The 57671-nt window shown below is 50.8% G+C and carries 49 protein-coding genes, 1 tRNA gene and 1 other RNA gene (1 of these 51 only partly in view); 30 read left to right on the top strand and 21 right to left on the bottom strand.

Annotated features, from left to right (window positions below; genetic code table 11):
* Positions 1-19 precede the first annotated feature (19 nt).
* From AAGJ81_02885 to AAGJ81_02860, 6 genes are all read left to right on the top strand, one after another.
* A complete protein-coding gene (locus AAGJ81_02885; protein MEM0965085.1) occupies positions 20-1504 on the top strand; it encodes a hypothetical protein in 1485 nt (494 codons plus the stop codon).
* Position 1505: 1 nt separating this feature from the next.
* Positions 1506-2417, top strand: coding sequence for an NAD-dependent epimerase/dehydratase family protein (locus AAGJ81_02880; protein MEM0965084.1), 912 nt, complete (start codon positions 1506-1508; stop codon positions 2415-2417).
* A gap of 195 nt (positions 2418-2612) precedes the next feature.
* Positions 2613-3077 (top strand): EVE domain-containing protein, encoded by a 465-nt coding sequence (locus tag AAGJ81_02875; protein ID MEM0965083.1) that lies wholly within the window; start codon positions 2613-2615, stop codon positions 3075-3077.
* A gap of 395 nt (positions 3078-3472) precedes the next feature.
* Positions 3473-4822 carry a hypothetical protein gene (locus AAGJ81_02870; protein MEM0965082.1) on the top strand — a complete coding sequence of 450 codons (1350 nt, stop codon included), beginning with the start codon at positions 3473-3475 and terminating at the stop codon, positions 4820-4822.
* 20 nt (positions 4823-4842) lie between these two features.
* The gene (locus tag AAGJ81_02865) at positions 4843-5709 is read left to right on the top strand and encodes a type II secretion system protein (protein ID MEM0965081.1); all 867 of its coding nucleotides are present in this window, start codon (positions 4843-4845) and stop codon (positions 5707-5709) included.
* A gap of 229 nt (positions 5710-5938) precedes the next feature.
* Positions 5939-6736: a hypothetical protein gene (locus AAGJ81_02860; GenBank protein MEM0965080.1), complete on the top strand. Its 798-nt coding sequence runs from the start codon at positions 5939-5941 to the stop codon at positions 6734-6736.
* Positions 6737-6836: 100 nt separating this feature from the next.
* On the opposite strand, the gene AAGJ81_02855 is transcribed toward AAGJ81_02860, so the two are convergent.
* Positions 6837-8117 (bottom strand): YcjX family protein, encoded by a 1281-nt coding sequence (locus AAGJ81_02855; protein MEM0965079.1) that lies wholly within the window; start codon positions 8115-8117, stop codon positions 6837-6839.
* A gap of 159 nt (positions 8118-8276) precedes the next feature.
* On the opposite strand from AAGJ81_02855, the gene gdhA reads away from it, so the two are divergent.
* A complete protein-coding gene (gene gdhA, locus AAGJ81_02850; protein MEM0965078.1) occupies positions 8277-9614 on the top strand; it encodes an NADP-specific glutamate dehydrogenase in 1338 nt (445 codons plus the stop codon).
* A gap of 183 nt (positions 9615-9797) precedes the next feature.
* Positions 9798-11030: a cysteine desulfurase gene (locus AAGJ81_02845; GenBank protein MEM0965077.1), complete on the top strand. Its 1233-nt coding sequence runs from the start codon at positions 9798-9800 to the stop codon at positions 11028-11030.
* A gap of 46 nt (positions 11031-11076) precedes the next feature.
* Here the strand turns inward: AAGJ81_02845 and AAGJ81_02840 are convergent, their stop codons facing one another.
* The 3 genes from AAGJ81_02840 to AAGJ81_02830 all read right to left on the bottom strand — a co-directional run bounded on the left by AAGJ81_02840 (position 11077) and on the right by AAGJ81_02830 (position 12831).
* Positions 11077-11625 carry a hypothetical protein gene (locus AAGJ81_02840; protein ID MEM0965076.1) on the bottom strand — a complete coding sequence of 183 codons (549 nt, stop codon included), beginning with the start codon at positions 11623-11625 and terminating at the stop codon, positions 11077-11079.
* The gene (locus AAGJ81_02835) at positions 11597-11917 is read right to left on the bottom strand and encodes a hypothetical protein (protein MEM0965075.1); all 321 of its coding nucleotides are present in this window, start codon (positions 11915-11917) and stop codon (positions 11597-11599) included. Before AAGJ81_02835 ends, AAGJ81_02840 begins: the two co-directional genes overlap by 29 nt.
* A 65-nt stretch (positions 11918-11982) precedes the next feature.
* Positions 11983-12831, bottom strand: coding sequence for a cytochrome c oxidase assembly protein (locus AAGJ81_02830; protein ID MEM0965074.1), 849 nt, complete (start codon positions 12829-12831; stop codon positions 11983-11985).
* Between the two features lie 164 nt (positions 12832-12995).
* Between AAGJ81_02830 and AAGJ81_02825 the strand changes: the two genes are divergently transcribed.
* Both AAGJ81_02825 and AAGJ81_02820 read left to right on the top strand, forming a co-directional pair.
* Complete coding sequence (locus tag AAGJ81_02825; protein ID MEM0965073.1) at positions 12996-13763, top strand: N-acetylmuramoyl-L-alanine amidase; 768 nt, start codon at positions 12996-12998, stop codon at positions 13761-13763.
* A 42-nt stretch (positions 13764-13805) separates the two neighbouring features.
* Positions 13806-15239, top strand: coding sequence for a deoxyribodipyrimidine photo-lyase (locus AAGJ81_02820; protein ID MEM0965072.1), 1434 nt, complete (start codon positions 13806-13808; stop codon positions 15237-15239).
* Positions 15240-15321: 82 nt separating this feature from the next.
* Here the strand turns inward: AAGJ81_02820 and AAGJ81_02815 are convergent, their stop codons facing one another.
* Positions 15322-16476, bottom strand: a complete 1155-nt coding sequence (locus tag AAGJ81_02815; GenBank protein MEM0965071.1) for a hypothetical protein — start codon at positions 16474-16476, stop codon at positions 15322-15324.
* Positions 16477-16643: 167 nt separating this feature from the next.
* On the opposite strand from AAGJ81_02815, the gene AAGJ81_02810 reads away from it, so the two are divergent.
* The 5 genes from AAGJ81_02810 (at position 16644) to AAGJ81_02790 (ending at position 20405) form a co-directional block, all read left to right on the top strand.
* The gene (locus tag AAGJ81_02810) at positions 16644-17207 is read left to right on the top strand and encodes a type II secretion system protein (GenBank protein ID MEM0965070.1); all 564 of its coding nucleotides are present in this window, start codon (positions 16644-16646) and stop codon (positions 17205-17207) included.
* A 5-nt stretch (positions 17208-17212) separates the two neighbouring features.
* Positions 17213-17776 (top strand): prepilin-type N-terminal cleavage/methylation domain-containing protein, encoded by a 564-nt coding sequence (locus tag AAGJ81_02805; GenBank protein ID MEM0965069.1) that lies wholly within the window; start codon positions 17213-17215, stop codon positions 17774-17776.
* A gap of 49 nt (positions 17777-17825) precedes the next feature.
* Positions 17826-18335 (top strand): SET domain-containing protein-lysine N-methyltransferase, encoded by a 510-nt coding sequence (locus AAGJ81_02800; protein MEM0965068.1) that lies wholly within the window; start codon positions 17826-17828, stop codon positions 18333-18335.
* A gap of 145 nt (positions 18336-18480) precedes the next feature.
* Entirely contained in the window at positions 18481-19620 is a 1140-nt protein-coding gene (locus AAGJ81_02795; GenBank protein MEM0965067.1) for a glycosyltransferase, read from the top strand.
* A complete protein-coding gene (locus AAGJ81_02790) occupies positions 19617-20405 on the top strand; it encodes a hypothetical protein (protein MEM0965066.1) in 789 nt (262 codons plus the stop codon). The genes AAGJ81_02795 and AAGJ81_02790 overlap by 4 nt, the downstream gene beginning before the upstream one ends.
* 70 nt (positions 20406-20475) lie before the next feature.
* On the opposite strand, the gene AAGJ81_02785 is transcribed toward AAGJ81_02790, so the two are convergent.
* From AAGJ81_02785 to AAGJ81_02770, 4 genes are all read right to left on the bottom strand, one after another.
* On the bottom strand, positions 20476-21180 hold the full coding sequence (locus AAGJ81_02785; protein MEM0965065.1) for a glycosyltransferase family 2 protein: 705 nt from the start codon (positions 21178-21180) through the stop codon (positions 20476-20478).
* 389 nt (positions 21181-21569) lie between these two features.
* Complete coding sequence (locus tag AAGJ81_02780; protein MEM0965064.1) at positions 21570-22478, bottom strand: NAD(P)/FAD-dependent oxidoreductase; 909 nt, start codon at positions 22476-22478, stop codon at positions 21570-21572.
* Between the two features lie 64 nt (positions 22479-22542).
* Positions 22543-22713, bottom strand: coding sequence for a hypothetical protein (locus tag AAGJ81_02775; GenBank protein ID MEM0965063.1), 171 nt, complete (start codon positions 22711-22713; stop codon positions 22543-22545).
* 62 nt (positions 22714-22775) lie between these two features.
* A tRNA-Phe gene (locus AAGJ81_02770) sits at positions 22776-22851 on the bottom strand.
* Positions 22852-23010: 159 nt separating this feature from the next.
* Between AAGJ81_02770 and ssrS the strand changes: the two genes are divergently transcribed.
* Positions 23011-23182, top strand: a non-coding RNA gene (ssrS, locus tag AAGJ81_02765) — 6S RNA.
* 114 nt (positions 23183-23296) lie between these two features.
* Here ssrS and AAGJ81_02760 read toward each other — a convergent pair.
* The 3 genes from AAGJ81_02760 to AAGJ81_02750 are packed head-to-tail and all read right to left on the bottom strand — an operon-like array spanning position 23297 to position 27237.
* Positions 23297-25897: an alpha/beta fold hydrolase gene (locus tag AAGJ81_02760; GenBank protein MEM0965062.1), complete on the bottom strand. Its 2601-nt coding sequence runs from the start codon at positions 25895-25897 to the stop codon at positions 23297-23299.
* A 9-nt stretch (positions 25898-25906) separates the two neighbouring features.
* Positions 25907-26671, bottom strand: coding sequence for an NRDE family protein (locus AAGJ81_02755; GenBank protein MEM0965061.1), 765 nt, complete (start codon positions 26669-26671; stop codon positions 25907-25909).
* A gap of 20 nt (positions 26672-26691) precedes the next feature.
* The gene (locus AAGJ81_02750; protein MEM0965060.1) at positions 26692-27237 is read right to left on the bottom strand and encodes a DinB family protein; all 546 of its coding nucleotides are present in this window, start codon (positions 27235-27237) and stop codon (positions 26692-26694) included.
* Between the two features lie 299 nt (positions 27238-27536).
* Here AAGJ81_02750 and AAGJ81_02745 point away from each other — a divergent pair, with 299 nt between their 5' ends.
* From AAGJ81_02745 to AAGJ81_02730, 4 genes are all read left to right on the top strand, one after another.
* A complete protein-coding gene (locus tag AAGJ81_02745) occupies positions 27537-28508 on the top strand; it encodes a MoxR family ATPase (GenBank protein ID MEM0965059.1) in 972 nt (323 codons plus the stop codon).
* Between the two features lie 13 nt (positions 28509-28521).
* The gene (locus tag AAGJ81_02740; protein MEM0965058.1) at positions 28522-29667 is read left to right on the top strand and encodes a DUF58 domain-containing protein; all 1146 of its coding nucleotides are present in this window, start codon (positions 28522-28524) and stop codon (positions 29665-29667) included.
* Positions 29664-31859, top strand: coding sequence for a DUF3488 and transglutaminase-like domain-containing protein (locus tag AAGJ81_02735; GenBank protein MEM0965057.1), 2196 nt, complete (start codon positions 29664-29666; stop codon positions 31857-31859). The genes AAGJ81_02740 and AAGJ81_02735 overlap by 4 nt, the downstream gene beginning before the upstream one ends.
* Before the next feature lie 778 nt (positions 31860-32637).
* Positions 32638-33786 carry a hypothetical protein gene (locus tag AAGJ81_02730; protein ID MEM0965056.1) on the top strand — a complete coding sequence of 383 codons (1149 nt, stop codon included), beginning with the start codon at positions 32638-32640 and terminating at the stop codon, positions 33784-33786.
* A gap of 27 nt (positions 33787-33813) precedes the next feature.
* Here the strand turns inward: AAGJ81_02730 and crcB are convergent, their stop codons facing one another.
* The 3 genes from crcB to AAGJ81_02715 are packed head-to-tail and all read right to left on the bottom strand — an operon-like array spanning position 33814 to position 36145.
* The gene (gene crcB / locus AAGJ81_02725; GenBank protein ID MEM0965055.1) at positions 33814-34206 is read right to left on the bottom strand and encodes a fluoride efflux transporter CrcB; all 393 of its coding nucleotides are present in this window, start codon (positions 34204-34206) and stop codon (positions 33814-33816) included.
* A gap of 12 nt (positions 34207-34218) precedes the next feature.
* Positions 34219-35436: a hypothetical protein gene (locus AAGJ81_02720; GenBank protein MEM0965054.1), complete on the bottom strand. Its 1218-nt coding sequence runs from the start codon at positions 35434-35436 to the stop codon at positions 34219-34221.
* A gap of 37 nt (positions 35437-35473) precedes the next feature.
* Positions 35474-36145 carry an ATP-binding cassette domain-containing protein gene (locus AAGJ81_02715; GenBank protein MEM0965053.1) on the bottom strand — a complete coding sequence of 224 codons (672 nt, stop codon included), beginning with the start codon at positions 36143-36145 and terminating at the stop codon, positions 35474-35476.
* Between the two features lie 179 nt (positions 36146-36324).
* On the opposite strand from AAGJ81_02715, the gene AAGJ81_02710 reads away from it, so the two are divergent.
* A complete protein-coding gene (locus tag AAGJ81_02710; protein ID MEM0965052.1) occupies positions 36325-40038 on the top strand; it encodes an ATP-binding protein in 3714 nt (1237 codons plus the stop codon).
* Positions 40039-40082: 44 nt separating this feature from the next.
* Here AAGJ81_02710 and thrS read toward each other — a convergent pair whose 3' ends face one another.
* Positions 40083-41918 carry a threonine--tRNA ligase gene (gene thrS, locus AAGJ81_02705; protein ID MEM0965051.1) on the bottom strand — a complete coding sequence of 612 codons (1836 nt, stop codon included), beginning with the start codon at positions 41916-41918 and terminating at the stop codon, positions 40083-40085.
* A gap of 124 nt (positions 41919-42042) precedes the next feature.
* On the opposite strand from thrS, the gene AAGJ81_02700 reads away from it, so the two are divergent.
* Complete coding sequence (locus AAGJ81_02700; protein MEM0965050.1) at positions 42043-42831, top strand: dienelactone hydrolase family protein; 789 nt, start codon at positions 42043-42045, stop codon at positions 42829-42831.
* A gap of 202 nt (positions 42832-43033) precedes the next feature.
* Here the strand turns inward: AAGJ81_02700 and AAGJ81_02695 are convergent, their stop codons facing one another.
* Positions 43034-43891 (bottom strand): hypothetical protein, encoded by an 858-nt coding sequence (locus tag AAGJ81_02695; protein MEM0965049.1) that lies wholly within the window; start codon positions 43889-43891, stop codon positions 43034-43036.
* Between the two features lie 233 nt (positions 43892-44124).
* Here AAGJ81_02695 and AAGJ81_02690 point away from each other — a divergent pair, with 233 nt between their 5' ends.
* The 5 genes from AAGJ81_02690 to AAGJ81_02670 all read left to right on the top strand — a co-directional run bounded on the left by AAGJ81_02690 (position 44125) and on the right by AAGJ81_02670 (position 49907).
* The gene (locus AAGJ81_02690; protein MEM0965048.1) at positions 44125-47049 is read left to right on the top strand and encodes a tetratricopeptide repeat protein; all 2925 of its coding nucleotides are present in this window, start codon (positions 44125-44127) and stop codon (positions 47047-47049) included.
* Positions 47033-48163 carry a hypothetical protein gene (locus AAGJ81_02685; GenBank protein MEM0965047.1) on the top strand — a complete coding sequence of 377 codons (1131 nt, stop codon included), beginning with the start codon at positions 47033-47035 and terminating at the stop codon, positions 48161-48163. The genes AAGJ81_02690 and AAGJ81_02685 overlap by 17 nt, the downstream gene beginning before the upstream one ends.
* A 77-nt stretch (positions 48164-48240) precedes the next feature.
* Complete coding sequence (locus AAGJ81_02680) at positions 48241-49005, top strand: MotA/TolQ/ExbB proton channel family protein (protein ID MEM0965046.1); 765 nt, start codon at positions 48241-48243, stop codon at positions 49003-49005.
* A 59-nt stretch (positions 49006-49064) separates the two neighbouring features.
* Positions 49065-49469 carry a biopolymer transporter ExbD gene (locus AAGJ81_02675; protein MEM0965045.1) on the top strand — a complete coding sequence of 135 codons (405 nt, stop codon included), beginning with the start codon at positions 49065-49067 and terminating at the stop codon, positions 49467-49469.
* A gap of 3 nt (positions 49470-49472) precedes the next feature.
* Complete coding sequence (locus AAGJ81_02670; protein ID MEM0965044.1) at positions 49473-49907, top strand: biopolymer transporter ExbD; 435 nt, start codon at positions 49473-49475, stop codon at positions 49905-49907.
* A gap of 76 nt (positions 49908-49983) precedes the next feature.
* Here AAGJ81_02670 and AAGJ81_02665 read toward each other — a convergent pair whose 3' ends face one another.
* From AAGJ81_02665 to AAGJ81_02650, 4 genes are all read right to left on the bottom strand, one after another.
* A complete protein-coding gene (locus tag AAGJ81_02665) occupies positions 49984-51639 on the bottom strand; it encodes a putative manganese-dependent inorganic diphosphatase (protein MEM0965043.1) in 1656 nt (551 codons plus the stop codon).
* Between the two features lie 114 nt (positions 51640-51753).
* Entirely contained in the window at positions 51754-52452 is a 699-nt protein-coding gene (locus tag AAGJ81_02660) for a prepilin-type N-terminal cleavage/methylation domain-containing protein (protein ID MEM0965042.1), read from the bottom strand.
* 74 nt (positions 52453-52526) lie between these two features.
* Positions 52527-53159 (bottom strand): DUF4412 domain-containing protein, encoded by a 633-nt coding sequence (locus AAGJ81_02655; GenBank protein ID MEM0965041.1) that lies wholly within the window; start codon positions 53157-53159, stop codon positions 52527-52529.
* 69 nt (positions 53160-53228) lie between these two features.
* The gene (locus AAGJ81_02650) at positions 53229-54197 is read right to left on the bottom strand and encodes a CsgG/HfaB family protein (GenBank protein ID MEM0965040.1); all 969 of its coding nucleotides are present in this window, start codon (positions 54195-54197) and stop codon (positions 53229-53231) included.
* 250 nt (positions 54198-54447) lie between these two features.
* Here AAGJ81_02650 and AAGJ81_02645 point away from each other — a divergent pair, with 250 nt between their 5' ends.
* The 3 genes in view from AAGJ81_02645 to AAGJ81_02635 are tightly spaced (each overlapping or abutting the next) and all read left to right on the top strand, a layout consistent with a single transcriptional unit that may run on beyond the window.
* The gene (locus tag AAGJ81_02645) at positions 54448-55209 is read left to right on the top strand and encodes a hypothetical protein (protein MEM0965039.1); all 762 of its coding nucleotides are present in this window, start codon (positions 54448-54450) and stop codon (positions 55207-55209) included.
* Positions 55202-56206, top strand: coding sequence for an NAD-dependent epimerase/dehydratase family protein (locus AAGJ81_02640; protein ID MEM0965038.1), 1005 nt, complete (start codon positions 55202-55204; stop codon positions 56204-56206). The genes AAGJ81_02645 and AAGJ81_02640 overlap by 8 nt, the downstream gene beginning before the upstream one ends.
* Positions 56203-57671, top strand: partial view of a hypothetical protein gene (locus AAGJ81_02635; protein ID MEM0965037.1) — the 5' portion only. 613 nt of this gene lie beyond the right edge of the window; the window shows 1469 of its 2082 coding nt (coding positions 1-1469); it begins with the start codon at positions 56203-56205; the stop codon falls past the right edge of the window. The genes AAGJ81_02640 and AAGJ81_02635 overlap by 4 nt, the downstream gene beginning before the upstream one ends.

The raw sequence follows: 57671 nt of genomic DNA, 5'->3' as shown, positions 1-57671 counted from the left end.
GCTTTTCTCCACCGATCCTATGGTGTCTTTTGGTCTATTGGAGATCGCGGTAGTTGCGGTGTATTTTGCTGCGATCCTTTTTGGGGGTTGGTGGACCTCGCGGAAGCAGAAGGGGGTTGAGGATTTTTATGTAGGGGGTCGGAACATTCCGTGGCCGGCCGTTCTGCTTTCCATCACCGCAACCGAGATTAGCGCCCTTACGTTTTTGGGGGTGCCCGGCGCTGGGTTTGAGGGAGACTTGAGTTACTTGCAGTTTGGTGTCGGATCGCTTGCGGCCCGATTTGTAGTCGCATTTTTGTTCCTCGGAGCGTTCTACCGGCTTCAGTGTGTGTCGATCTACCAATTCCTCGGGAATCGATTCGGTCCGACGTCTCACAAGACAGGTGCCGTCTTTTTCCTGGTCACCCGGATCAACGCATCCGCGATCCGGCTTTCACTGGCGGCAGGTGGTTTAGCCCTTTTCTTTGGTGTCCCGGTTTGGGTATCCGTTCTCGTATTCACCACCGTCGCTTTGATCTACACAGCTTCCGGAGGGATTCGGGCCGTCGTCTGGACCGATTGCATCCAAGCCGTGGTTTTCATCGGTGGAGGGATTGCGGTTTTTACCTATTTCCTTGGTGAAATTGGTTGGACAGACTTCTGGCAGCAGGCTTCGGAGCAAGAGAAGCTCCGGATCTTTTACTGGACGCCTGCAGAAGGATCTTCCTGGTTCGGTGATTGGAACCTTTTTTATCTCGCCTGCCTGAATGGGTTGGTAATGACGACGGCGGCCCTTGGATGTGATCAGGATCTCACGCAACGAATGCTCACCTGCCGATCCGTGGGACGGGCTCGCTGGAGCGTGATATTGAGCGGGTTTCTAGGTATACCGGTGGCGGGTCTCTTTCTCCTTGTTGGAGTGGCACTCTATCTCTGGATGGGAAGGGAGGGGATTCTTATACCCGATGAGGTGGGCGCGAATAATGTCTTTGCTTGGTTTATAGCTGAAGTGGCTCCGTCCGGTCTAAGTGCCTTGCTCTTCGTTGGGATTCTGGCTACGGCGATGTCGAGTCTGGATTCGGCATTGAATGCACTCAGCTCTTCGGTGGCTTACGACATTTTGGGAGATCGTTTTCGGAGTTCTGTTTGGTTTTCGCGATTGGGAATAGTGGTTTTCGGAGTCGTTCTGGCTGGAGTTGCGATCCTCTTGGATGGCTATGAACAGAGCTTGGTTTTCCTTGGATTTAAGATCGCCGGCATTACTTATGGGTCTCTCCTGGGAATCTTTCTTCTGGGTTTGCTTGCTCGCTCCCCTAGAGGCTCTGACCGGGGAAATCTCCTTGCGATGGTCATTGGAGCGGCGCTTTCAGGCGGCCTTCTCCTTTCGACAGAGCAGGGCTGGATTGAATTGGGATGGACGTGGGTTCCTTTGATCAACACTGCGTTCACCTTTGCATTTGCGTTTTGCTGGAGAGGGCGTGTTGTCACGGGAAAAAGCGACGAACCAATCAACGAAAGAAGTTAGAATGGCTGTAGATCAAAAGGGTGGGGATGGAGTGATCCTTGGCTGTGGTTATGTTGGGTGTGCAGTTGCGAGGCAGTGGCTTACAGAGGGCCGGCGGGTATTCGGGGTTTCTCGAAACAAGGAGATCCTCGCATCGATCGAAAACCCTAACTTTGTTGGCGTGGTCGCGGAGGTAGATTCAGATTTGTGGCACACAAAGGTCCCCAGAGAGCCAGAGATCGCTCTGAATTGCGTGAGCTCGGCGGGCGGTGGAATCGAGGGCTATCGAAAGTCGTATATCGGTGGGAATGAGTCTTTGGCGAAGTGGGCGCGTTCTGCGCAACCGGGTCGCATCCTTTACACGAGCTCAACGACTGTCTATCCGTTTTCGGACGGGCGGGAGGTGCGGGAGGAAGACGCAGGGGGCGATCTGCCGGAATCAGGGCAAATCCTTCTCGACTCGGAGGAGGTGCTTCTCGGCGATTCAGCGCTTGCGGATCGCAGCGTGGTACTGCGTCTTGCCGGGATCTATGGACCTACACGCCATTACCTGTTGGATAGCTTACGGAGTGGTGCGACGGTTTTGCCGGGACGGGGTGACTACTACCTCAACCTGATCTATCTCGATGACATCGTTTCTGCGGTAGTGCGGTTTGCGAGTGACGAGGGAGTTTGTGGAAAGGCGTTCAACATATCCGACGGAAACCCATCAACCAAAGAAGAAGTGGCCTCATGGATCGCCGAGACCTTGGGACTGCCGCCGCCGGTTTTTGATCCGAACGCAGTAGGGGGTCGAAGAATGACGGTGAATCGGGCGGGGGGTCCACCAAACCGGCGCGTGCGGATTGACAAAGCACTTGCAGAGAGCTCTTGGAAGCCATCCTTTCCCGGCTTTCGCAAAGGGTATGAGGAGATTTTGAGGAGTGGAACGTAGGACGAAGGGTTGTCCGTAGGTAGTTGTTGGAGGGACGCCGGCCTCGGCGTCTTTCTTGCGCCCGGCCGGAGATGCGGACATCGGGGCCGATGTCCCTCCAGAAACCGTTTTGGGGACGAACTCAGTTTGGAGGTTACCCTTTCTCTTGAAGAGAGAAGGTTGCTCTGTCGTGCGGAGAGTGCTTTACCTCTTCCTATGAAGTATTGGTTGATGAAATCGGAGCCGGATGATTTTTCCATCGATGATTTGAAAAATGCGAAAGGAGGCGTCGAGCCGTGGGATGGCATTCGCAACTACCAAGCCCGCAATTTTATGCGGGATGAGATGGAGATCGGCGACCGGGTTCTTTATTACCACTCAAACTGTAAGGAACCAGGGGTGGTAGGGTTGGCCGAGATTGTATCTGGTCCCTACCCGGATCCAACCGCTTTTGATTCAAAGGCAAAATACTACGATCCTAAATCCGACCCGGAGAATCCCCGCTGGATTCTTGTGGACGTAAAGTTTGTCGAAAAATTCTCACGTATGGTCACCCTCGCCGAAATGCGTGAGACCAAGTCGCTCAAGGAAATGAGAATTCTTCAACGCGGAAATCGTCTCTCCATTACTCCTGTTCGGAAGAGTGAGTATGATTGGATCTTGAAGATGGCGTCTTCGTGATCATCCGGCGCATTTTCCAGAGGACTGGATTTCTCATGATGTTAGTTACAGAGGTTGGAGGAGCGTTGGACAGCAACCAGGCTTCAAAATCCTGTCTCTAGGTTAATCTGCTCAGAGCCCTTATTTCTTTTGCCTTCAGTCTAGCTAACGCCTATTGATTTCCAAGAATTCGACTAGGGGAATTCACTAGTTCTCTTGGGTGCCAAGGAAATGAATTGAGGAAATCGGCCGATTAGATGGGCAGCCTTAAAATTTCGGACAGTCTTTGTTGATATTGAGACTGATTCCCCTTTGTATTCCTGAATAGAGGAATTATGCATCGTCTGATGAGTCGCTGAAGCAGCGAAGAGCGGCTCAACATTTTGGAGCAGAGGGATTGGTTGAAAGGCAAAAGAATGGATTTAAGAAAGGCTAGTGTTAAGCTAGGGACTCTGTGGACTTTAACCACCGGGAGTCTGAGCGTGAATGGAATCATTGTTGAACCTGTGATCCCTGAGGGTGGTGTCAGTGAAAATGCGGCTTGGACTCGCTCATTTGTAGATCCATACACAGAATTTGAGATTCCAGAGGCGGGTGGCACTTCAGATGTTCCACCGTCCGATGAAGGGAATCCTGTTAATTTGTTTCCTGTCGAAGGCACTGTTCAATTAGACGCCCGGCTCTACCAAATCGGAGCTCCAGGGGCTATAATCACCTCGTCAGGAGGTATATATGATTTTAATTCACCACTGACGTTCCTAACCTATGGGGCTCCAGAATTCGACGTTTCCTCAGTTTTGTTTCAAACCTCATCTGTAGGAAGCGTGCCCGACATCGAGAGTGCTTCATTGCTCTATCGAGAAAGTGCAGATGGTCTACTTATTGAGGCACCAGCGCCCACCGGAACGGGTTTTTTGCAGTTGGGTGCTGGTCTCTTCGCCCAAACTTTTACCGCTTGGGAATGGGACCTTTCTGGCACTTCAATTTATGATTTTTTTGTTATTTTTGAGTCTGCTTCATCATCTCTCAGTCTTTGGGACCTGTCGTTGGACACGCTTGGGACTCCGACGAGCTACCTTGACGGTGTTCGTTTTGATATCACGGCGAATTCTGGATTTTCTGGCTTTTACCAAGTCCTCCACAACAAGGCGGGCGAAAGCGAACCCCGCATAGTATATCAAGTTGGAGATACTGTTGAGGTTACCGCTGTGGAAGGCTTCGAGTTTAAATTTGTGGGTTGGACGGGGGACCTGTCGGGAGACAACGAGTTCGAGACAGTTATTCTCGATGAGGATCCAACCGTTAGGGGCGTCTTTTCCCCTGAGACTTATTTTGCGTGGATGACAGACACCATTACGCCCGCGTTTATGATACCAAACCCGCCTTACAGCCAACGATCTCCTGCGAACGCCAACCCCGATGGAGATCCTTTCCCCAATATAATGGAGTATGCTTTCGGAGGGTTTCCAGAGGTGTATGACGCAGACAGGATCACTCCAAAATTAGTGGTTAATTCTGAAGGTGAGGTATTCTACGTTTTCCGGCGACAGATGGGAGCAACCGATCTCGTCTATCGAGTGCAGGTATCAACGGATTTGGTCACGTGGAACTACAACGGAGATGGGACTGGAATCGATTACACTGAGGAACAGCCAAACCCAGTGTTCAATGGAGACGGAACGGAAACGGTCACTGCCAAGATTCTCTCGCCGGATCCTGACACTGACTCCGTTTTTGTACGAATTGAGATCATTTGGACACAGTAATTTTTTGGAGGAAAAAACTGATGTTTTGCCGAAACAAAGAACACAGTGGCGAAGGATTTACTTTGATAGAGCTTTTGGTCGGAATTGCAATCATCGGCTTGCTAAGCGGAATCATTGCCGCAGGAGTAAGCTCAGCCAGAAGTAGCGCAGAGAAAGTTGAGGTTAAAGCCGGAGCTCGATCACTCATCCAAGCATATCTTCTGACGCCCCTTGAAAATAACGGCCAGTTTCTTCCGGGCTACGCGAACGTAGGCGAGATCCTTATCGTCCCTGGTGGACGCAGGCTTCATCCCGCAAGTGAAGAGGCGAAACGGTACCCATGGAGGCTTGCAGAATATATGGATGGAGGGGTGAGGGGCCTTTTTGTCTCTGATCACCTAAGGTTTTACGATGAATTTGCAAAGGAGAGCCCGTACGCTGTGAGTCTGAATCCGTCGTTTGGGATCAATTCTACTTTTGTCGGTGGGCACCAGGATGGTCGGCGCTCTGATCCAGGGTATTCACCTAGCGGGCGATTCGTAAGGGATCCAGCTCTTCCCCGCAACTTCTGGGTCCTGCGGCCGGAGGATGCACACAACCCGTCCAATCTGATCGTCTTTGCAGCATCTATCGGAGGATCTACCCCTTTTTTTGACGAACCAGTAGGATTTTTTAGAGTCACTCCCCCACAATCTCCTGGGACTGTTGCTTGGGGTTCATATGATCCTGAAATTCCAGCGAGTATGGGTCATTTATCTCTCGAGTTCGGCGGTGAAGCGGTAGTTTCTCATCTTGACGGAAGCACCGCGTTTCTAAGCGAGGAGGAAATCCGGGATATGAGGAGGTGGTCGAATCAGGCTTCTATCTACGATGATCCTAACTTTAGCAGCTGGAATCGAGACGATTAGCTCTCATAGGATAAACTCCCTAACTTGGCCAGAGATCAGGTGGAAAGGATCAGAATAGTGATTTTCAGACGTGGAGGATTGAATCCGACCAGCAGCAGTACCTTTCCTGTAAGGCGTTAAGAAAAAAGCTTGGAAAACCTCCTCATTAAGCTTGACGATCTCAACAGTTGGGATTGAGTCTCAAGAGCTTTAGACAGAATCAACATAAATATCGAAAAACAGAAGAGACATGAAAGTTCGTTTAAAGGATACCAACTGCATTTTGGTACTGGCTCTGATCCCGGTGGTCGCTAACGGATTTATTGACGTATCCTTGACAGGCGTCACTGATTACGACGAGTGGGACAACCTCACCATCAGCAATCCACAGATTGCCTCTGTTAACGCTGGTGCTGGTGACGGATTTGGATCATTTCCTGGAGACACGCCTTGGCCCGAAGCAATTGAGTCGGTCTTGACGTTTGGCACGGCAGAAAGTGACGACGATGACCCAACGGGTGATGCGGCCTTCGGGAAGATCTCTGGGAACGGTTACCCGGCTACGATTTCGATATACGGAGCACCTTTTAGTTTTATCGGTCCTCACATTCCAGCAACGCACAACGTTTTTGACACGAACTTAATTCCTGACATTGAAACGATCATTTTCCAAGTCCGGATCGGTCAAGGTAGCGATGGATGGATCGATGGCTTACCTATCTTGACTCTTAACGGCGGGGATGTTTTCGCAAACAACACGGACTACTTCTTTGAAAGAACCTTAGGTGTGGAGGACACAGGTTTCGGAGATTCGGAGATCAAAGAGTTTTCATTCATGTGGGATCTCGCCAGCTATACCGACCCTATCACAGAATATGATATTCAGTGGACAATGTCCGGAACCAGCACAACGATTTTGGCCCTTGAGTTGAACTCGGGTGATACTTTTTCTCCGACAGCCGTTCCAGAGCCTTCAGTCTTCTCCTTCTTCGCGGCAATCGGAGCGGGTGTTCTCGTTCTAACGCGTCGCCGGCGGGTCGCTTCCTAGGGGGTCTATTCACTTACCTAACTCGGAGCCCAGCCATCTAGGAGGCTGGGCTTTTTTTTGTTTTCGTCTTGGCGTTTTATCTGAGGCCTTGGGCGCTGGCCTAGGCCTCAATAATCGATCTAACCACCCGATCCAGATGGATGTGGGCCGGAGGGTAAAGGCCGTTTCGGGCAATTCTTGGGTCTAGGCGAGGGAAGCGGAAATCCTTGGGGTCCCACTGGTCCGGCCACCGTTCGGGAATTTTCGGAGGAGTGACAGAAACGGGTTTTCCTTCTCGGAAACCATTCAGTGATCCGTCTGCCGAAGGACTGTCTGTTGTCGAGCGGACCGCCGAGCAAGCCGTGTAAAGAACTTGGATTCCGTGAAATCCGGCCCCTCGAATGACTGGTTCGCCGAGTGCTCGCACTAGATCTTCGAGACGGGACCGGTCTTCTGGTCGGAACAGGTCGATTTTCGTGGCGACGAGTACGATACTGCTGAGCCTTCCCGGGAATTTGGAATCATCTACTGGAGTGAATGAGCGTCCGAGGAAGGAGGCTAGTCTTGCCCATATCGAATCAAGGCGAGCCAGAAGCTCGCCGAGAGAAGAGAGGAGCGCGTGTTGGTCTCTAAGAACGGAAGGTCCACCGGAGAGAATCCAGCCAACATCGATCGGGATGATTAGAGCGTCTGCATTCGCGATCAACTTCTCCAGGGGCCGAACGTAACATTCCTGATAGGCGTTGAATTTCGAAAGAAAATTCCTGTTTCTGTTCCCGTTTTTCAGTGGTGCAAAATCTTCGTTCTCACTGGTGGAAGATGTTTCAAAGACGCGGGAGCAGAGGCTGGCTGGCGTCGTGAGATATCGACCTCTTCGGGTAGCCTCCACCACGACTTTTGCGTAGATCTCGGCTAGGGATTCGGGACTCGCGTTCTCTGATTCAGCTTTTCTAAGTTGAGCCATCCCCTCGACCGAAGGTGGGTCAAGAGGGTCTGGGAAAAGATCGGTGACTCGATCACTCCAGGCTTGAAAATCTCCTTGGCCGAGAAAGTCGGCTAGATTCTCTCCAGGGAAGTCGATAAAATCCAAAACGAGATCACGCTTCCACGCCTTTCGGTTTTGAGCGGAGAAACGCAAAGCTGCTGGCTTCACGGTTACTTCCGGCCAAAGCGCCGCTTCAGAAGCTTCCTTTAAGATTCGGTCCAGTGGTAGCGCGGGGAAGTCGCCCGGATAAGGCACCACCTGGTGTCGAATCCACTCGTCAGTTGTCCGAAGGAACCTCGCCGGATCTTTCCTCAGGTGATCAAGAAGTGAAGCGAGAAGAACGGATTTCCCTGAATGCCTTGGGCCAACAGCGACGATCCTGCGGTATCGACTGACCTTTTTGAAGAACGGCGGCATGAGGTCGAGAGTTAGGGGCTGCTGCGAATGGTTGCGAGGGATTTCTATTTGCTGGTTCGCAAATGTCCTTGTTGAATGCCTGCGGACATCGAGGCCGATGTCCCTCCATTGGTGCTTTTGAGGCTCGCACCTTTTGTAACAAATCTCCATGCTTTTCCTATGAACGACTACCTCGAATCCGTTCTGGAGATTGTCCGTCAGCGCAATCACAATGAGCCGATCTTCATTCAGGCTGTTGAAGAAGTTCTCCCTTCTCTTGAGCCAGTGCTCACAGAGTTTCCGGAAATTGAAGAGCTCAATTTGCTGGAGCGCGTCTGCGAACCGGAAAGGCAGGCGGTCTTTCGGGTGGTGTGGGCTGAAGACAGCGGAAGGGTCAATGTAAACCGTGGGTTTCGGGTCGGATTCAACAGTGCGCTCGGTCCATACAAGGGAGGCCTGCGGTTTCATCCCACGGTTAACCTTGGGGTCATCAAGTTTCTTGGGTTTGAACAGATCTTTAAAAATAGTCTGACCGGACTCTCGCTTGGAGGAGGAAAGGGAGGATCTGACTTTGATCCACGAGGTCGGTCAGACCACGAGGTGATGCGCTTTTGCCAGGGTTTCATGACGGAGTTGCATCGGCACATTGGCCAGCAGACGGATGTTCCAGCAGGAGATATCGGTGTAGGCGGTCGTGAGATCGGGTATTTGTTTGGGCAATACAAGCGTTTGACGAACCGTTATGAATTGGGGGTAATCACCGGGAAAGACGCATCCTGGGGTGGCTCTCTGGTTCGGAAAGAGGCTACTGGCTACGGATGCGTTTATTTTGCGGAGTCGATGTTGGGAGAACGCGGTGAGGGTCTGGAAGGAAAAACCGCTGTAGTCTCCGGCTCGGGAAATGTTGCCATTTATACCATCCAGAAGTTGCAGCAGAAGGGCGCAAGGGTGATTTCCTGCTCAGACTCGGGCGGTTCTGTTTACGCGCCGGCCGGAATCGACGTGGACTGTCTGCGTAGTCTGAAGGAAATCGAAAGAGGTCGACTTTCGGAGTATCCAACGGGGCGGGACGGGGTAGAGTATCGTCCTGATGAAACGGTTTGGGATTTGGAATGTGACCTTGCTTTTCCCTGCGCTACGCAAAACGAAATCTCAGAGACAGACGCAGAGACCTTGCTTGGAAACGGTTGCCAACTGGTTTGCGAAGGAGCGAATATGCCGTGTGAACCGGGTGCCATTCACCGTTTTCTCGAAGAAGGAATTCTCTTTGGACCTGCGAAGGCAGCTAATGCGGGTGGAGTAGCTGTATCTGCTCTCGAGATGCAGCAGAACGCTTCGTTGGAGCAATGGAGCTTTGCGGAAGTCGATACTCGCCTTCAAGAGATTATGAAGGGAATCCATCAGCGGTGTTTGAACTTCGGAAGTCGTTATGCGGGACCGGAAAACTACCAAGCGGGAGCGAACATTGGAGGTTTCGTGCGCTTGGTGCAGGCAATGAGAGCTTTCGGCCTAAGTTAGGGCAGTTCGCAGAAGATCTTCAACGGGCAAACACGGTTCCTCTTACAATGGGTGAAGTGCCCTCGCCGGCGCGCAGGCAATTCTTGCGAAATTTAATTACTGACCATAAAAACCGCTTCTGAAAAATCTGGGCTCCCTTTTGCGTTTTAGGGTAGGGCCAGATAGGGTAACGAGGTGAATGGAATGACTATCGAAATGGATCTGGATGTGGATAAGATCAGGGCTGAGTTTCCGATCCTTGCGCGGGAAAAGTATGGAAAGGCTTTAGTGTATTTTGATAATGCAGCGTCCACCCAAAAACCTCAAAGGGTTATCGACTCACTCAGTCAATTCTATCGCGAGGGTTACTCCAACATCCATCGGGGACTCCACTTTTTGAGCGAGGAAGCGACTGCCGCTTACGAATCGGCAAGGGAAACTGTGGCTGGTTTTCTGGGTGCGGCTTCGGCTGGCGAAATCATTTTTACAAGAAATGCGACCGAATCGGTAAACCTTGTCGCATCGAGCTTTCTGCCTTCAGTTGCCAAGCCGGGTGGGACGATTGTCCTCACTGTTATGGAGCATCACGCGAACATTGTTCCTTGGCAGATCGCTGGGGAAAAGCTGGGGTTGTCGGTTAGGCCTGTTTTGATTTCCCCCGAGGGAGAGGTGGATCTTGAAGACTTTCGAAAGGCTCTCTCCGAGGAGGCAGTAATGGCGGGGTTTTGTCATGTTTCGAATTCCCTTGGGACTATAAATCCTGCGAAGGAGATGGTCGCTCTCGCGCATGAGGTTGAAGTTCCTGTGCTGGTGGATGGTGCACAGGCTGTGCCTCATCTAGCCGTTGATGTGACCGATCTTGATTGCGACTTCTATGTTCTCTCGGGACACAAAGTGTTCGGTCCAACAGGGATCGGTGTCCTCTACGGAAAGAAAGAATTGCTCGCGAAGATGGCTCCGTACCAAGGAGGAGGCGACATGATTGAGAGAGTGTCTTTTTCTGGAACGACTTTTGCCGAGCCGCCAGCTCGGTTTGAGGCAGGAACTCCGCATATCGCTGGTGCGATCGGACTGGCGGAGGCCATTCGGTTTATTGGGGATACCGGCTACGAGAGGATGGAGCGCCAGGAGGATACCCTCTTGAAAAAAGCGACTGCTGGCCTTGAGTCTCTAACGGGAGTGCGCCTCGTCGGTGAAGCGCCTAGAAAGGTAGGGGTTGCGTCTTTCGTTGTGGATGGAGTTCATCCTCATGACTTGGCAACGTTCCTTGACCGAGATGGGGTCGCGGTTCGCGCGGGACATCACTGCACCCAACCTTTGCTTGAGCATCTTGGTCTCACTGCGACGACCCGCGCCTCCTTCGCGTTCTATAACACGGAACAGGAAGTTGATACGTTTCTTACTAGTTTAGAAAGGTCGATCGCTGTTTTACGTTAGAGCCTCTGAAACGCTGATACCTCCTGAGTTCGGTATCAGGCCAAGCTCAAGGTGCTTTCAGGTGGAAATAACCGATCCCACACGGTATCGATCCGAAGAGAACCAGTAAAATCGCGAAGATCGAATAGGAACCTACCGGAGGATAGAAAAAAGACAACGCGGCACCGAAGGCCCAAAAAGCGGCTAAAAAACTTACTGCGATCGAATTGCGAATTCTTCCGAGGACAAAAGCTGCCGCCGCCGCGACAAGACAGATGACTCCGGGAACCAATACCGAAGGAACTTGTCGAACCACACTGAAAGCGATCGTCAACCAGATCAGGGCGGCAGGAATTAAAAACTGTTTTGACTTCCAGTAGGCATGAAAGCTCGATCCCGGGCCCGCAATGTAAAGAAGGCAAACCGCACCTCCAATTACCAAAGAGGGTAGCCAGATGAAGAGTGCGGAGTTGATAGCGAAACCGTAGTATAGGCGTAAGGCTTCCGAGATCGCACACTTTGCGGCAATGAGGCAGCCAAAGCAGGAGAGGAAAAGGAGCCCGCGGAGACTGGCATCGTCCAGAGGCTCAAGAGTAAGGGGATTTGGCCGGTTCATTTTCTTGATCAAATGCATCAGGGTGAAACCCAAACCAACAGGCCAGGGTGATCCGTAGGAGAAAAGGGTAGAGCAAGACTGGTAGTCCGAAAGACAAGACAACCCCAAGAATGGTCGCAGCGAAAACGGGCACCCAGTCCAGAGCAACAAGAAGGAGAATCGGGCACACTGCCAGTAAGACTACGAGTACATACCCAAACACCGTTGTCCATAGGGTCACGCCACTTTCTTCTTCGTAGCGCAAACCACAGTAGGGACACTCACTGCGAAGACGGAACCCCCATTTTTTCATCTTGTGGGTGTCGGAAGGATCGCCCCGAAAAAGGCCCGGACCACCACACCGAGGACACAACCCTCTTAGGCACCGATTGATGACGAGTCTTCGAGCGGGGTAGTTGAAGTCCTCGACGGAACCTTCGGAGTTTTCTCTTCGAAGATCTCGTCCGATTGTGTGGTTTTGGCCCATTGGTAAAAGCAGTAGCCAAAAATGGGTAAAACGAAAACCATTCCACCTACTTTCATAAGAAGCCCGCCGAGGACCTGATCATCGATAGGGCTAAGATCAATTATCCTTGGAGCCCATTCGTAGGTTGGGTAAAGCACGGTCCCTGACATCGTGAGAACTCCAAACACCGGAAGTTGCGTGATCATGAGGATAAAAAGCATGAGAAGCCTTGCGGGGTAACTAATCGGTGGAAGAATCTTGGAGGGAGTAAACAGGTTCCAAGCTACTCCTATCGATGGTATCCAGATAGTAAGGTGTTCAAGGATATGAACCGTCTTATTGGAAAGTGCTGCCTCATAGAGTGTGGGGACATGCCAGAGACTGAAGGATAGTGTAAAAACGGCTCCCGTCAGAACCGGATGAAGAAGCGAATGGAAAATCGAGACCAGCCTTGGGTGTTTGCTCAGAAATCGATCAACCTGTTGCGGCGGCAGGCCGATAACAAAGAGCACCGGCGTAACATACATAAGGAGCAGGTGCTGGATCATATGAGCGGAGAAGAGATAGTCCTCTCCCAATTGATCGAGTGGTGAGCCCACTGCCAGGTAGGTAATCGCAAGTCCCAGATAGAATGAAATAGACCGTCCCAAGGAATACGAATCCGACTCCGAGCGGAAAGGGCCGGTCCAGAGTGCATAAAGCCAGGCAGGCAATAAAAGGCCGATCAAAAGAAACGGTTCTGTGTGCCAATGAAGAACCATATACCGAGACCCTAGTCCCACTCGAAGAATTGGTAAAGGGACTTATCGTGCGAGTAGACGATTCAGGGGTTGAGAATCCATTGATCAATGAGGTTTGGGTCGAGGCCTCCTTTTACCAGTGAAAGTTTGGAACTGGGCCGAGACCTTTGCGATTGAGTTTAGACATGATTCTTGAGAAACGGCGGGTTTTGTGGTTGGGTCTGCGAGTGGACCGTCGACGTTTTTGCAGCTTGGTAAGTGCTGGTATCTCTACCGGCACCCTCGGTTTGTGGCCGCTCCGAGCGTACAGTGCGTCCGGCGGTACCTACACCGTTCGCAGTGGAGATACCCTTTCGGGGATCGCGGCAAAGTTCGGTACTTCAGTTGACGCGATTCGTTTTGAGAACGGAATCACCGGTGATTTGATTCGGGTCGGGCAGGTGCTTCAATTGCCTGGCGATAATGTGTTGTCCGAGGTGAAACGTGTTTCAGAGCCGAAGCGAGGTGGTCTTCGGACCTGGCGGTATATTGTGGTTCACCACGCAGGAGTGGGCACAGGTAACGCACAAATCTACGACAACTACCACCGAAGAAGAGGAATGCGTAATGGATTGGCTTACCATTTTGTCATTGGCAACGGCACCAAATCGGCGGACGGAGAAATCGAAATCGGACCTCGGTGGGACCGGCAACTTCATGGCGGTCATGTAAAGTCTTCCAAGGTGAACGAGCAAGGTGTGGGAGTCTGTCTTGTCGGCAACTTTCAGTCCAGCCGTCCGACTGCTCGGCAGATCGCTTCCCTCACCGCTTTGACGGGTTACCTGCGCGATCTCATCCCGAATCGGACGAAATTTGCAGTTCACCGGGAGATTGACGGGAAGCACCACACGGTTTGTCCCGGCCGGTATTTCCCGACCGCGAGAATGCATGGACTGTTTCCTGACGAGTGGTGATTTTGCCGGAGATTAGGTAGCGGGCGACCGCTCGTCGCTACTATGGAGTCTGAAAAGACGATTTTACTGTGGTTCCGAAAAGACCTTCGAATACAGGATAACTCTGCGTTCGCACAGGCGATCGAGATGGGTTATTCGATTGTTCCGGTTTTCATTCTCGATGAGGATGCGGAAGGACAGTGGAAGCCTGGAGGAGCTTCGAAGGTTTTTCTTCACGAAGCTATTGCTTCTCTGGAAAAGGATTTAGCTGCCCTCGGGTTAGCGCTGGTAGTTCGGAAAGGTTCCAGTGATAAAATTTTGGAGGAATTACTCAAAGAAACAGCGGCAGCTGGAGTGTTCTGGAACCGACGTTACGAGCCAAGAATCATCCGTCGAGACTCCGAGATTAAGAAGCGTCTCAAGGAGGCTGGGAAAGTGGTTGAGAGCTTTAACTCTTCGTTACTGTGGGAGCCGTGGGAGGTGGCTACCCAGCAAGGAAAACCGTTCCAGGTGTTCACTCCATTTTGGAAAAATGCGGGTTCACGGTCGATGCGTGAGCCGGTTCAGGTCGATCTGGAAAACCTGCTGATCCCGAAATCTTCCCCGCGGTCAGACTCCTTGGAGTCGATGGGACTTTTACCCGAGCTCGACTGGGGAGAAAAGCTGCTGGCTCGGTGGGAGGTGAGCGAAGAAGCGGCGCACAAGAAAGCTTCGGACTTCCTCTCAGGACCAGTGAGTGCGTATGATACTGATCGGGATTTTCCCGGTATCGACGGAACCTCTAGCCTCTCTGCGTATCTTCATTGGGGCCTGATAGGTCCTCGACAAGTATGGTCTTTAGCGGTCCGCAAGGAACAGGCTCACACCCAAGGAGGTAAAACCTTTTTGTCAGAGATTGGTTGGAGAGAATTTGCTTACCACGTTCTTTATCATTTCCCGCAAACACCAGAAAGGCCACTTCGCGATAAGTACGCGGAGTTTCCGTGGGAGGTTTCGGTAGATTCTCAAAAGAAATGGGAGAGTGGCGAAACTGGGTATCCGATTGTTGATGCTGGGATGAGGCAGCTTTACAGCGAGGGTTGGATGCATAACCGGGTAAGGATGATTGTTGCGTCATTCCTGGTGAAGCACTTGCTGCAGCCATGGAACGCGGGTGCAAAGTGGTTTTGGGATTGTCTTGTGGATGCCGACCTCGCGTCCAATACCCTTGGCTGGCAGTGGAGTGGAGGTTGTGGGGCCGATGCTGCGCCTTATTTTCGTGTCTTTAATCCGATGACACAGGGAAAAAAATTCGATCCAGAAGGACTTTACGTGAAAAAATATGTCCCGGAACTGAAGCACCTCTCAAAGTCATACATTCACGAGCCATGGGAAGCCCCAGACGATGAATTGGAGAAGGCGGGCGTTGAGTTGGGAGAGACATACCCATTCCCGATGATTGAGCATAAGGAAGGAAGAGAGCGCGCCCTGGCGGCTTTTGAATTGGTAAAGGGCTGAGGTCCCGATCGCCTCCGTTTTCTCAGTCTTCCACAGGGCCTTTTTGGTCCTCTTGCGGTAATGAATACTCCCGTAAGTAACGCTAGGGAGACGGGAAGGTGGGATCCAGAATGAGGTGATCTCCTGGCCTTACCGTAAATTTTCCCGTTTCGGCTGGTGTTTCGTCATTGAGGAAGAGCTCTGCCTGAAAAGAGTCCTCAATCTCGGCTGTCCATATCCATTCACCGATTCCGGTCATTTCTAGCCGAACGCCTTTTTCCGGGGAAAGAAGCGGGTGATCCCCTCTGAGGTAAACTCCGTTTTGGATACCGACGAAAGCTGAGACAACGATTGATGCCTTTTTACCGATCGATTCAGCCTCCCTTTTTTCGGAGGAAGAAACAGCAGCAGTAGCAGACTCGTCTTTATTCGGAGAAGTCTGCCCTTCACCGTTCTTTCCCGGTTGTTTTTGCGCCTTCGAATCCAGTTCCTTTGATTCTTCTACTTTAGAGGGTTGAGATGCAGCTGCTCCCTTTGCGGGAATGGGAGAAGGCTCTTCTTCACTGAGGGTCGGCACTCCGAAAAGCTGTGAACGGCGTAAGTCGTCCAGCTTAATCTCCAGGCGTTTTACTTCCACGGATATTTGTTCCAAGCCGGTCTGGACGAGCTCGCGCTTTGCTGCGTGTGCCGAGAAGGACTGCAATTGATCCGACAACTTCTCGACGATCTTGGGGTAGTCTCGCACTTGCTCGAATTGGGCAAGAATCTCTTCCTGTAGCCTTTTCTGTTCAGCAGCTGCCTTTTGCAGCAGTGTATTCGTTTCTTCTTTTACCCGATTCAGAAGTTCTTCCGCAAAACGCTCACGAAATTCGTGATCCAAAGAGTCTTTCAGCTTCTCACCAACAAGCTGAGGAAGCCTCTCGGAGACGAGTCTGAGAGGGTTTTCACTCATTTCCTTTTCTCGCAACTCGGTCAAAATCTCCTCTGATCTCGAAAGTGCGGCGCGTAAATTCACTGCCGCTTGAGAGGCACGATTCCGACTGACGTTAAGTAGGGAAAACTGGTCTAGTAAGAATGGGATCAGAGTAAGCACCCCACCGATAGCAAGGCACAGGACGACTAGAAGAACTGTGGAAACGGAAAAAGGTTCGGGTCCGAAGAAAACGAGGGAGGCACCGAGAGCAGCTAAAAGAATGTTTCCGAATACAAAGGGTGTCTTTGGGGTTTTTCGGTATCGAATACTAGTATCGCTTGTCACGTCCCTGTTTTGGGTAAATGAACGCCGGGAAGCAATGCCCCTGTTAGCGATTTTTTGATTTCAGACGTCCTTTTCATGCAAAAATCTCGAGTTGAATTGTAAACATCCGATGAATCTTGCGGGTAGAATTCGGTTGCGGCGCGGAATGAGATGAACAAGATTTAGGTATGAAAAGAAATGCTGGCTTCACATTGGTAGAGCTTCTGACAGTGATTGGAGTGATTGCGGTTTTATCAGCAATTTCCTTTGGAATCGCTGCTGGCGTTTATCAGAGGCAGGCGCGTACAAAGGCGGCCGCAGAGTTGTCTGCCCTGGCATCTTCTCTCGAGGCCTACCGCGCAGAACATGGATCTTATCCGATCGCGACAGGCGCCAGTTGGGAAGAAAATGCAGAAACACTGTATCAGGCACTCACGGGACAAACGGATCCGAACGGCGATTCTTTCCGTGATTCCAACGGTTCTGAAACCACGAAGAGAGCGTTGGTGGATGTCTCTAAGTTTGAACTCGAGAGTCCGGAGAACGGTAACACTTTTGCCTCTGACAACAAATTTTTGGACCCGTGGGGCAATCCATATGTCTATCAGTACAACAACGACTCCTCTTCTTGGAATCGGTTCGGCTTTGTCCTATTCTCGCGGGGACAAGATGGTGACCTGACCAATCCATCGAGCGGAATCGTCGATAAGGCAGCGAATGGAAACCCCGACAATATTTACCTCAACGAATGATAGCCATGACAAAGAAATTAAACAGAAAATCCAAAGGTTTTACCCTAATTGAACTTCTTACGGTGATTGCGATCATCGGTATTCTTGCCGGGATCATCATACCGGCCGTCGGTGCAGTAAGGGAAAACGCGAAGAAGACTAAGACCAAATCTATGTTCAGCCAGTGGGTGGCTGCGGTTGAATCCTTTCGTCAGGAGTATGGTTATTACCCCCGATTTGATTTTCCGCAGACCGAAACCGGCGATTTTTTCGCTGTTTTGACCGGAGACGAAGGAGATACCACGTTCAACAAAAAGAATATTCGGCTCTACTCGTTTGCAGAAGATTCGATTGCGACGGATTCGCCTTATGGCGTTGCGGATGGAACAATTGTTGATGCGTTTGGAAATCCCAACATCTACATGGCTGTAGATAGTAATCGGGACGGCAGGATCGATGGCTTGCAAGAGGGTAACCTCACTTCACAGACCCGGGGTCGTTTGCCAACTGGGGGTCTCAGAGCGTCAGTCGTGTTTTTTTCCGAGGAAGATGACGCCAATGGCTTTCCCGAAGTCGTTAGCTGGGAGTAATCTCTGTTTTCGAGTTGCCCGCGGTGAGCCAAATCATTTTTGGTTCTGAATGAGCAACAAGTCGCGTCCCTACGTGGTGCGCAAGTCTTCGATTCACAATCGAGGCTTGTACTCGCGCCGTTTGATCGACGAAGGCGAGTATGTAATCGAATATCGAGGTGAGAAAATCACCAAGGCGGAATCGGAAAAGCGTGCGATTTCCCAGGACGCAAAAGGCAAAAAAAATGGTTCGGGTCAGGTGTATATTTTTGAGTTAAATAAGAAATACGACCTCGATGGAAATAAGCCCGGAAACGTAGCCCGTTTTGCAAACCATAGCTGCGAACCTAATTGTGAAGCGGTCAACTACCGGGGAAGGATCTGGTTTGTGGCTCTTCGGGAGATTCTTCCGGGAGAGGAATTAACTTTCGACTACGGATATGCTTTGGAAAGCGCGCTGGACCATCCTTGTAAGTGCGGCACGAAAGACTGCGTCGGATTTATCGTCAATGAGGCAGACCGGTCCAAGCTGAAGAAGATGCTGCGAAAAAAAGAGAAGAAGAAGCGGCTGCTGAAATGATGGAATCAAAGATGCGGCCAGCGACGGGTATGAGGTGCGTGGTGCAGTGAGTCTATCAGAGGATCAAGAGACAGAGGCACGAGAGAATAGGGATTCCCCGCTCACCCGGGTGCCGGATCACTCTCTCCCGCCTCGAAGGGTGCTCGTGCTAACCTCGAGTACAGGCGGTGGTCACGACATGAGAGCCCGAGCGCTCAAGGCTTGGTCCGAAACGGATGAAGGTAGCCGTTTCGGCCTTAAGGTTGAGATTCATCAAGCATTAGAGGATACTCACGGGCTTTACGATTTTGGGGTAAAGTTGTACAATCGGATTCAGCAGTTTTGGCCAAAGCTACATCACGTTTACTTTAACTTTCTCGAGCACGCATCACTGCACGACTCTGGTGACAAGATTTGGGGAAGAGACCGCTTCACTGAAAGAGTGCGTAAAGTGGAGCCTGACATTATCGTTAGTACACACGCTCACCTGAATCATGGCTTCTTTGACTTGGCAAAATGGGCTTTGCCCGGTCGGACGTTGAAGTGTGTGACTTACTGCGGAGAACTGTCGGATGGATATGGATTTAGTCGCCATTGGGTAAACCCTAAAGCTGACCTATTTATAGGAGCTGTTGAAGAGGTTTGCAATGCGGCTTCGGTTCATGGATTGGGAGACGATCGCAATTGGGTCGGAGGTTTCCTTCTTGATCCAGCGTTCTACAAGAAGCCGTTTTCGGATGAGGAGAAGGCCCGATATCTCCGTGATGAGTTTGGTTTTGACGGGGACCGTTTCGTTCTCGTGCTCGGAACCGGAGCCAACGGGGCGAACAATCACATCAGAGCATTGAATTCTCTCTACGAAGCCAAAGTCTATCCGCAGGTAGTGGCACTTTGTGGACGGAAGACCGAAACTATTGCAGAGATTCGTCGTTGGCAGGAAAATCACCCCCTACTTCCGGTTCGACCCATTCCTTATTACGAAAAGATGAGTAGATTGCTCTCTGGCGCATCGGCGGTAGTTGCCCGTTCTGGAACGGGAACGACTAGTGAGGCAATTTTGACTCGTTGTCCTTTGATATTCAACGGAGTTGGAGGAGTCATGCCGCAGGAATGTATTACGGTAAAGTACTGTCGTAAGAATGGTATCGGATCACTCCTTCAGAGGACGCACCATTTACCTACGATCATCAAAGAATGGATTCAGGAGCCTGCTAAACGGGATGAAGTCGTTGGAGCAATGAACACGGTGCGACCTGAAAAACACCCGTTGGACATTCTGAGTAAACTGAGATCCCTGGCCCCGTGATTGCCGAATCCTCCGTTCCCGACCTTGAGGTTTGTGCGGGTCTTTTTTTTCGCGGGATCCTTCCGTCTTTCGAAGATTTCATCAAATTCGACCCGGAGGCTGCACGGATACTGGGATCAAGCAAAGGCTCCATTCAGTTTACTAACTCTGCTGGCGATTCTGCCTACTTGCATGTTGAAGACGGACAGGTCCGATGGGGTAGTTCTGCGAAAGACGAGCCTGTGATTCTGATCGGACTAGGGTCAGTTGAGAACACGGTGCGTTTCATCCGTGGAGGTTTTGCGCTTCCTATCGTGTATCGAGGTTGGTCCAGGCCGATATACCTTTTTCGACTATTACGTTTGTTTCTCCGTTTCCAGTCACTTCTTAAGCCGAAAGGAAAGTCGCTTGAGGACCCTGCCTTCCGCATTTTACACGTTCGCTTGGCGCTGGCGACAGCGCTGTTCTCAATCGCCGAGATAGGGCGCGGCGATTCATGGGCTAGAACAATTTTGGAGCAGTGTCCGAATGGAACGGTAAGTTTTCTCGTCGATGGAGAGGATCTTGCAGCAACCATTGAAAAGACAGGGGATGGACTTATTCCTCGAAGAGGGCTGGAGCGTGAAATTCGAGCCGATGCAGTTGTAAAGTTTTCTTCTGCAAAAGTAGCGATGGAAATTCTTACCCGGAAGACGGACGCCCATGCAGGGGTAGCTCTCGGGTCAGTTCAAGTCGAAGGATTGATTCCATTGGCTGATGGCATTGGCCATGTTCTAGACCGGGTTGGGAGGTATCTGCCGAGCTAATGGTTGACGCGGACCTGTGCTAGAGGGTGCGGTTGTTTCTGAGTATGGTCTTTGACTCTACTGAGGTGCCTCACTTTTGCACCCGCTGGATAAGCCCGTATTTAAATATAGAGATGACAGCACGCACACCGTCTTTCCACCCAATTTTCTTTCCCTCTTCATAGGTCCTCCCGTAATAAGAAATTCCAACTTCAAAAATCCGGACTCCCAAACGAGCGGTTTTGGCGACCAACTCAGGCTCTACACCAAATCTGTTTTCTTCGATTTGAATGCGTGCGAGCACTTCACGGCGAAATAGTTTGTAGCAGCACTCCATATCGGTGAGGTTAATGTTGGTCAGCATATTACACAACATCGTGAGAAACCGATTGGCAATCATGTGCCAGTAAAACACGACTCGGTGAGGCCCCGCACCTGTGAATCTAGAACCAAAGACTACATCGGCCTTTCCTTCTTCAATCGGCCCTATCAGTCTGGGCAGCTCTGACGGGTCATACTCCAAGTCTGCGTCCTGTATCGCAATAATATCACCTGTTGCCTGGCGGAATCCTGTTCGGAGGGCCGCACCCTTACCCTCGTTTTTCCCATGATATACTTTTTTGAAAACAGGTTCTGAAAAACCTGACTCGAGAATCTCTCGAGTTCCGTCTGTAGAGCAATCATCGACAAGTATGATCTCTTTTAGAGACAAACCATCCACGGCGCAGACTTGATAAACAATTTTTCCCAAAGTGTCTTTCTCGTTAAAGATGGGAATGACTACCGAGACGGTCATGGGCAACTGTCGGACTTCTTTCTGCTCCTGATGGGCACGATTCTACAAAGAGTGTCGATGTGAGAAATTTCCATCTTCGAAGTTCTTATCTCCAGTGATTCTCCCCGTTTCGACTCATTGATCTTCAAATTCCTGTTTTCAATGGGCTATCGAGCTTTTGAGCAATCATTTTGACTGGAAATTACCACTTTTCCGAAAGCAACAATTCGAGCGGTTCGCTTCGGCTGTCTCGGGTGGACTGAATGTTTTCAATCTCAAAGCCAGCATCTCCGAGGCCATCCGGCCATGGAAATAACTGGGTATAATTGAGTCAAGAGAGTGACCCTTGGCTTTGAATTCGTGCAACTAACCGATGATTTGAAAGGGGCTCAGAGATGAAGATCAAGTGGTCAACCCATAACCAATGATTTATGCGCGCTAACCCCAGCTAGATTTCCGTCAGCAATGGCGAAAGACAACTTATGGAAGGATCGGGTGATATCTCCTGCCGCATAAACGCCAGAGATAGAAGTTTCCTGGTTGTAGGGGTCCACCGAAATAAACGGACCAAACGGTCCCTCTTCAATATCGCATCCAAGTTGTTCGGCGAGATTGTTCGACAGTGTCGTATTGGTTAGGGTGAAAAGAGTGTCGGTCTGGACGCTGCTTCCATCGGTAAGTGAGACTGCCGTCAGATGGTCACCAGCGGTTTCCAGAGAAGCGACCTTGGTATCGTTTATAACAATCCCTTGGTCCAAAACTTGTTGCCGCTCGCTGCCATCTAACGGCAGTATCTCGTTGGTGAACAGATTAACTTTACTACTCCATTCTAATAGCATTGTGGCCTGTTCCAAGGAGGAGGGTTGAGTCGCCAAGACGCCAAGCCTTTGGTCTCTTGCCTCGTATCCGTTGCAGTAAGGGCAGTGAAAGACCTGTTTCCCCCACAACTCAGGCAAACCCGGCACATCGGGAAGTCGATCCACTATGCCGAAAGACAAAATAACTCTTTTCGTAAGAAACGCCTCTCCCGTTTCAGCAAGGAGCTCAAATCCGCTTCTCTTCTTGCAAGCTTGCTTTATTTCAAGACTAGCCAGTGACACCGAAGGGTAAGCCATCAGTTCATCACGGAATTGTTGTAAGATATTTTTGGGGAGTTGGCCATCAAAGCCAACAAGTCCATGAGCCCTCGTTACAAAACGATTTCTGGATTTTCCGGTATCCAGAACTAAAACACTGCGCCTGGAGCGCGCTACTTGCATTGCAGCTGAAAGGCCGGCAAAGCTACCACCAATAACAACTACGTCAAAAGGCTCGGACATCACGAATATAGATCGACCACACTAAAATAGGCATCTTTGAAGAGGCTCCCAGGTTCAGGCGATCTTAAATTTGTTGGGTAATACTTAAAGTCTCAAAAATTCTCTCAAGTGGTATAAAAGCACCGAAATCGGTCTTTGCAGTGATTTGCCAACCGCCGGATGTAACTGGATTGCGGAGCGTTGTTGCTGAGAGAACCTGCTGTGAATTGAGAATTTGTAAGCGTGCTTCATCCATCTTTAGGATCCTCCAGGGAACCAAGAGTTCATGTCGCTCAGACTTTGATGTAGACCCGAAAGTGGTGGCCAGAGGCAGAATCGAACTGCCGACACAAGGATTTTCAGTCCTCTGCTCTACCGACTGAGCTATCTGGCCATTCCTTTGAGGAAAGCGGTGAGGATTGTCCACCCGGAGTGGGGAGGTCAACCAAAACTGCGTTCAGGTCGTCGAATTTGAAATCCGAAGATGAAGGAGTTTCTGGTCTGAGGTCAGAACTTGCACTCCATGATTTTGCGTGTTTGCTTGGAGTCCAAGACATTCCTGGAGCGTTCGGCCTTAAAACCGTTTCTTTCCTTACTCTATCAAAAAGGGAGCTCGAACCCGAGAAGGTGCTGTCAAGCCGCCCATCGGAAGACAAAGCCTTCAAGGAGAGCACCCACCTGGTTTTCGAAGGAAAGAACATCCCATCGGCGCATCCGGGTCTGTCTTTTTTTCTGTAACACCAAATTTAGGGAGGTTGCCACCGTTTCGGATCAATGGATTGATCCGGCTTCCGGAGTATCCAACACTTTTCGCTGCTACAACATCGGGAAGAATCTCTTTATTTCTCAGGCGCGATTCCTAAAAGAGCTCGCCATAGGAGGCGAAGGGTTCTCGTGGAAGACCAACGCTCAGCTCCTGCCTTTTCGTTTAGATCTGCAACGTTAAATGCACGCTTCCATTGAGAGAAAATGACCCTGTAGGCATACCAGAGCGAGTGTGTCGGATCATAGATGTGAGTCGATTCTGAGGTCACGCCATTGAACTCAAGGACAACGATGTTCTCACCGCTTCGAAAATCATCTTCGTTTGGACATTTGACGTCCATTCGGCCAAAGCAAAGCCCACTTGTTCCTTCAAAAATCTTGTTTATGGCCTTCGTTAGCGAAGGCGTGAGTAGATCCTGTCCATCGAGAAAAAGACTTCCACGGCAATGGGAGCCCAAGGTAGCTAGTTCCACCGTCTCACCTTCTTCTGGGATGGTAATGAGTCGGTGTCTGTGTGCTTTTCGAAAGTACGGGTAGGATAGGACGGCTCGAGGGTCATCGAGAATCAACTCGTCCAAAGTCCGTCGTCCGTCTCCCAAGACTGAGGTATGAATTTTCCGGGTAATTGAGGTAACTCTACCTGTCTTCTCAGATTCAGCTTTTTCGAAAAAAACTCCAAACTCCAATCCGGGAATGAACTCCTGGGCTAGTGCCAGCTCTTCGTCTTGATTCACGACTGTCTCTAGTTCTTCTTCATTTGAGACGATTCGCACGCCGTCCCCTCGTTCGCCAAAGTCAGGTTTGAGGACAAGCGGAAACGGTGAAGAGAGTGTCTGTTGGAATGCTCGGATATCTTCCACCTTCTTTTCGACTTCCGAGTTCGTCGATAGGGCGAGTGTCTTCGCAACCTGACCAGCTCCCTTTCGTAGTTCACGGTCGATCACGGTTTTGGATTCAAAGGCGATACCTCCCGCTTCCATTGCCGGATTGGAGGCAGTAAAAAGAGAAGGGCGCCGGAAGCGAATCCCGAGCCAGATCACCCAAAGAACCACAGGAGGGTAAAAAATCCAACGCGGCCAGAATTCCCATCTGACCTTGCGTTTCCATCGTCCGTAAATGAGACGCCTCCCCCTGTGGGTAAACAGGGGAACTACATACCTGAGAAGGAAGGCGATAAAGAGAATTAGGCCGATTAACCCGGGGAGAGCCCATTCCTCGAAGTGGGAAAAAAACTGAAGGATAGGATTTCCGAGCAGGGTTGCCAGACCGACCAAAAGTGGGGTCCAGATTGCAGTTGCAATGAAGAAGTAAAAGAGGAACTTGGCGGTGTCGGCGTGAGCTGTTCCTGCTGCAAAGTAGATAGGCAGTCGGGTTCCGGGGATAAAGCGACTCGTGATGATTACTGTAGCTCCCCGCCTTTCGAACCAGGTCGTTGCGAACGCAAGCCTTTCTTCGGTCAAGAAGTAACGGAGAGGGGCGCGACGGACCGCCTTGGCTCCAAACCATCGACCCAAATAGAAGATAATGAGGTCGCCGACGAAGATACCTATGAAACAAGCAGAAACCGCAACCCAAAACGGAATCGTGCCGGCGGCAGCGAGGATTCCGGCGATGATACAGGTGAAGTCTTCAGTAACAAACGTTGCCAGGATAATGATGAGAGATAAGAAGAGGAGTCCTCCACGGGTAGTAGCGATCGCGGTTTGAGCGCTTCCGCTGTCTACTGCCTGTAATAGACGTTCTGGCGATGCTTCTCCGCGAACTTTGGCGATACCTGACTCTGACCGGCGAGCAAAATCCTCGATGTGATGAGCGACTTCTCCTGCCTTTTGGACAAGAACAATGTGTCCACCGGAAATGGTTTTGCTCTCACTGTGAGGAATAATGCGATGGTGCTCCTTGGCTGCGGCGAGAGGGACAAAGGCGTCGTTCTTTCCATGAAGGATGAGGGTGGGCACGTCGACTGCCTCCATTATTTCCCGGAGGGGACGTTGATCCGCGTCCGCGAAACTGCGGGCGTAGTCAGAATTGAGAATGGCGTTGTCGAGATATCCAAAGTGGGGTGTGAGCTCTTCGATTAGGACGAGAAGTGCGTACTGCAGCTTGTGAAGGGCGTGGTTGAGCGTGTAGTTCCCAAGGAGCTCAAGTTCCTGCACCCCAATCGACGAGAGGAGAACAAGACTTTGGACCGACTCTGGATATTGATCGATTAACTGAAGAGCCGGCCCACCACCGCGGCTATAGGCAACGACGTTTACGGAAGAGAGACCCAGGTGTTCAAGCAGTTGATGAAGGTAATCGGCGTCCGCGAGAAAAGAACCATCGGACACATCGACGGTAGAGTGCCCGTGCCCTGGGAGATCAGGTGCAATGATACGAAAGTCGTTGGGTAGTTCTTTCACCAGATTGTTGAAAACGGACGACCCGACTGGACTGCCATGAACCAAAAGAAGGGGGATTCCATCCGGAGGACCGTAGTCGAGATAGGTGATTCCCATTTCCTTCCCACTATCTTTTCCAAAACCTCTTGCGGTAAAGAGCTGCTGAGATTCTGCCGGCTCTACCTCTACGGGAGAAAGACTTCTCTTTAGGTGGGAAACAATAAGAAGGAAGGCGTAGGCGATGAGCAAAAGATAAAGCCACCGCCGGAAATTGGTTATCGATTTTCGATTCACTTCAGTCAGTTAGAGTATTTTGCGTCGCAAACGGACTTCTGATGGGGCCAAAAACTGGGTGGTGGTCGGATCGAAAAACTGGTGCCTCATCACAACCTCGGATGTTCCAACTTTGACCGTGCAGAGTGAACGGGTGGTGGCATCCTCGCGGACCATGGCAGGTCCGAATGCAGGATTCGAGTGGTCAAAGATGGAGTGGAAATCAAGAAGCTCATGGAGCTTAGGATCACCGACCGAGAGGTCTTGGTACAGCTTCCGGCGGTGCGCGATAACCGAGCCACTCTCGAAGGAGGAGGTTGTGAGAGGTTGTCGAAAATCGAATAATTTCTGGTAGGATAGTCTCTGTCCATCCCATGCCATACTTGTATCTTCCGCTGGGCGATCTCCGGACATGAGGAGAAGGAGGAATGGGCGGAAGGCGCCCTTCGCAACCGTGCTTTCAATGGCATCGGCGGCATCGTCGATTCGTTTGCTGCCCACTGCCACTAATGGCAATACGCCACGACTGGTGAAATTGCTGGTGGCGGGTTCTACTTCCTTTTCGGGGCTTCCCACGTCTTTTTCGTAGGGATTCAAGACAGCTGCGACCAAACCGTACTCGTTTGCGCAAATCCACGTTCCTCCTCCTTTCGGATCGTGGGGTGCAAGGTATCTCGGCATGTGAGCAGGCTCTGAAAGGCTCGGGGGCAGCTCGGTCTCACGACTTACCTGCTCATCACGATTGAAAAGGAGGTAACGAAAACTGTCCCCGCTCATCCATGTAGCCGTGCACATAGGGATCCCCCTTTCTTGGCCTAGGAAGACGAATTACTCTTCTCTTCGAGCGTTTTGCGATAGGAAAGAGTGGAAGGCGCTACTCCAAAATCGGATGGAATATCAGATCCGTTTCTGCGGGCTGTCATAGCGATGAGAGCAAAATGATGGATCGAGTGGCTGAGGCTGAAAAATAATTCTCTTTCCAGGGTTGAAGAAATCGTCTTTGGGGGATCTTCAGCGGACACTCGAAGTTGCAAGGATTCGGATAGATCGGTTTCAGACCACTTCGCATCAGTCATTTGGTCTCGGATGTCTCTGATTCGTTCTAGGGCTCGGCTGATGTGAACTTCGGTATCCGCATCTCTCTCGCGGGAGTGGTAGTCGATGAGTCCAGCGGAAACACCTGCAAGGAGAGAGTCGTAGTGATCGAGCACATGGCGGACATGAGCACCGATACTTGAAGGAAAAACAGGAGGTTCTTTAGCAGAATAAATCTCGGGAGAAAAGGTCTCCAGAAGAGCAGCGCATTGACTGAGTAGAGAGAGGTTTGCAGAAACGGGAGGCGTCAGCGCGCTTTGGTTCACAACAGTATATTCTGGTTTTTCAATTGGTTGTTCGGGGTCGATTCGTTACCTTGACTGCAGGAAAGGCGAGGAATGGATACATGGCGAATGTAAAAAGAGGTTTTGGAGGATGTCCTATTCGGAGGGTTTGTTTGGAACTCTTCCGACAATGATCCCAGATTTTTTTCACTTGTTGCTCAACGAAACGCAATGCACCTCTAATCGAAGGCGAGGGCGTAAGTTGATTGGCCAAATCTTTTGCTTTGAAGGGAACTAGACGGAAGGTTGCATCAGGACAGGAAAGGGGCAATATTTGAGTGATGGAAGCGCCTCCCCTTGAAAAATCGCAGGTGGCGTGGGCGAGAAATCAGCTCACCGCGTTGTCACGTAGTATTGGGTCCGTAATTCGGGGAAAGGAGCAAGTGATCGAGCAGGTGTTAGTCTGCGTGGTAGCTGGAGGGCACCTTCTAGTTGAAGATCGGCCCGGTGTGGGCAAGACGACACTCGCTTACTGTCTTGCGCGGTCTCTCAACGGAGTTTTTTCGAGAATTCAGTTCACGAGCGACCTCCTTCCTTCCGATGTGTTGGGGGTGTCAGTCTTTGATGAAAAATCCCGGGAGTTTGTCTTTCGAAAGGGACCGATTTTTGCGAATATTGTTCTTGCCGACGAGATAAACCGAACGACCCCGAAAACCCAGTCCAGTTTGCTGGAGGTAATGGACCGATCTCGGGTGTCGATCGACGGGTCCACCTTCGAAGTGGGAAGCCCGTTTTTGGTGTTCGCGACCCAGAATCCGGTCGAGTTTGAGGGAACTTTCCCGCTTCCCGAAAGCCAGATGGACCGCTTTTCGATGAGGATATCTGTCGGCTACGCAGATTACGACGCGGAACTGGATATCCTGCGGGATCCTAACATGGCGTATGATGACCTTCGTATTGAACCAGTCATGACGACCGATGATTTATTGAAGATTCAAAAGATGGCATCCCAGGTTTATCTGGAGGAATCCGTGCAGCATTACCTGCTTAAAATCGTTCAAGCCACTCGAACTGAGGCAGGGTTTCGTTCTGGAGTGAGCACTCGCGGACTTCTCTCTTTAAAACGTGCGGTTCAGGCTCGGGCGATCTGTCAGGGAAGGGATTTTGTTACTCCGGACGATGTGTTTTTCTCGACGCTGCCCGTGCTGGTCCACCGTTTGGTTCCTCGTTCGGCTTCTACGGATACAATTGAGGAGAGGAAGACTGTCCAAGGAATTCTCCGAAGGGTCATTGAAGAAATTCCAGCACCTTGAGGCGGTAGGAACTGTGAAAGGTTCTTTTCGAAATTCTGAGCGACCTACCGAGGGTGAGTTGCGGTCGGCCAGTCCGCGCTACACGGGTGACGATTCGTTTCCCAAACTGCTGGGATTTGCATGGTGGAAAAGGTTGTTGTTCCTTTTCGTTCCTCCCAAACGACAGCGAAATAGGCCGACGGTTTCCGGTTGGCTCCTTGTATTGATTGCAATTGGGATTGGTGTGGCTGCTTACAACACCGCAAGTAATATTCTCTTTCTTGTTCTCTCTTTCGTTTTCGCTCTCTTGATTGTGAATGGCTTTCTTTCGGTCGTTAATTTTCAAAAGTTGCAATGGGAATTGCGTTTGCCCTCAGAGTGTCGTGCGGGGGAGCCTATTTCAGCCTCTCTCTTGATTCGGAACGGGAAAGTCTGGTATTCGAGCCGGGCGATATGGTTCGTTCTGAGAGTTGGCAACGAGCCGATTCAGCGAATATTTTTGCGGGAGAGGATTGAGGCGGGTCGGGAGGTGTCCGTTGATTTCTCTTTCCAGGTGCAAAAACGGGGAATAGAAACGGTCCAGGTAGAGGGTCCGGAATCGACGTTTCCTTTCGGATTTTTGCGAAAACAAACTGGGTCCTTTGTGACCGAGGATTTCCTTGTTTGGCCCGCACTGGAGTCGCGGTCGAGTAGGATCCCACTTCCCCGGCGGACTACTCTTGCCGGAGGGGCCCACCAAAAGGTGGGATCCGGAACGGATTTGCTTCATTTGCGAGACTACTCGAAGGGCGATCCGCTTCGCCAGATCCACTGGAAGGCGACAGCGCGCACGGGTAAGCTGATGGTCCGGCAGCTAGCGGACGATGGAACAGGATCTTTCGTTCTCCATGTGGACTGTAGCGAGACCCTTTGGACCAATCAGGCACTCTTTGAAAAATTTCTTTCAAAAGTATCTTCCATTGCAGGAAGTCTTTTCGTTCAGGATCGTTTGAGCGGTTACTCGTTTAACCGGGAGGGTGTAAAGTCAGTTCGGCATTTGGCAGATTTGCACGATCTAAACGACAAGCTCGCGCTTGCTGATTTGTTCACCGGACATGCAGGAAGAGGGACCAGTCGTGGGAATCTGATTCGCTTCCTTCCGACTCAGGACGGAAACGTGGGGTTAGAACTAACTGGATGACTAGCGACGTTGTCCAGTTACATCGACTCAAATGGTTCGCCGGTCAGGCGTTGGCACTTCTCTCGCTATGGACTGTGGCGGCCTTAGATATGGCTCAGGGAGTGGTCTTGGGTATTGTATTTTTGGTGACGTTTGTAGTTACTGTTGCACCGAGACTGCCGGGAATGATCCCCGTTTTCCTGCGCAGACTGGCGACTCCGGTTCTTATTCTTGTCTTCATTGTCGATTTGGTGACAAGTGGTCAGGATCTTATCCCTCCTCTCATCCGCCTGTTGATGGCCCTCCTCCTTCTGCGGCTGGTCATCCCAAGAGGGAACAGGGAAGATTTGCAGCTAATTCTACTCGCTATGTTTCTAGCGGTGGTTTCCGGGGTGTTCACCTTGTCGATGCTTTTCGCACTTCAGGCATTTTTGTTTTCCATACTCTCGATCGGTATCCTTTACCTGGTAAACCTGTTAGAATCCACCGAAGAAAAGCAGACTTCGGAGAAAATCTGGGACACTTTTAATTGGAGGGAGTTTATCGTTTTCGTCAGGCATTCATTGAGTGGAGGCCTGTTTCGGTCACTAGCGATTCTTTTGGTCCTGTTGGTGGCCACAACCGGAATCCTCTTTGTTTCAATTCCACGGGTGTATTTGGATCAGGCGATTCCGTTCTTGCGACTGCAGCAACAAGGGATGAGTGGATTCAACGATACGGTGCGGTTTGGAGAGGTCACCCGCATACAGCAAGACGACGGTGTAGCTCTGCGGATTGACGTTCCCGGATTGTCGTCGATTCCTGCAGAGCCGTATTGGAGAATGTTGATCCTGGATCGCTACGACCGCGGATCTTTTGCAAATAGTCTATTTCTTACGTCCCGCGGAACGCGGATGCTTCCTCAAGTGAATCGTCTCTCTCCTTATCCGAGTCGCTGGTTTGCGGGTGCTGAAAATTCGCCGGAAACTTGGACTTTCTACATGGAGGGTGGCGTAAGCCGCTACCTACCGATTCTTGGTCCGTTCCGGGAAATGGCCTTTCAGGGTCGCCAGCCTCTCCAAGCAAATCCTGGGCTAATGGTCTTTCGTATCCCTGAAGCAACGACCTCCGTTTTCTCGTTTCAGATTGAGGATTTTTTGGTTGATCGGTTTTTGCCGGCAGGGAAAGACGATGTGCCACTTACAACCGGAGAAGTGCCGTCAGGGCGATCGGCACTCAATCGGTATCCATACACCACCTTGTCTCTTCCGATGCAGGTCGAGGAGAGGGCTTATTTGGAGGAAGTGGCCGGTTCGATTACAGAAGGAATAGAAGATCCCATTGAAAAGGCTGAACGAATAATGGCCTATTTGAGAGGTCGGCATTCGTATACACTTTCACCGGGAAGTTTTGGTGAGGGTGATCCAGTGGTGCAGTGGATACAGGAGGAGCGGGACGGGCATTGTGAGTTGTTTGCAGGTGCCTTTACCTTGCTTGGAAGGGCGGCAGGAATTCCTACGAGAATGGTTGTTGGATTCAGTGGCGGTTCATGGAATTCCTACGAGGATTATTTTGTCGTCCGCAATCGAAACGCTCATGCCTGGGCAGAAGTGTTTGACGGGACAAACTGGGTACGGTTTGACCCGACGCCTGGTGGATGGAATGCCAGTGGATTTACTGCGGCGGCGGTTGGAGAAACGGGGTTTTTCCAAGAGGCTGATTTTCAGGCTTGGATCGATAGTCTCCGAGTCATGTGGTATCGGCGAGTCATCAATTTTGACGAATCAACTCAGCAAGAGATGGTGAGCGGGATTTCAGCCCTTGTAAAAGAAATGGGTGTTGTGCTGAAGGATTGGGTTTCCGGGAGTTGGAGATTCGTGAGCAATTGGGCGAAAGAGTTTGGAGTTGCCTTGAGAGAGTCGGTCGTCGCTTGGGCAGTTCTTCTTGGAGTTACGTTGCTAGTCGTTTTTCTAGCTTGGTTTCTCTCGTTCGGGCCTGGAGCGAAGTGGCTTCGTTATCGGCCTGGTCGAGGCCTTGCACCGTTGAGGCAAAAGGCAGGCAGAGAGATCAAAAGGCTGGAACGTTCCAAAACGGAAGACGTTTTCGGGATTAAGATGAAGCTCATGGAACGTCTTATGGAAGTTCGTTTTGGGCGTTCACCAGAAACGAATGCGGCAATCCGGCTCTTTAGGGAGGTCAGAAGCTTTGTCCGAGGTAAGGAGGCGAAGTGGTAGTGCCTCTCTTGATCTCTCCATAAGAGGTCGGGTTTAAGCGATCTTCGTCTGTTGCGAGGAGCATTCGTTTGACAGTAGTCTATCAGTCATGTTTCCTTAAATCTATGTGGAGGAAAATTGCAGCAGTCACTCTTTCATCGACTCTGCTGTTTCTTTCATTGTCTCAAGGGCTGGATGTAGGAGGTCTTTTGGCGGCTTTGGAAAAAGAGCAGTGTTGCTGCACCGAGACAGCCTCTGCGGATTCTTGCTGTTCGAATTCTGAGATGTGTTCGAATAGCGGATCCGCTTGTTTTTGTCCGGTTAGCTCACTCTATTTTCTGGCCTTGGATGTGAGGATGACGACTGAGTTTTGCCTCGAATCGATGTTGGCCAACGATTCAGAACAGGGTTGGTTGCGACTGGAGTGTCCTCCCGGGCCTCCACCCAGACTTTCGTAGAGAACTGTTTTCTGTGTCGGATAGATTCCGTCACATCGCAAAAATTTTTACGAAAGGTATAACTAATGAAGTTTATTTTTATTTCTGTTCATCTAGTGATTGGGCTCACAGCATCGGTCTTCGCACTTGATTGCGAGTCTTGCGAGACCTGCAACGGTTGTCTACCGAGTGCTTGCGAATGCCCAATTTGCGGTGGTTGTCAGTAGGTTTTCTCTGACTCTAATCGATTGATTGTTCGGGCGCACACCTTTCGTGGTGTGCGCCCTTTTTTGATCGTAGAATCTCTTGGAATCGGGTTTCGTGGTGGAAGGTTTTACACCAATAAAATTCGGTATTAGTGGATGAAAAAAGTCTTTTTGGATCCCTCTGAATTGGTCGATGTGGTTGCCGAGTTTCGCCGCACGGTTGAGCTCAAAATAAAGGAGCCGTGGAGCGGACTCTGCGGTTTCGACGGATTTATAGACACGTTTATCGAGGTTGAAAAACCGGATACGATGGCAGAGTTTGGTTCGAAGGTATTGGAGGCAGCAGGAATTGCTACTTCATTCACCGTCCAAAATCACGGCGATCGATTCGGGGGAAATGGGCCGCTACTCTCTTCGGCTCTTCACTCATTTCTCGGAAAACAAACAGAGATCACCTATGTTGGTGCTCTGGGAAATCAGGAGATTCTGCCGGTTTTTCGAGAGGCCATGGATGATAAGATGAAGCAAATGATATCGCTGGCCGATCCTGCTCACAGCGATTGCCTTGAGTTTCGTGATGGAAAAGTGATGTTGAGTGATCTGCGTTTTTGTTCAGACATCCACTGGGAGCGTTTAATTGAACGGATGGGTTTAGACGAGCTGGACAAGGAGCTGAGAACGATAGACTTTATTGGTGCGGTCAATTGGGGAAAGCTGGTTAACGTAGGAACGATTTGGAGGGGGCTCGCAGAGCGCTTGGCAGCAGTGGGTCGAAAAGTGAAAGAGGTCTCTTTTTTCATGGATTTGGCGGAGTTCGATCAAAGGCCGTTTGAGGATCAAAGCAGTTTGGTCGATTTGGTGGGGGAAATTACAAATCAGTGCCACACGATCCTCAGTTTGAATCTCAAAGAGGCTTGGCAGATGGCGGCGATTTTTGGCGCTTCTTTCAAGGGAGATAGAGAGCCCAGCACAGTAGCCGATCTATCCCTATTCTTGCGGGAGAGAATTAAGGTGGATCGTATTGTTGTCCATCCTAACGATGGTGCTGCAAGTGCAGGAGAGGAAGGAGCTGTATATGTGCCCGGTCCTTTTGTTGAAAAGCCTCTCGTTTCAACCGGAGCGGGGGATACGTTTGGTGCTGGAGTGATGGGATCTCACTTGCTTGGGCTTAGTGATCCGGCTGTTTTGGCGTGCGGGGTTTGCGCTAGTGGGTACTACGTTCGGACTGGAAAATTCCCATCATTGGGACAAGTTCTGGACCTTGCGGAGAGGTGGGTAAAAGGGACTCTCCTCGAGCGGTTGTGAGCCGACTAGAAAGTCCAAGGAATAGGTTCAGGTGCGTATCCAGTTTCCCAAGGCTGAGCCGAGAGCGACTCCGAAAAGACAGAGGACAACCGTGCCGACAGCCGCAAGGACAGCTGCACCTGTTCTCCCATTTTGCAGCAAGGTGATGGTTTCGAGACTGAAAGTCGAAAACGTGGTGTACCCCCCAAAGAATCCAATTAGCAAGAAATGGCGGAAAAAAGGTTGATTCTCAAACGAGGTTCCGACGGCGTAAGCGGCTCCCACGCCGATAAGGAAAGAGCCGCTGACATTGCATAGCATTGTCCCCAAAGGAAGTCCGTGCTTCTCCTCAAAAAAATTGGCCACACCGAGACTGATCAGATAGCGGGAGCAAGCACCGAGTCCCCCTCCTATAAAAATGGCAACCAGATGGACGAACATTGAGGGTGAAACTCAGCGGTACATACCTTTAAGTCGACTCTGTATTCGGGTGATGAGCCAAAAGGCTGATCCGAAGATGAGGATAGTCCAAAGAAGGATTGTCAGGTTGGCGATGTGCGGCGAGATTTCGATTCCCGCATTGCTCAGTGGTTGAATAATTTTCTCTCTACCATACCAAGCAAAAGCGAGTCCCACGAGTGCTGGAAGACCCAGACCCACGATCTTTCGGAAAACGAGCCGCCGAGCTAAAGCGGACGGTGTATAGCCGAGGAAATAGAGTTTCTCAATTCGGCTTCGGTGGTCGGAGATTGAAGTTTCGATGTCTGCGAGAAAGAGAAGCAAGTTGAGAAGGAGGATAATCACTCCTGCCGAACCGAAGGCAACTAGGCATAGATCAAGAAGCATCCTTAGACGGGCGGTCTCTCGGGTGTCGCGTCCAGCCCTAAGACGATTGTCTTCGAGGAGTCGGTGAAACTCTGCGGAATCCGGATTGGTCAGGGCAATCGCAGCGCGTCCATACGTTTCGTTCGAACCTCTTCCGAACCGTTGGTTTGCGTAGGCGAGGAATGAAAGGGGCACAACGATCGACTCTATCCGATCACTAAAACCCGCTATAGATGCTGTGAACACTTCTGGCGAGCCGCCGGAAGTGGGATAGCAGAGTAGAGAGAAGCGGACTCTTTTTGCGGTCTCCTCAGAGACAGGTGGCAAGCCTTTGCCAGGTGCGAACCCGAAATTGTAAAGATTGAGGAATTGGCGAGGGATTAGGATCGGAACAAGAGCGTCTCCCTCCTGCCATTGCCATTCGGCAACCTCTGGGACGAAAAGTTCCAGCGGGACGGCTTCCAGAAAGATCTCACTGTATATCGTGGGAAACACACCCCCACCGATTTGCACGGCCGCGGCAAAGTCGTTTCGGTAAACGGGTTCTGCAAAGGCTATTCCATCCACGGCACGAATTTTATCAAGAAGCCTCATGTCGATCTCAGAGTCGGAGAGGCCAATGCTATCGGTTAGCCGTACCTCTTTGTTGAGAAAAACCAGATCGTCGCGAAACCAATCTTTACCCTCGTAAAGAAGAGTGCGGAAATCGAGAAAGCTCTGAAAGGAAGCGACTATGAGGATCCACCCAATTAAGGCTGCAATTCCGAGTCCGAATTGGCTTACCCATCTCGAGCGGTTGGGTCGCGGTAGTAGCGAGGGCCGATCCATTTCATGAGATGGACTCACTTCGCTCTCCCCAGTCTGGCAGGTTTTCGGTGTAACTTCATATTCGATACACGTTCTCTGCCCCCGATTGGTTATCGGCCGTTTGCTGGGCGAGTAGCCAACCAGCACCGCGTTCGTTACAGACTCTTTGAACAAGTTTCAGAGCAGATTCAGCTGAAGCAGGATCGAGGTGGCTGACGGGTTCATCGAGGAATATCCAACGAAAAGGAGTCGCGAGGGCGCGAAGGATAGCAACCCGTTGGCGTTGCCCCTGCGACCAGGTTTCTGGTGGGCGATCGAGTAGTGTAGCGATTCCCAGCTCGCCGGCCCAAGACGAGAGAGTCTCGGATGTTACATTTTTCTCCCGGTATGGAGCGTATGCGAGGTTTGTCCATCCGCTTTCGGTTTCAAAGAGTTGAAAATCCTGAGAGACAAACGCGAGTTTTGTCGCTCGTAGTTTTGCCATTTCGGTCGGGCTCAACCGAAAGGCGTTTTCTGAGCCATACAAAAGAGATCCTGAATACTTTTTCTCGATCCCGTAGAGGATCCGCAACAGAGTCGACTTCCCTGCACCTGAAGGCCCCCAGATCATAGTGGACTGGCCCTCCGTCAAAACTAGCGAGTGACCCCAGATTTCCGAGGCCTCGACCGCTCGATCTGAAAGGTAGTCCGGTGAGATCTTTTCCAAAGACAGGTTCATTGAAACAAATGTAGCGGTTGTGTTACCCACTATCCCGCGTTTTTTATCGCATTGAAAGAGGGAGGGTATCCTGTTTCAACTTTTTCGTGGAAGGCCGAGGAGTAAAGCCATTGACATCAAAGGAGACCTTTTTTGGACAGCCCTTTTTCGTCGGCGTTTTTTTTACGGTCATTGTGCTGCTATCTTTTTGGTGGATCTGGCGAGCCGAAATGAAGGAAACTGTAGATGAAGCTGGATCGATGGTTGATCTACAGCGAGTTAGACTGGATCTGGATCTCTTCGCTGTGGTAGAGAATTTAAGGCAAATCGAGTTTCTTTCGACCGCTTCGCTTTCTTCGGACGAGTTCCGCAATGCTATTCTATCGATTGTGTCCAAAGATCAGCGAATCCGCAGTGTCCGTGTGTTGGACCGTTCCGGAGAGGAACTGCTACTCGCTCAGTCCGGTCCTGAAAACCGAGAGTTAGAAGAGGCCGCTCTCGATACAGGTTCGGGGGGAGGTTCCTCTCTGGATAAAGAGTTTCTCGAAGAGCTAAGGGAGTTGCCCGAGAACGAGATTCTGGTCTCGGAGTTTTCAACTGTCGAAGTAGCAGGTAGTCGTGAGCCCACTGTGTTTATTGGGACGGGATTGTTTTTTCCCTCTGGAGCACGGGCGGGTTATCTAGTGGCGGATTTATTCGCTGATCATTTGCTCGACAACATGATTGGCGGAAGTCTCGAGCAAGAGCCGGATCTATTTATCGTCTCTCCTGACGGACAATGGATTTACGATTCGCGGGGCGACGACCCATGGGCCGTTTTGCTTTCTAAGGAGCAAAGTACCTGGATTGTCGATGAGTTCCCTGAAGTTTGGCGTTCGATGATTACTACAGGCGAGGGTGCCCACTCTGGAAACGAGGTTTGGGTTTTTCGTGATCACGTACCTCTGGAAACAGCTCTGGATCAGGGCCTGGGTGTTCTCACTCCTGGTGAGGACCCGGTAGAAGGTATCAGCGCAAGGCCGTTTTTCATTTTGAAGAAAATCAGTTCGGGTCCGGCATGGCGAGAGACTTGGATGGCCTTGATACCCATCTTAGTCATTTTCGCGCTGGCTTTGGCCTTGATCATTCCCGCGTTGTTGCGGAAGCGGGAAGCACTTGAGCTGAGTGAACAATCGGCACGCGACCTCCGGGAGGCAGGATTGAGAACGAGGATGGCCATGGAGGCTGCGCGTATATCGGAGTGGCGTATTGATCTGGATCGAGAGATCGTCGAAACAGACAAACGGATGATGGGCATGCTACTTCTAGGCCCGGGGGAATCGATTCACACGGTCAAAGACTGGGAGAATAGGATCCATCCTAACGACAGGCGAAAGCTACTCGACCAGCTCGAGCCCTTGTGGAAGGAAGGGATGGGAACTTTCAGTGTACGACATCGTATGAGGCGAGGAGATGATACGTGGGGTTGGTATCGCTTTCGCGGCGCGGTTCGAAAAGATGAGATTGAAGCGGAGAAGTTTATTTTGGGGGCTTACATTGACCTTACGGACGGAGTTCTTCGGGAAGCAGAGCTGCACAGGTTGGAGATGGCGACTCGCCAGTCGCTATCCGGTATCGCGATTCTTGACCGGGAGGGGGTTCTAGAATGGGCAAATCCTTCCTTTCAAGGGCGGGCTGAGCGGCGCAGCATGGATTTAAATGGGCGAAAGATTTGGGACTTATTACCCCTGACCTTTGATGCGATTGATCAAGAGAAAGAGGTGGTTCAAAATGCGATTCTTAAGGGTGAAGAGTTCAGCTTAACGATTTCAGTTCACCTTCCCGGTGAGGACTCCTCATGGCGGCGTATTACGGGAAATCCGGTCCTTGATGAAGGAGGAGTTCCGGCAAATTTCGTTGTTATCGAAACAGATATTTCACGGGAGAAAAGGGCAGAGGCTGACCTACGTAAGAGTGAGTCTCTTCTCATGGAGAGTCAGCGTCTCGCTGAAATTGGCTCTTGGGAAATGGATCTTCAAGAAGGCAGCCTCTATTGGTCGAACGAAACCTATCGGATTTTTGGAGTGAATCCGGATCAGGTTCCGGACGTTACGATGACTCTGGGGTTCTTCCAGGAGAATGATGCAACCGAAATTCGAAAACTGATCGATCAAGCAGTCGAATCTGGTCAGCAGTTTGAAGGTGAGTACGAGGTAAAGGGGAGCGATCGCCGGGAAAAGTGGGTTTTTCTAAGGGGCTTGGCTCTCCGTGAGGGTGGGGTCACCTCAAAGGTTTTTGGCGTCATTCAGGATATTTCGAGTCGGAAGGACTATGAGGCAGCGTTGCTTCGTTCTAAGGAGGAGGCCGAAAGGCTCAACGATCAGCTCGCTGAAGCATTGGATAAGGCTCGTGAGAGCGAGAAGAAGGCGGAGGAAGCAAGTGACGCAAAAAGTGCATTCCTCTCAATGGTAAGTCATGAGATTCGTAACCCATTGAACGGGGTAATCGGGATGACGGCTCTGCTTCGCGAGACTGATCTTGACCACTCGCAAGAGGACTATGTGGAAACGATCCATAACTCGGGCTCAACTCTTCTCATGCTGCTGGACGATATTCTCGATTTTTCACGTCTTGAACACGGTAAAATTGAGTTCGAGCAAAACAGGTTCTCCATTGAGATAGCGGTGGAAGAGTCTGTGGCGCTTTTTTCAACTATTCTGGCCCAGAAAGATCTGGACTACTCACTTTGGATTGATCCTGAAGTCCCCGAATTCGTTGTCGGAGATATCACTCGGATAAAGCAAATTCTTTTCAATTTAATTGGAAACGCAGTTAAGTTCACAGAGACTGGATCGATCACCGTAGAGGTGGGCTTGAGGGAGCGGTTGCCGAACGATCGGTGTCTAATTCATTTCACCGTAACCGACACCGGGATCGGCATTCCGAAAGATCGGCAAGACCGCGTTTTTCAGACATTCAGCCAAGTAGATGCATCTATCTCTCGGAAGTTTGGGGGGAGTGGTCTAGGGCTAGCGATAACGAAAGAACTGTCTCAGAGAATGGGTGGTGACACTCGGTGCGAAAGCGAAAAGGGTAAGGGATCGACTTTCGAGGTAGTTTTGCCTTTCCCAGCGTTTTTCGAAAAGGAAGGATTTCATGAGAGTAGGCTGGGAGGCGAGGCGATTTGTTTCTTCGACCTGCCGACTCGGCGTAAACATTTCAAATCCTGTCTGAATTCAAGGGGAATAAAGGTTGAGCTCGTAGAAACCGCCGATGATTTCTTATCCGCTGTGGAGAGAGTTGGTCAAGATTGCTGGATATTTTTAGACGAGAAGTATCTCGATAATGCTGAGCTGGCTAACTTATTAAGCGACTGGAACAGGAGTTCGCGGCCTGTGGGGGTTGTCGGTATCCAAAATGAAGGGAAGGAGTTGCCGGTTCCAGCTGTTCGTCTGGCGCGACCGGTTTCAAAGAAGCGGATATATTCCTTCTTGGACGGAGAAGAATCTCCCAAGAAAACTGAATCCGACGAGGGAGGGGATGATGAGTTTTTGCAGTTCCAGGAGAATGAGATCAAGATCCTGGTAGCCGAGGACAACCCGGTGAACCAGAAGGTGATCCGTCTTCTCCTAAAGAGGATGGGCTACGGTTGTGAAGTGGTTGAGAATGGGGCCTTGGCGGTAGAAAGGGCGACTTCAAAGGAATTCGATGCAATTTTCATGGATATCCAAATGCCGGAAATGGATGGGATGGAAGCTGCCAGTAGAATTATTGATTCCGTTCCTGAAGAGAAGCGGCCATGGATAATCGCCCTAACCGCTGGAGCTACAAGAGACAACCGGGAAGAGGCTATTAAGGCTGGCATGAACGGTTACTTAACTAAACCTGTTCAGCCGAAGGATCTCGAGGCAGCATTAGAAAGAGTGGCCGCTCAAATCGAGAACAGGAAAGAACAGAGAGCCTAGTCAAAGAGGATTCCGGTTTGCCTCGACGAGAGTGTTTGCGAGACCTACTGCCTCATTTCGGGAAGCCTTCGGGTGTGAATCTCTTCGCGTAACCAATTCTCGAATTCTTCGATAGTCAGAGACGAAGGAGCGTCCGGGCGGATGCGACTACGTAGAGAAACGATATTCTCCTCCTTTTCCTTTCTTCCCAGAACTAACATATGGGGGACTTTTGCATTTTCTGCCCGTCTTATCTTTGCGCCTAGTTTATCCGCCTGTGAATCCTCGCCGACGCGGAAACCCTTGCCTCGCAATCGTTTTGCGAGACTTGCAGACCACGGGGCCAAATCGTCATTCATGGGTAGGAGCCGGACTTGTTCGGGAGCCAGCCACGTGGGAAAGTTTCCTGCGAAATGCTCGGTTAGAACGCCAGTAAATCTCTCGAGAGAGCCAAAAGGAGCCCGGTGAATCATGACGGGTCTATGCTTGCGGTTGTCTGCTCCCGTATACTCCAGGTCGAAGCGTTCCGGTAGGTTGTAGTCGACCTGAACTGTTCCAAGCTGCCATTCGCGTCCGATCACGTCTTTGACGACAAAGTCAATCTTGGGTCCGTAGAAGGCTGCCTCCCCGGTTTCTTCGGTGAAACTGACTCCGATGTTTTGCGCGGCTTCCTTGAGGGCCTTTTCTGCACGAATCCAATTCTCTTCGTTTCCGGTATATTTTTCTGAATTAGGGTCCCGGAGGCCAAGTCGCACCCGGTATTCGTCCATGCCCAGAGTGCGAAAGACGTCTTGAACCAAAGTGAGGCAACCGTCGATCTCGGCAGCGAGTTGATCGGGAGTGCAGAAAATATGAGCATCGTCCTGCGTAAATCCCCGAGCGCGGGTGAGTCCGTTGAGCTCTCCAGACTGCTCCCACCGGTAGACTGTGCCAAACTCGGCGAGCCGGACTGGGAGATCGCGATAGGAATGGGGCTGGCTGTCGAAAATGCTTATGTGCATCGGACAGTTCATTGGTCTTAGTAGGTAACCTTCGGTTTCTCCTTTCTCCAGTCGGGAAGAGAGTTCCGCACAGGAGAGGCCCTCGGACGACAGTTCATCCAACGCCCCATGCTCAAGAATCGGAGAAAACTGCGACTCACGGTAGTAGGGGAAGTGGCCGGATGTCCGAAACAGATCCAGTTTACCGATGTGCGGAGTGAAAACCTGCTGGTAGCCTTGCTCGGACAGTTTCGCGCTGATGAAATTCTGCAGCTCCTGGCGGATTAATGCGCCCGCGGGGGTCCATAAAACGAGGCCTTGGCCGACCGCGTCATCGATATGAAAAAGCTGAAGATCCTTGCCAATTTTTCGATGGTCCCGGGCTTTCGCCTCTTCCATTTGCTGAAGGTGTTCTTCCAACTCCTCCTTGGAGGCAAAGGCTGTCCCGTATATCCGTTGTAACTGTTTGTTCTTTTCGTTCCCTCGGTGGTAGGCCCCGGCGATACTGAGCAGCTTGAACGCCTTTACCTTTTTCGTGTAGGCTACGTGTGTGCCAGCGCAAAGGTCAGTAAACTCACCGTTTCGGTAGAATGAAATCGGTTCTCCTTCCGGTATATCACTGAGTCGACCCAATTTGTATCGTTCTTGTCCGGTCTCCCGGATTAATTTCTCTGCCTCGTTCCGGGGAAGTTCGAATCGTTCAAACCGCTGGTTTTCCTTGATGACCTTTTTCATCTCAGCCTCGATTTTATCGAGGTCTTCGGCAGTAAGCTGATGGTCCAGATCAATGTCGTAGTAAAACCCATCCTTAGTCGGAGGACCGACATCGAGTTTGGCTTCTGGGAACAAGCGTAAGACAGCAGTTGCCAAAATATGGGAGCCAGAATGGCGTATCTCCTCCAATGGTGTCATCTCGGGCATACGGGCCATGTTGGAGGGTGCTGCCGGAAAATCGCAATCGAATTGTTTCGGAGCTCCACTAGCGTGGGCACCGTTTCCGGTGCCAATTGACTTTGGAGAGAATACCCTCTACCAATCGCCCATCATGAAATTCGCCCTCTTAGCCATTTTTTTCACTTTAACCACCTTTTCCTTCGCCTTCTCCGGAATGGATGATCCCGCGACCCGGGTGGTGAGTTACGAGCTCGATGGTGTTCAGTTTCAGAGCACGATAGTCTGGGATCAGGATGACAACGACAGGCGCCCGGCTGTTCTTATGGTGCCGAATTGGATGGGACCGACTGAACAGTCTCTCGAGAAAGCGCGTATGATCGCTGACGATGATTACGTTGTGATGATGGTTGACCTCTATGGAGTAGGGGTTCGCCCAACAAACATGGAAGAAGCCAGCAGTGCCGCTGGATTTTTACGGGGTGATCGTTCCTTGATGCGTGCAAGAATGGCGAAGGCTCTCGAGGTTTTGCTGGCCGAGCAAGGTCTACCGCTAAAGAACGGTGAAGTGGCCGCGATAGGCTTCTGTTTTGGGGGTGGGGCTGTCTTGGAGTTTGCCCGGACCGGTGCTGATCTTGATGCGGTTGTCTCCTTTCATGGAGATCTTCTCTCGCCCACTTTAGAGGCCGACAGCAAGGATATCACCGCGAGCGTTTTGGTTTTACATGGTGCCGACGATCCTTTCGTTCCGCAATCTGACGTCGATGAATGGGTCACTGTAATGCTAGGCACTGGAGTGGACTGGCAGCTGGTGCAGTTTTCGAATACGGTGCATTCTTTCACTGATCCGAGTGCCGCTATGAAAGGCCAGGCAGAATACAATCCGTTGTCTGCAAAGCGTGCTTACGAATATATGGAAGAGCTTTTTGACGAGAAGTTCTAGAGGGCACTTCGACTAACCTCCTTTGGCCGTGACGAGAGCAATTTTGGTTCTGAGCAAGGCGACGGCTTCGCTTGGCGGGCTAGAAGCCCGTCTGCGAAGCCGCAACGCGGCTCAAACCCAAAAGTGCCTCGCCCTTTAGGTGCTGCCGCAATCACGAGCCAAAGGAGGTTAGTCGAAGTGCCCTAGAGAGCGTTTCTTTCGATCACTCTGGCAATTGAATTGCCTCCAGCCTGTCCCACTCGTCTAGAAATTTTTGGAGTTTGGGTTTCCCACTTTCAATCAGCGAGAACGTCAGATCGCGAACAGCCTCCTTTTCCGCGTCATAGGCCTTCGCCGTAAGCAGGCCTGCGAAATGGGCAAAACGTGCCCAGACAAGGTGGGTTGTTAGGGCGTCGCACTCGTTGTAAGCAAGTATTTCTTCGAGGCGACCCTCCAACCATAGCTCTGCTACACCACTCCCGCTGGTATCTATTTTACCAGGGATTCCAGAGAGCCGAGCCAGCTCGTTGAGAGCGGGCATCTGGTTATATCGACCGAGAATCGGTGCGAGATCGATGTTGTGCTCACTGTGTGCGCTGAAGTAGTCGACCCCTTCCCATGGTTTTTCCGGTCGAGAAGCAAATTTTGGGCAGGAGAGTCCGTTTACGATCGCTCGCTGAACGAGAATGGGTAGGTCGGCTTGCGTGGAGTTGAAACCAACTAATTGAGGTTTCCTTTCCCCAACGGATTGGAAGAATCCTTGTAAGATGTTCTTCTCCTGTTCTTGCCATGGTAGATCCGTGCGCATAGGCAGGGAAATCATTCGAAGATTAGGTTCTTTCGAAGTGTTCGTCGCTTCGCGAAGGACACCCGCTAGCGTTACAACCCGGCAGAGAACGGTTTTCAGATAAGGTTGAGGATTCTCCTCGGTGGCTCCGCCATATTCCCAAAGGCGTTTGATTGCATGTTCTCTTTCCCCCGGGGTGTTGACTGAGCAATTGAATAATCTGGAGGCTGCGAAAGGATCGGGAACCCACTCGACATCAAAGGAAAATACAAGGGGCTGGATAGACTTGAACATGATCACTCCAAGCCTGAAATAGCGGTTCGAACGATGCGATCAGAAATTGCGGATGAGTCTTTTGATTCAGGCTTTCCAAGGTTTCTGGCTTGATCAAAAGGGGAGAGATAGGCAATTGTGGGAGGTGAATGACCCCATTTTCCCCACCACAGAAGTTCCTACGATTCCTTGTCGCTCTAGTTCTCTCTTTCGGGACCCTTTCTAGCGTTTCAGCGCAAGAAAATCCTGAATCCATGGGTATTTCGGATCTTCAGGCACGTGCATCAGATTTCACGGAAAGGAATGATTTTAGAGCGGCGCGGCCTTTTTTAGAGGAAATTGCCAAACGGTATGAGGATGGGAGTGAAGAAGAGCGTTCGCAGCTCGGTCCGGTATTTTTCTTCATTGGTTTGGGTTACCTTCAGGATTACAGCGAGGCTCAGGAAAATAGTAACTTGGAACAGGCTATTGCCGCGTTCAGTGAAGCCATAGAGTCTGGTGTCGAAGAAGGACGTTTGATCGACACGCTTGAGTTCCGGGGAGATGCCTACCGAGGCCTTGGCCAGTTAGAGGACGCAGCTGCGGACTACGAAAGGCTTGTTACCGATCCGCTAGACAGGCGTCACCGTGAGGCGAAACGACTCGAGATTCTGCAGAAGCTTTCACTGACTCTTCTTTCGCTTGAGGATTGGGAGCGTGGAAAACCGGTTTTCCGGAGATTTTTGGATCAGTCAGTTTCGGAAGAGCAACGTGCTTTGGCTGCAAGCTATCTTCTCGAGGCCTTTATCCAAGACAATGACATGGATGGGATTCTGGAACTTTTGCCTTTAATCACTGTAGATAATCCCTCCCGTTACAGCGTTTCCCTCAATGTTGCTCTGATGCAGGCGGGAGACCAGCTTGCCGACAAAGGTCTGTTTGCTCAGGCGGCTCTTCTTTACAATGCAACTCTCAACCGGGATCAAATAATTCGTTACTTCGAAAATCTTGAAAGAGAGCAAGCCGCAATGGTGGAGAGAATGCGGGCCCTGGGTCGCTCTGAGGAAAGAATGGCCGATGCCTTATTTGAGCTCGAGGACGTTCGAGTTCAGCTGGAGGCAGTGCGTCAAGTTGAACCCTACACGTCACAGTTGATGGCGCGGGTCGCGCGAAATTATTATCTAGCGGGTAGAGATTATGAGGCAGTCTGGGCCTATCTTCGTTTTGTAGATCGGTTCCCGGATGATCCAATTGCTCAAGAGTTCCAGTTTGCGGCATTTATCACGGCCACGAAGCTCGGTCTTGAAGAGTTGTCGAGAGACTTGGGCGAACAGATGTTGGGCGGCAGGATTGCCAACCAGGAGTTTCGTAAGAGGGTTTTATTGGCGTTGGCGTCTGCGTATCTGGATTCTAATGACGAGGACTCGTTCTATGAGACTGTCGACAGTTATCTAGAGGAGTTTCCGGACTCTGTTGAAGCTGGACAAGTCGTTTTTCTACTTGGGAACTACCTCTTAAACAAAGGTGACATCGAAGAATTGCAGGGACGCCTCAGTCTGATTGCGCCGGCAGTCGAAGGTAAAAGCGCAGAGGATGGTATTCACTACTGGCAAGGGCTTGGTTTTCTTTTCGATTCACAGCTCGAGGAGGCAATGAATCGGTTCGATTTAGTGGTCTCTGATCAGTTTCCTGACAGTGTTTACCGGGAAGATGCGTTTTACCGGCGTGCCATTGCGCTTTACGGGCAAGACAAAACAGACGAAGCGGAAAAACTATTCGAAGAGTTTGCTCTGACTTTTCCGAATAGTGGCCTTCGTGGAGAGGCGGAGTTCTTCCTTGGAGAAATAGATGCAGCCCGAGCCGATATTTTGAAGGCAATCGCTCACTATGAGCAAGTTGATCTGCACACGGACAACATTGGGTTTATCACAAGTGCCTATTTTCAGAAAGCCAAGATACTCGAAAGGAACAATGTGCTCAAGAGAGCAGCTGAAACTTACCAAGAGTACATCGATAAGCACGGAGAAGACGGGCAGCTTACCCAAGCAATCTTTCTCCTCGGGGAAATTCGTAAGAAGCAGGGTCGTCCGGGAGATGCTTTGACGCAGTACCAGAACGCGATTCTCCGCTTCGGAAACGACCCTGCGAATCTCGGGGTTGACCCAATGATTACAACTTATGTGAACGAGTACGACGAGACACTCCGGCGGCTCGAATCTTCTCTGGCATTTCTCGAAAAACTGGAAACGGATGAAGAGTTCCGAAAAGAGATAGCTACGAATCGCGGTGCCTTGTATCAGCAGTTTGTGGACGACCCGGATTTGGACCAATCCTTATACGAAGAGCTGCGGCAAAGTGCGGAGTTCAGTAAAAGCCTTGAGGCAAGCACGGAGCCACTACAGCCTTACCTCGAAAGCTATCGTGCGCAATTAGACGATTTTCCCAAAGATACACCCACGGCCGTCTTCGAACGCGAGTTTAACCAAGCCAAGCAAACCAACAAAAGAACGCTTGCGATGCGGATGCAGATGGCGCTTGAGGATCTGGGCTCTCCGCCTCGTTCTCCTTTAGTGATTCAGGAATCTGACCTTGAGCTCGCGAGTCCTGCGATCCTTGTCTGGATTGGAGAAGGAAAAGAGCGGACTGATCCAGTGCTCTCAAAATTGGCGTACAGGGCAGCGATAGACTACGAAGAAAATGTTCCGGAAAAAGTCTCAGCCTATCTGAATCTTGGCGACATTCTTCTCAGTGAGGGGAGCGAGCAGGAAGCCCTTCAATTGTATGAACAAGCTGAGGAGAATTTCCCAGCGGACCCAGAGATCTACCGTTCTCTCATCGCGCAGGCACGGATTCTTGGTGAGAGTGGTGAGTTAGAGGCAGCGAGGGAGAAGCTATTGTCGATTCTAAAAACTCCGGATTGGCGGGGTGAACCTCATGCTGAAGCACTATACCGGGTGGGTGTTACGTATTTTGAAGAGGGGTTATTTCCCGAAGCGCACGGGTTTTTCGAAAGAACATTTCTTGGATACGGCCTTTTTGATGAGTGGGCGGTTCGGGCGTATTTGATGGATGCGAAGACCCTGGTTGAGATGGGGCAGATCGAAGATGCGCGGCGAACCTTGAACGAAGCTCTGGAGAATGAGAGCTACCAGAACATCGAAGGCTTTAACGAACTAGTGGAGTATGCGAATAGTATTTAGAACCTTGTGGCTGCCGGCGGTGGTCGTGCTCTCAAGCGCGAACTGGGTCGCTGGACAATCCTCGGCCTCGGCACCTGCCTCCTCGTCATCAGATCCTCTCGAGGTTTCGGAGAGCTATGAAGAAGCTATCGAGAAGTATGGGAACAATCCTGTTGAGGCTACTCGTGTGGACGGGCCCAACCAGTTTTCTTCCATCACGCTCCTGGATTTAAACTCTCTTGGATTGGAAATTCTCGATCCTTCGATTGGTTCTTCCATCACTCTGCCCGAGGACAACCTTAATTTTATTGTTCGATATAGCCCCGAGCTAGACACTGCTCTATACTCGAGACTGAGAGATGAAGGTCAGATAGATGAGGCACTCGAGCTTCTTCGTAAGGAGATTTACCCACTACTAAAGTACGTTCCCCTTGATCCCACTGAAGTGCAGATTCACCGGTCGGTGTCACAACTGATTTCGGAGCTGTTGGCTGCCGAGAAAGTGGCTGAGGTTGCTTCAATTCTGGAAACTTTCCCGAAAGATCGTTTAACGACCCTGTTTCGGGATCAAACAGTGGAGGTAGCAGCTGCGTTAATCGAGGACGGTGACTATAACCGTGCTTACGATATCGTTAAACTTTTTCCACTGGGTCCTGGAGAGGTGGTATTTGTTCCCGTTTATTTGAATCTGGCTAACGAGTTTCGGCTACGTGAGGACTGGGAACGTTCGAGGAACCTGTATAAAGACGTCCAGCTTGCTTCAACGATCGAGGCTCACCCCGAAGCATTCCTCTGGGAGGGCTACATCCATCTCAAAGAGGATCGAGCGTTTATGGTGGATGCAATCTTGGATCAATTTGATAGCATCAGTACCGAGAGCCCGTATTACTCACTTCTTGAATTGGTAAAGGGGTCTCTCCTTGAAAACCAAGAAAAGAGTCGGGAGGCACTATCGGCATTCGCCAAAGGCCTCGTCTACTCGACTACAAACGATCCCTGGACCCCGGAACTTTTATTCAGGACTGGCGAATTGTATGAGGCGGAGGACTTTCAATCGGCGGCTCGAGAAGTCCGCTATCAGCTAAAGTTCTTTTATCCGGAATCCGTTTGGGCTGAGAGGTTGCCGGATAGTTAAGGGGTCCTTTCCAGACCACCAAAAGCCTTGCCCTCCAATTTAATTTCAAGTTTCGTAACAGACACCCTATGACAAGCATGCAGAAAAAACTCTTTACTGTCTTAATCACTATCTTCGCGTGTAGCGCCCCATTTTTTGGAACCTTACAGGCACAGGATGAAGAACTTGTGGTGGAAGAGGTCATCATTGAAGAAGGCGAAGGTGGTCGTAGCATCATGGACATGATAAGGGTCGGTGGCTGGACGATGGTTCCCCTGGGAGCTCTTTCCATTGCCGGTCTCGGCTTGATTGTCTATAACTTCATCGCCGTAAAACCTAGAAAGCTTCTCAACGTCGACGTTGTTGAACAGGTTGCTGAACAGGCAAACGGTTTCCATATGGAAGAGGCGCGGCAGATCTGTGCCGACAACCCGTCACCTCTTACGAATATCGTAGACGCCGGATTGGAGCGAGTGACCGCTGACTTTGTCGATACAGACTCAATGGAGAAGGCTATGGAAGAGGCTTCGGTGGAGGAGCTTTCCGGTCCCTATGTTTATATCAATTACCTTTCGGTGATCGCTAGTCTGGCCCCTATGGTCGGTCTTCTCGGGACGGTTAGCGGGATGGTCAAAGCCTTCAATGCGATTGCTGCTCAGGGGATGGGACAGCCAACTGAATTGGCTAACAACATCTCGGAAGCCCTGATCACAACGGCTACAGGTATGATCATCGGAATTCCAGCGATGTTCTTTTTCTTCTTCTTTAAGAATAAATACGGGAAGATTACGGCCAGCGTTAGTAGGATCATCGGCGATTTCCACCACGAGTTTGTTGCCTCTATCCGAAAAAGCCAAAGCTGAATGGAGTAAGCACTGTCTTTGAAGAAACGCAGCTACTGCAGAGAAGATAGGAGAAAAATTTGAACACTTGGACGCCCAGTGAAGGTGACGAAGGCTTTGAGCTGACTCCAATGATTGATGTGGTCTTTCTCCTCATTGCATTCTTCATGGTGATTACCAGCGAGATCACCGAGGAAAATATCAAGATTACGATTCCCATAGCTACTGAGGCGCAAGTTCCCGATGAAAGGGGTGCACGTCAGACCATTTCGATTGATGCTGAGGGAAATGTTTTTTTCGGAGCGCGCCAGATGGCACCGGATGAGTTGCCTGAGGCCATAAGGAGAGTGCTTGAGAGCAACCCGCAAACCAAGGTTTACTTGAGGGCAGACTCCGGAACTGCCCATCGACATGTTCAAGATGTGATGAAGGCGACCGCGGCAGCGGGCCTTTACGACGTAATCTTTGCCACGAACCAGGAGTAGTGAATGAGAAATAAGAGGAATAGTATCCTCGAGTCAGAGGAGAAATACGAGATTACCGCAATGATTGACGTAGTTTTCCTCCTTTTGATTTATTTCATGTTTCTTCCGATTCAACAAGAGGCCGACTTGGGAATCACTCTGCCGGCCGAAGCACCTCCTGCTCAGAATTTGGATTTACCAAGTGAGCATCTGGTTGAGATAATGCCAAACGGCCAGGTTCTCTTGAATCGCCAGCCCATAGGTGCCCCTGATGCTCAGTCTCTACCTCGGCTTCGGGATACATTGGCCAGGCTGAAGTCTTCTTCGGATCGTGCGGGGGTAAAGACGGTCGTAACGATTGACGCGGATCCAGACTCTCCGCACCAGAGATCCATCGATGTGTTAAACGCTCTTAAAGAAGCTGACATCCGGCTGGTTTCTTTTGCGATGGCCGGCTAGGGCCTTTCGAATTTTTTCACGTTTCGCACTAGGAGCTAAGTTCAGAGAACCTAGTAAAATACTATGGTTTCCGCTCCTACCCGTTAGCGAACAGTTTCGAGAGATAAGGAATTAGCTGCTTCTTTCGACTGACAATACCCTTTAAGTCAAAGATGTCGTCCGAAGTGACTGAAGGGTAAGATATTCCTGCAATCAGCTGATCCGATCCTGCAACCACAAGTAAAGAGTTTTGCTGGTTGATGTCTGTTACCAGCAGGGCCGCGAAATCCAGCCCCTCTTTCTCGACATGCGTTTTCAAAGCAATTTTCAACTCGTCCTCGTGTGGCCAGAAGTTGTTGAAGCCAAGCTCCTCGACCTGTGAAACTGAAAACCGAATCTCACCCTCCTCATAAAGTTTGCAGTCCATTTGAATGACTTGCTCTGGTTCGGCGTTTAGGATTACCGAGCCAGAACTGAATATGGCTTGTTCAAGTTCTTTTGGATCCACCTTCGCAATCTTTGACAGTCGTTCGAGAACGGTCCGGTCCATATCAGTTGTGGTTGGTCCGGTAAGAAGAAGTGTATCCGAGATCAAGCCCGCCATCAGCACACCCGCAATTGCTGGATCCGGTTCTAGTCCTTCTTTGAAGAATTTATCCGCGACAATGGTGCAGGTAGAACCCACAGGTTCATTGATGAAGAGTATGGGTTGATCTGTCGGAATGTTCCCGAGACGGTGGTGATCAATAATCTCGAGGATTTCCACATCGGCAGCACCAGTTACCGCTTGAGTCATTTCATTGTGGTCAACCAGGACAATCTGGGTGGCCGGCGGTTTGAAAATATCAGTTTTCGAAAAGACACCCAACAGCTTGTCGTCGGAATCTGTAACGAAATAGAGAGGAGCGTATTTTCGTGCGATTCGACGCTGAACATCCCTCACCTTATCGTCTGGATGGAAGCGGATCATATCCGTTCCGAAAAGATTCTCCAATAATGAAGCCGATCGGATGATCCAGGACGTAGTGGCAGAATCATAGGGAGAGATTATGATGCTAACGCCCTTTTCTTTTGCCCTCTCGATCATCTCTGACTCGATTTCAAGGTTTCCGGTGACCACAAGGAGTCGGACTCCTAGTTGGAGACTTTTCTCCTGAATATCCCAGCGGTCACCGACTACAATTATGCTTTGCCGGGGACTGACCTCTTTCTGAGCGAAGTTTCCAAAGGAGCGGATATCCATTGCACCAATTCGAACAAAAAGCTCTTCAAAAATGTCGGGATCATGAAGCAGGACAGCTTTTGCTCTGAGCGACCGGGTTATCGCAGTGATGGTTGACCTTACTTGCCTCATGCGGAGGGGGTCACTGATTCGAGGAGTGAAGTATTCGCCAAGGTCAAAAATGGAAACCAAACCCTTGGCTTTCCCATCGGGACCTACAACTGGCAGGGACCGAACATCGTGCTGGTCGAACATTTGAAGGGCTTCGGCACAGGTGCTTTCCGGAGCAGCTTGGTAATATTCGGTCCGCATAATCTCCTCCAGACGGGGAGTGACATCGTTTATGAAGATCGGAAGGGGAGTGTCGAACCGTTTGAGGATAGTGTCTATTCGCGCGTTTGAGTTCCCACAGCGTGCAGGAACAAACTGAGTCTCTCCAATTGCGTGTTTAAACGAAGCGTAGCCAATCGCCGAGCAGATGGCGTCTGCGTCGGGATTCTTGTGTCCAAATATGTAAATCGGTTTCTTCACCACTGATGTGGCGTAAAGACAAATGAAAGACTGAGAAGACTTGCAAAGAAAAAAGCCGGCGTTTTCTAACGCCGGCTTTTCTAAAGAACCGTGGTATGGGGTTCAAAAAACGGTCTAGTTGGTCTCCACGATATTGGTCGAGCCTACTGCAGTTTCGATGTTTGTCGTCGTGTCACCAGTTACCGGGTCGATTAGTTCGTCCTCAGTAGTCTTGTAAAACTGCACGTGCCCATCCGCAAATGCAATGTGACCACCGTCGTCGCCCCACGGGGAGATGCTACGATCAGGATCCCATGTTCCGTCAGTTTCGAGACCCTTCGTCCAGATGATAGGTGTTACAGATGCGGGTGCATTTGGGCTAATGTTCACAGCCATCGAGTAGCTGATTTCATCGGCTGCGCTGGTCCAATCCGCTGTTGGCGCAACCGGATCACCCGTGAGAATGACTTTCGGTATGACTGCTATTCCAGCGACATCGTCCGCAGACGAAATGAAGTAGATCGAGCCATCGTTTAGTTCAGCAAACTCGGCTAGGACTTGTGCCCATTCAGCAGGGGTAGAGGCGCTGGTCTGCCCTTCTGCCCATGCACCGTCGCCGATCGTCCGCGAACGGGCACCTGCAATCGCAAATGAATTGTAGCTAGTGGCAATGTTTTTCAGGTCACTAGCTGATGCGGCTTGAGCTGCCTTCACACGCACGTTGCCAACGGCCGGTATAATGATCGCTGCGAGAATCCCGATGATCGCGATGACGGTCAGGAGCTCGATGAGGGTGAAGCCTTTTTTGAAGTGTGGGCGGGGTTTAGATTTCATAGTGGAAACGTCGTTTACGTTGTGGGTTGAGTCAACTGATATTTTGTGGATTTTGACCTAGTCTAGGGGTCAAATCAGGGCATACCAGGAAAATTCATTCCGTCGGGGAGAGACATTTTCGAGTATCCTTTTGGAACTTCCAACTCGGTTGTCGCAACACTCCGAGGATTTACAGCGGTGATGCGAACTGTTGCTGACTCTTCGCCGTCCGTGTAGATCATCTCGAGAGCAAGGGCTCCGTTGGGAAAAGCTTGTCGGAATTCGGCTGGAGCCTGCTGACTATCCAATCCTCCCATCATCGTAAAAGAGCCTAAATCTGAAGTCATCCAGAGCGTCGCAGAATCGGTGCCGCTCGTGAAAATGACCTTTCGGGTTGTGAATCCAAGGATATCCTTCGTTTCGTTCGTAACTTCAACTTCTCCTTCTCCAACTTCCGGCACACCTGGTGCGAGATCTGCAGCGGGGGCTTCGAGAAACATTCGCTGTTCAGGCATCACGATTTTCGCGATCTTACTGCCCCAATCCATGAGGGCGAATCCACCGCCAAGCTCAGGTAGCTTGATCGACATCTTGTCACCTTTTGTGGTGACACTCATTTCTTGGCTCTCACCGTCGGCTTCAACTGCGATGGTGAGGTCTCCCTCGAAAGTCTTAGCGTGGAGGCCTGCGACGAGTGTGAGGCTAAGAAGGGTAAGGGCGATTTTCATGAGTGGGTGTGTCTTGGAGATTTACCGTGTGTTTTCGGTTGGGGGGAGCTTGTTTGATATCCTCGTCTTTCAACTTCCGGTTGCAACTACCACGTCACCTTTTTTTGGTAAGACCCCGTCAACAAGTTCCGCGTAGCTGATCTTATCGGAGACTTTATTGACTTTTATCGTGCTAACCACGTCACCCTCAATTCTCTCAAGGACGTCTCCAGTGGTCGGGTCCAGAAGAAGTTCACCCTGTTCGCGTACGACGAAGGTCTGGCCTTCTGGTATGTTGAAGTTGGAACCGCGATTAATGATAATGCGGTCGCCGGACACCGTAACGACTGCGCCTTCGAGGGAAAAGTCCTCAAACTCCTCAGCGAGAAACCGCGTGGAGAGGACTACGTTGTCATAGGCCGCTTCGCCAATCGGTGTTTTGGTGAAACCGCCCAGGTCTGCACCCCAGCTGGAGGCTACGTAACCCACATTAAGGCCTTTGCGTCCCGCTTCTCCCGTCACGCGTTCTTTCGCAACGATTTCCCCTGTGGTTGAATCAATGATTTTTACGATCGTAGTGATCTGGGCTTTTCCTCCACTACCACCGATTCGAAAACCTCCGATCGACAGTCCTCCACTCTGACCCTCGGTCGAACCTTCCACGTCGGTAATCTCAATATCTGCCAAGTACTTTGCGCTCCGAATCATCCCGGTCTGGGCTACATCGGAAGCGGCTGCCGAACGCCCATCGGTCTGCAGGTCTTGTTCTAATATTGTGTCTCCAATTCGGTCTCGGTCGACGACGATGAACCGGTTGGTGTCAAAAAGGGCGGACTCCAACATGCTGGAAATGGATTCCGACAAGTCCCCAGGGTACGAAAAGATAGCGGTGTACTTGGGTGGGAGGACCGTGATCGCATGTTTTACCCCACTGTAAGGAGGTAAACCAAAATCTTCATTGGTGGATTCGGTATCGTCTTCACCAAAGCCAAAGAGCGCAAAAGCCGAGGAGACGGCGGTCGCAGAAAAGAGAGCTGAGAGAAGTAGTGCTTTTTTCATGTTGTGGACGGCAAGTGATAAAAAATCGGAGCGCTCTAGTCAAGGGCGGTTCGATAGGGCCTATTTCACCTGGCTACAATTCAATAACGGTGTTCCCGAGTTCAATTGCCATGAGAAAAAAGGAGGTTCTTGGAGCTGTCCTCAGAAAAGAAAATAAATCCAATCAACCGTTTCGTCTGGATGCCTTTCTTGTTGCTTTTCTGTGGAGTCGCTGGTGCAACTCAAGTTTCGATCCTCGGGTCTAACACGAATGCTCAAATCCACGTATACCTCTCTCAAAAGGAAGCTGCCTCATTGGGCGCAACCCTATCTGATTGCCCATTGGATGTACTACTGGGTTTGTGGGAGGCGGGTGATTGCCGGTCCCTTCAAGGGGCTCAAGTACGTATACACAAGCGTGGGCTCTGCCTATTACAACAAGCTGATCGCTACGTACGAAGTAGAGCTGCATGAGGAGGTGAAAAAGCTCATTGATCTGAGCCCTCGACAAGTAGTCGATGTCGGCACCGCAGAGGGCTACTATGCCGGTGGCTTTGCAAGCAAACTGCCGGATACGAAAGTGACCGCGTTTGAGGGAGACCCACTCGGGCGACGTCTGCAGGGCAAACTGCTCCGCCGGAATAACCTGCAAGATCAGGTCACCATCAAAGGGTTTTGTGATCCGGAGGCTCTCGCGGCAGAAATCGGCGAGGAGGGTCCAACGTTGGTCATTCTCGATTGTGAGGGCTACGAGTTTGAACTCTTTGATCTCGAGAAGGTGCCTTCGTTGCGGGACTGCTACCTTCTCATCGAGCTCCACTTTTTCGCTCACTCAGATATCAAGGAGGTCCTGTGGGATAGGGCGCGTGATACCCATGACGTGACTCACATTTGCCTGAGAGAGCGTACCTTGGCTGATTTTCCTTCGCACCCGATACTTCAGCTCGCTCCGACTGGGCTGAAAAAATACCTCATGATGGAAGGCCGAAACGAGGAGACGGAATGGCTCATTTTGTCGCCTAAGAATGTCTGATTTTCATCAAGGCGAGACCATTCTCGTGACCGGGGCAACTGGGTTTGCTGGTGGCGTCTTGACTCGCCGTTTGGTTGATAGTGGTGCCCGTCCTCGGGTCCTGGTTCGGTCGGGCGAGAAGTTTGCCGAGAAAGGATTGTCTGGGGTCGATTGTATCGAAGGCTCCATTACAGATCAATCGGCTGTCAATCGGGCTGTCGAGGGAGTCTCGGCAGTCTATCATTTGGCAGCAGTTTATCGGGAAGGTGGACTCGACCATAACGTCTACCGCGAGGTGCACGTTGAGGGCACTCGAAACCTTTGCGAAGCAGCCCTGTCAGCGGGGGTGAAGAGATTCGTCCACTGTAGCACTGTTGGGGTGCATGGTCACATTGAAGATCCGCCTGCTGATGAAACCTATCGTTATTCGCCCGGAGATGTCTATCAGAAGACCAAGTTGGAGGGAGAGAAGGTAGCCCTTCGGTTTCAGCGGGAACATGGATTGCCGGTAAGTGTGGTGCGGCCTGCTGCAATTTATGGCCCTGATGATGAGCGGCTGCTAAAGATGTTCCGCTTGGCAAACAGAGACCGGATTGTTCTTCTGGGCTCTGGCGAGATCTTTTATCACATGGTTCACGTTGAGGATTTGGCAACCGGGTTTCTGTTGGCGGGACGAGTGCCGGAGGCTGTTGGGGAAGCATTTATAATCGGGGGAGACCGTTTTCTTTCCCTCAATGAACTTCTAAAGAGCATTGCTGAAATTCTCGGTAAGAAGGGTGAGCTTCTTCACTTTCCGGCGAAACCGTTTCAATGGGCTGGGTCTTTTTGTGAGGGGGTCTTTATTCCATTGGGCCTCAACCCGCCGCTGTATCGCCGCCGTGTCGATTTTTTCACTAAGAGCCGGGCTTTTGATATCTCAAAGGCAAAACGGGTTCTTGGCTACGAACCTTTGGTCACAATTGAGGACGGCCTTGCGGCAACTGCATCGGCTTATCGCGAGGCGGGATGGCTGCGATGAGCAGCTACTCTGGGAAAGCAACCCTTGAACAGGAGTCCTCCCGGCGCGGATCTGTCTGGATACGAAGGGTTTTCTGGTGCGCTTTTATTCTAGTCCTCATTCAGGGCGTTCGTTTCTTGGCGTTCCCGCCGGGTTGGTTGAGTCCTGTCCGCATCGAGGTAGAGGTTCGGCTCGAAGATGAAAACGAACGAAAGGACGAGGTCTATCTACAGGTTTATCAGGATACCGGAAGTGGGCTAAGTGAGGAGCAGAGCCGCCGGATCGCTGTTCCCGGAACAGGTCAGTTTGAACAGGTTCAGATGTTTCTCCCTTATACCCAGTGGGAAGATATGAGGTTTGATGGTCCAGCTCGCCCTGGGCTCTTCTCCATTCGGTCAGTGAGGCTCGTTTCCGACCGGGAAGTGCTGGAGTGGGAGGGTGAGAAAGTGGCGGAAGTGCTCATTCCTGCGGCGCAGATAGCGGTGATCGGGAATGATGCCCTAGGTGGAATCCTCTACCGATCAACTGGGCTGGACCCACAGTTCACATTTGCTGCCCCGGCACCGGAACCGAAGGTTTTCGGATGGAAGAAAATTGCTCGTTGGTTAGTTGCTCTGACAGTCACGCTCGGAGCGATTGGGATTTTCTTTTGGGGACTCTCTTTTGTCTGGTCGGTTACTCGATCTCTACGTGCAAATCAAGGGCCTCTCTCGGGATACCGGATTTGGGTTTTCGGTGTCGTTGTTTTGGCCGTTTCGGGACTGTATTTTCTTTTGGGAACTCAGGCGGAGAGGGATCCAGTGCCTCAGCATATGGCGGGACACAACCTCTATTTTCACCTTACTGAAGCGTTTCTTCACGGGCAGCTGAGTCTACTCGAGGAGCCTGTTCGACCCTTGAGAGAACTGGAAAATCCTTTCGACCCCGGAACCAACGAAAAACTGCGTCTTCATGATGCCAGCTATTTTGAGGAAAAATACTACGTGTATTTCGGACCTGCACCCGTAGTGTCCCTCTATCTTCCCTGGAAGATTCTCACGGGGACAGATTTGCCGGACCGATGGGCAGACGGCTTTTTCCTCACAGGGGCTTTCGTCCTGCTATTGCTTACTTTCCTCAAAGTTAGAGAGGGAGTCAGTGAAAAGTTGAGTATTGGACAGCTTCTGATCGCTGCGAGTGGTCTGGGATTCACTACCGGTGCACTCTACTTGATGTCCCGTAGCGTCGTTTACGAGGTGGCACTGGGATCTGCCCTGTTCTGGACTGCTGCGGCTATTCTTCTTTCGGTAGAAGGGTTGCAAAGGAGAGGCACTTTCAGCGTTCTGATTGCTACTGGAATCAGTTTGGGTATGGCGATGGCGAGCAGACATTCCTTTGTTTTACCCAGCGTCTTTATTCTCGGTGCTTTTGGGTGCGCGATCTTGTTTTCCAAAAAAAGTCTTTGGGAAGGAGTCCGCAAAGTAACTTTGGCTGCCTTTCCCGCGGC

Source organism: Verrucomicrobiota bacterium, from assembly GCA_038744685.1.
Classification (GTDB): domain Bacteria; phylum Verrucomicrobiota; class Verrucomicrobiia; order Opitutales; family Puniceicoccaceae; genus Puniceicoccus.
The sequence above is the reverse complement of the archived record's forward strand: the minus strand, read 5'-3'. Positions and strand labels throughout refer to the sequence as shown.

Coding starts and splice junctions, on each gene's coding strand:
- AAGJ81_02640 (MEM0965038.1), top strand. CDS start 55,202: ATGTCTGATTTTCATCAAGGCGAGACCATTCTCGTGACCGGGGCAACT.
- AAGJ81_02670 (MEM0965044.1), top strand. CDS start 49,473: ATGAGAAATAAGAGGAATAGTATCCTCGAGTCAGAGGAGAAATACGAG.
- AAGJ81_02730 (MEM0965056.1), top strand. CDS start 32,638: ATGAAAAAAGTCTTTTTGGATCCCTCTGAATTGGTCGATGTGGTTGCC.
- AAGJ81_02845 (MEM0965077.1), top strand. CDS start 9,798: ATGACTATCGAAATGGATCTGGATGTGGATAAGATCAGGGCTGAGTTT.
- AAGJ81_02800 (MEM0965068.1), top strand. CDS start 17,826: ATGAGCAACAAGTCGCGTCCCTACGTGGTGCGCAAGTCTTCGATTCAC.
- AAGJ81_02810 (MEM0965070.1), top strand. CDS start 16,644: ATGAAAAGAAATGCTGGCTTCACATTGGTAGAGCTTCTGACAGTGATT.
- AAGJ81_02650 (MEM0965040.1), bottom strand. CDS start 54,197: ATGAAAAAAGCACTACTTCTCTCAGCTCTCTTTTCTGCGACCGCCGTC.
- AAGJ81_02805 (MEM0965069.1), top strand. CDS start 17,213: ATGACAAAGAAATTAAACAGAAAATCCAAAGGTTTTACCCTAATTGAA.
- AAGJ81_02695 (MEM0965049.1), bottom strand. CDS start 43,891: ATGTTCAAGTCTATCCAGCCCCTTGTATTTTCCTTTGATGTCGAGTGG.
- AAGJ81_02690 (MEM0965048.1), top strand. CDS start 44,125: ATGGGTATTTCGGATCTTCAGGCACGTGCATCAGATTTCACGGAAAGG.
- AAGJ81_02755 (MEM0965061.1), bottom strand. CDS start 26,671: ATGTGCACGGCTACATGGATGAGCGGGGACAGTTTTCGTTACCTCCTT.
- gdhA (MEM0965078.1), top strand. CDS start 8,277: ATGAACGACTACCTCGAATCCGTTCTGGAGATTGTCCGTCAGCGCAAT.
- AAGJ81_02825 (MEM0965073.1), top strand. CDS start 12,996: ATGATTCTTGAGAAACGGCGGGTTTTGTGGTTGGGTCTGCGAGTGGAC.
- crcB (MEM0965055.1), bottom strand. CDS start 34,206: ATGTTCGTCCATCTGGTTGCCATTTTTATAGGAGGGGGACTCGGTGCT.
- AAGJ81_02780 (MEM0965064.1), bottom strand. CDS start 22,478: ATGTCCGAGCCTTTTGACGTAGTTGTTATTGGTGGTAGCTTTGCCGGC.
- AAGJ81_02875 (MEM0965083.1), top strand. CDS start 2,613: ATGAAGTATTGGTTGATGAAATCGGAGCCGGATGATTTTTCCATCGAT.
- AAGJ81_02685 (MEM0965047.1), top strand. CDS start 47,033: ATGCGAATAGTATTTAGAACCTTGTGGCTGCCGGCGGTGGTCGTGCTC.
- AAGJ81_02710 (MEM0965052.1), top strand. CDS start 36,325: ATGAAGGAAACTGTAGATGAAGCTGGATCGATGGTTGATCTACAGCGA.
- AAGJ81_02660 (MEM0965042.1), bottom strand. CDS start 52,452: ATGAAATCTAAACCCCGCCCACACTTCAAAAAAGGCTTCACCCTCATC.
- AAGJ81_02885 (MEM0965085.1), top strand. CDS start 20: ATGGTGTCTTTTGGTCTATTGGAGATCGCGGTAGTTGCGGTGTATTTT.
- AAGJ81_02860 (MEM0965080.1), top strand. CDS start 5,939: ATGAAAGTTCGTTTAAAGGATACCAACTGCATTTTGGTACTGGCTCTG.
- AAGJ81_02735 (MEM0965057.1), top strand. CDS start 29,664: ATGACTAGCGACGTTGTCCAGTTACATCGACTCAAATGGTTCGCCGGT.
- AAGJ81_02870 (MEM0965082.1), top strand. CDS start 3,473: ATGGATTTAAGAAAGGCTAGTGTTAAGCTAGGGACTCTGTGGACTTTA.
- AAGJ81_02820 (MEM0965072.1), top strand. CDS start 13,806: ATGGAGTCTGAAAAGACGATTTTACTGTGGTTCCGAAAAGACCTTCGA.
- AAGJ81_02785 (MEM0965065.1), bottom strand. CDS start 21,180: ATGACCGTCTCGGTAGTCATTCCCATCTTTAACGAGAAAGACACTTTG.
- AAGJ81_02775 (MEM0965063.1), bottom strand. CDS start 22,713: ATGGATGAAGCACGCTTACAAATTCTCAATTCACAGCAGGTTCTCTCA.
- AAGJ81_02835 (MEM0965075.1), bottom strand. CDS start 11,917: ATGAAAAAATGGGGGTTCCGTCTTCGCAGTGAGTGTCCCTACTGTGGT.
- AAGJ81_02655 (MEM0965041.1), bottom strand. CDS start 53,159: ATGAAAATCGCCCTTACCCTTCTTAGCCTCACACTCGTCGCAGGCCTC.
- AAGJ81_02855 (MEM0965079.1), bottom strand. CDS start 8,117: ATGCCGCCGTTCTTCAAAAAGGTCAGTCGATACCGCAGGATCGTCGCT.
- AAGJ81_02880 (MEM0965084.1), top strand. CDS start 1,506: ATGGCTGTAGATCAAAAGGGTGGGGATGGAGTGATCCTTGGCTGTGGT.
- AAGJ81_02700 (MEM0965050.1), top strand. CDS start 42,043: ATGAAATTCGCCCTCTTAGCCATTTTTTTCACTTTAACCACCTTTTCC.
- AAGJ81_02745 (MEM0965059.1), top strand. CDS start 27,537: ATGGAAGCGCCTCCCCTTGAAAAATCGCAGGTGGCGTGGGCGAGAAAT.
- AAGJ81_02830 (MEM0965074.1), bottom strand. CDS start 12,831: ATGGTTCTTCATTGGCACACAGAACCGTTTCTTTTGATCGGCCTTTTA.
- AAGJ81_02680 (MEM0965046.1), top strand. CDS start 48,241: ATGCAGAAAAAACTCTTTACTGTCTTAATCACTATCTTCGCGTGTAGC.
- AAGJ81_02865 (MEM0965081.1), top strand. CDS start 4,843: ATGTTTTGCCGAAACAAAGAACACAGTGGCGAAGGATTTACTTTGATA.
- AAGJ81_02840 (MEM0965076.1), bottom strand. CDS start 11,625: ATGAACCGGCCAAATCCCCTTACTCTTGAGCCTCTGGACGATGCCAGT.
- thrS (MEM0965051.1), bottom strand. CDS start 41,918: ATGCCCGAGATGACACCATTGGAGGAGATACGCCATTCTGGCTCCCAT.
- AAGJ81_02645 (MEM0965039.1), top strand. CDS start 54,448: ATGCTCAAATCCACGTATACCTCTCTCAAAAGGAAGCTGCCTCATTGG.